The sequence below is a fragment of the Burkholderia sp. Ac-20344 genome (assembly GCF_017104975.1).
Taxonomy (GTDB): domain Bacteria; phylum Pseudomonadota; class Gammaproteobacteria; order Burkholderiales; family Burkholderiaceae; genus Burkholderia.
Map to the genome: position 1 here is coordinate 1 of NZ_JAAGPP010000033.1, position 57,117 is coordinate 57,117.

Consider the following 57,117-nt stretch of genomic DNA (forward strand, 5'->3'; position numbering starts at 1 on the left):
TCAGGCAGCGGGTTGCGGGCACCGCGCTCAGGTGCCGGTGGCCGGCTGCCGTGAACGCTTCGCAGATCGTGCGGAACCACGCGCGATCGACGACGGCCAGCACGCGGCGCCCATCGGGCAGCGCGTCCGGATCGAGCGCGATATGGCAGCCGAGCGGATCCTGGATCAGCTGATCCTCGACGATGTTGGGCAACGCCTGGCGCAGCTTCGGCCCCTTCAGCGGCGGCACGGTCGCGGCCAGCAGCAGCACGTCGCGCGCGGCGACGATCAGCACCGTCGCATTCGCGCGCGGCAGCAGCGCGAGCGCGGCACGGCCGGCGCGCTGCACATGGCCGGCCTTGTCGACGAGCGTGAACGGCAGCTCGGGCCACTGCCATTCCTGCAACGGCACGGCAGGCTCGCGCGGCGGCAAAGAAACAATCAACGTGCTCACAAGAGCTCCTCTCCCGATTGGCGTCGTTATAGCTGGTCGCGGATGCGCACGACCCGTGTCGAGTGCGTGGTCGGATCACGATACACGAGCGAGGTGCGATCGACCTCCGCGCGTTCGTGCTGGATCCGGCCATGCACGATGAAATAGCTCGAATTGACGTCGACGAGGCTCGAATCGATCGTCACGTTCGGCGGCGCACCGGCGCCGCGCAGCGCGAGCTGCACGTCGCCGACGTTGCGGAAAAACACGGTCTCGCGGCGCGACACGAGCGCCTGCGCGGACGACACGCTCATCCCCGGTATCAGCGCCGCGATCACCTCGGCCGGCGCGGTGTTCATGTTCACGGGCGTCGTGGTCGGCAGCACGGTGACGAACGGGCGCAGCCGCGCGACCATCTCGGGCGTCACGCCGTCGACGTCGAGCAGGCTGTCGACGCCCGTCATCATCAGCGGCGCGGGCCCGCGGTCGCCGCCCGTCATGCCGGGATCGTCGGTGAAGCCGCCGCCGCCCTGCTGATCGGTCGTCACCGGCGCGGTGATCGGCGGCGCGGTGCCACCGCCCGGCAGCGTCGGCATCTGGAAACGCGTCGCCGAATTCAGCAGGCCCGCGCGCACCTGCAGCGCGATGCGCTTCGCGAGCGCGCCGTCGTAACCGAGCGTCGTCAGCAGGCGCTGGAACGCCTGGACCTGCGTGACGTTCAGCTGCAGCACGCCGGGCGCCGGCGACGCCACCAGGTTGCGCAGGTTGAACTTCGCCTGTGCGTCCTCGATCGAGCCGGAGATATAGGTGTCTTCGCTGCCGGTGTCGTTGGGCGCACCAATGCGGCCGAGGAAATCCGACAGCTTCGTCTTCGCGATCGGCACGCCCCAGATGCCGCCGAGATACGTGATGCCCGGCGCCGTGTCGCCCTCGGAGCGCAGGATCATCCGCGTCCAGTCGAGCGCGCCGCGCGCGACCCACTGCGCCTGCGCGATCACGCGCTGGTTCTCGATGCGGCGGATCTGCACCTGCTGGCGCCACAGCATCCCCGAGACCAGGATCGCCGACAGCGCGACGACGAGCAGCGCGGTGATGATCGCCGCGCCGCGCTGGCGGCCGCGTACCCGTGCGCGACCGGCGGCACGGGCGGCAAGCCATGAACGGTGAGGGTGCGCGCGCATCGTCATTCCCCGACGAGGAAGATGCGCGTGACCGGCACGCGCAGCGACGTCGCGCCGATGCTGACCTGCAGCCCCGTCACCGCGCGCGTCGGCGGCGCGTTGCCGATCTGCGGCACCTTGAGCGCATCGTTGTTCTGCGCGAGCGCTTCGTCGGCCGTCTGCAGGTTGGTGGTCCAGCCCACGCGCGGCACGTACAGCTTCGCGTCGATCGCGCCGACGCCGCCCATCAGCGCGACCCAGCTCCAGCCTTCGACGCTGCTGTCCTTCAGCATGCTGCGCAGCCGGTTCGCGTCATCGATCGGCGACGACGCATAGCGCACGACGCGCCCGCCGGCGATCCGGTAGCGGACCACCTGCAGCCGCGGCGCGGCGCCCGGCACCTCGAGTTCGCGGACGATCTGCAGCGTATTGCCGGCGACGCCGATCGCCGGCTGGCCGGCCTCGTCGTCGGTCGCGGCGAGCCGCGCGTCGATGCGCATCTGGTCGAACATCTGCGCGAACACGCGCTCGTCTTCCATCGCGGACGCGACCTTGTCGCGACCGCGCATGATCTGGTCGAGCCCGCGCCACGCGAGGATCGCGACCACCGCGAGGATCGCGATCGCGATCATCAGCTCGATCAGCGTGAAGCCGCGGGCGGGGCGGGCGAGCGGGCGTCGCATCGGCGCGTCAGAGCGGACGGCTGGTTTCATTCGCGACCACCGTCACCATCTGCGCGAGCACGCCGGACCGCCCGGGCATGCTCACCGAAATCCGGACGCGCCGGAACACCGGGTTGGGCGTGGTGCTCACGCGCTGCGTGCAGACGAGCTGCACGTTGCCTTGCGAGCAGTCGAAACTCTGTTCGCCGATCTCCGGCCACGCATGCGTGAGCCGCATCTGCGCGAGCGCGTTGTCGGCGCTCCAGCCGGCGAGCAGCCGGCGATGCAGATCGGAGGCGTTGGTCGCCATCGTGCCGACCGCACGGATCGACGCAGCGAGCGCGACCGCGATGATCGCGAGCGCGACCAGCACCTCGATCATCGTGAAACCGCGCCCCGAAGGAAGTCCCCTTGGGGGGCGCGCCCCGACGAGGCCGGCCGCAGGCCGGGCTCCGGAGGAAGTACTCCTGGGGTGCCCCGAAGGAAGTCCCCTTGGGGGGCGCGATGAAGAAACGGAAGAGGGCGCGCGACGACGCATCGTCATTGCACCTCGTAGCGGCCGTTGCCGGTGCTGACGATCGTCGCGCTGCCGGCGGCCGAATGCAGCGTCACGCGCACCGGCGTGTCGATGCTCTCGGTGCCGAACACCACGCGATTCGCATGCGTGTCGGACCCCGGTTGGCCGGCCCCCGGATAGTCGATGTCGGCGCCGGTGACGCCACCGTCCCAGTCGCGCGGGCGCAGCAGGTCGTCGCGCAGCGTGCGCCAGCCGTCGGGCGAGCTCACGTCGAAACGGAAGCCGTGCTCGGTCGGCTGCCACGCGATCGGCCGCGCACGCACCTGCGCTTCGTCGCCGGCGGTCTCGAACAGCAGCGCGATGCGCTGCGCTTCCTCGCGCAGGTCGGTGCGCGGATTGCGCGTGAGCGACAGCGACGCGAGCGACACGAGCAGCCCCGCGATCACGAGCACGACCAGCATTTCGAGCAGCGTGAAGCCGCGCGCACGATGACGCCGCGCGCCGTGCAACGCCTGCCCGCCGTCGGCCCGCGCCGGCACGGCCGAAGCCGCACCGCGACGCACACGGCAATCGCGGCCGCAGCGGGAGGTCGTGCGAATGGCGTGCATGAAGAACGGGAACGGAGTGTCGGGCCGGTCAGTGAGCGGTTACTGCCACGAACCGATGTCGGTGTCGTTGCCTTCGCCGCCTTCCTTGCCGTCGGCGCCGTAGCTGAACACGTCGATCTCGCCGTGCACGCCCGGGTTCAGGTACTTGTACCCGTTGCCCCACGGATCGTTCGGCAGGCGCTCGAGATAGCCGCCGTCCTTCCAGTTGTTCGGGATCGGATCGGTGGACGGCTTCTGGATCAGCGCGTTCAGGCCCTGCTCCTGGGTCGGGTAGCGGCCGTTGTCGAGGCGGTACAGCTTGAGCGCCTGCATGACCGTGCCGATGTCCTGCTTCGCGGCGATACGGCGCGCCTCGTCGGGGCGGCTCATGATCTTCGGCACGATCAGTGCCGCCAGGATCCCGAGGATCGCGACCACCACCATGATCTCGATCAGCGTGAAACCGCGCTGACGACGCACGGCCGCGTTGCGGCGAGTGATCCACGTTTGCATGACTGACTACCTCTTTCCAAAAAATGTCGTTGGTTGAGTGACGCGCCCGGCGCACCGGACGATTGCCTGGCGGCAACCTTCCGAACCCGCCGGCGCGGAGCACGCATTGTAAGGCGCTCGTTGCCGAGGGCTTTCACCCAACGCAAATTTCACATACATCCGTACAATAGCGCGCATGAACGCGCTCTCGATCCGGATCCTCTCCCTAGCCCTCTTCGCGGGTTTGTGCGCGACGGCCACCTACTGGGTCGTCACGCTGTCCGCCCGCGAAGCGCCGCTGCCCGCCGCCGCCGCGCGGCTGCCGATCCGTACCGAGGACGCCGCGGCGCTCTTCGGCGGCCAGCTCGACAAGAATGCCGTGCAGGACATCCACCTGTTCGGCATCCTCGCGCTCGACCACGGCGGTGCCGCGATCGTCGGCGTCGGCGGCGAACCGCCGCGCGCCGTGTCGCTCGGCGCGGACGTCACGTCCGGCGCGAAGCTCGCCGAAGTCCGTCCCCGCTCGATCATCGTCGAGCGCAACGGCGCCCGCACCGAAGTCCAGCTGCCCGCCAACACGCCGTCCCCGGCAATCTACGTGCGCTGAAGCCGACGGCGACGGCCTGACCAACGGTCAGGCCGTCACTGCACCATGTTGTTCAGCTCGATGATCGGCAGCATCACGGCCAGCACGATCACGAGCACGATGCCGCCCATCGCCAGGATCAGCAGCGGTTCGAGCAGGCTCGTCAGGAACATCGTGCGACGCTCGAGCTCGCGCGCTTCGCCTTCGGCCGCGCGATCCAGCATCGTCGTCACGTCACCCGTCGCTTCGCCGGAACGGATCAGGTGCACGAGCACCGGCGGAAACGTCTTCACGTTGTTCAGCGCGCGCGACAGCGCGGAGCCTTCGCGCACGCGCACGATCGCATCGTCAATGTTCGCGCGCATCGCGCGGTTCGACAGCGTCTCGCCGGCCGCCTGCAACGCGCGCAGGATCGGCACGCCCGCCGCGGTGAGGATGCCCAGCGTGCTCGCGAAGCGCACCGTGTTGTAGCCGCGCACGAGCTTGCCCGCGAGCGGCGCGGTCAGCACCCAGCGGTCGAAGCGGAGCCGGGGCCCGTCGCGCGACAGCGTCGCCTTCACGAGCCACACGACGAGCGCGACCGCGATCAGGATCGCCCACCACCAGTGCCGCACGAAATCCGACAGCGCCATCATCACGATCGTCAGCACGGGCAGCTGCTGCTTCGTGCTCGCGAACACGTTGACGACCTGCGGCACGACATAGCTCAGCAGGAACGTGACGATGCCGAATGCGATCAGCGTGACGATCCCCGGATACGTGAACGCCAGCAGGATCTTCTGCTTCAGCGCGTTGCTCTGCTCGATGTAGTCGGCGAGCCGCGACAGCACGATGCCGAGCTTGCCGGTGTGCTCGCCCGCCGCGACGAGCGCGCGGTAGATTTCCGGGAAGTCGCGCGGATGCTGGCCCAGCGCATTCGCGAGCGAATGGCCGCCGAGCACCTCGGCGCGGATCGCGGCCATCAGTTCGCGGATGTAGTCGCGCTCGGCCTGCTCGGTCAGTACGCCGAGCGCCTCGTCGAGCGGTAGCCCCGCGATCAGGAGGCTCGCGAGCTGGCGCGTGAGGATCGCCTGTTCGCGCTGCGACAGCTTGCGGCCGAACGCGAGCCGCTGCGACCGCGCCCCGCGCGTCGCGCTGGCGGCCGGCTCGACGACGAGCGGCGTAAGCCCCTGCGTGCGCAGCTGGCCGCGCGCGGCACGCGCGCTGTCGGCATCGACGACGCCCTTCTGCGCACGTCCCGCCGCATCGATTGCTTCGAAACGGAATGCCGGCATCGCGCTATGCGCCTCCCGTCACGCGCAGCACTTCCTCGAGCGACGTCGCACCCGACGCGAGCCAGCGCTCGGCGTCGTCGCGCAGCGTGCGCATCCCTTCCGCGCGGCCCGCGGCGAGAATCTCCGCATCGGCCGCATTGCGGTGGATCAGCGAGCGGATCGACTCGTCGACCAGCAGCAGTTCGTATACACCGCGCCGGCCCGAATAACCCGAATGCCCGCACTTGTCGCAACCGACCGGATGCCACACGGTGCGGCCTTCTTCCCGGCGTTCTTCCTTGCAGACCGGGCAGAGCTGCCGCACGAGCCGCTGCGCGAGCACGCCGAGCAGCGACGACGCGAGCAGATAGGGCTCGACGCCCATGTCGGTCAGACGCGTGACGGCCGATGCCGCATCGTTCGTGTGCAGCGTCGCGAGCACGAGGTGGCCCGTCAGCGATGCCTGCACCGCGATCTGCGCGGTTTCGAGGTCGCGGATTTCGCCGATCATGATCACGTCCGGATCCTGGCGCAGGATCGAGCGCAGCGCCCGGGCAAAGGTCATCCCGATCCGCTCGTTCACCTGCGTCTGGCCGATGCCGCCGAGGTCGTATTCGATCGGGTCCTCGACGGTCATGATGTTGGTCGTCGCGGTTTCGAGCCGCGACATCGACGCATACAGCGTGGTCGTCTTGCCCGAACCCGTCGGGCCCGTGACGAGCACGATGCCGTGCGGGCGCGCGATCAGCTTGTCGAATTGCACGAGCGTGTCGCGGCCCATCCCGAGCGCTTCGAGGTTCAGGCGCTGCGCATCCTTTTCCAGCAGACGCAGCACCGCTCGCTCGCCGTGCCCGGTCGGCAGCGTCGACACGCGCACGTCGACCGGCCGGCCGCCGACGCGCAGCGTGATGCGGCCGTCCTGCGGCAGACGTTTCTCCGCGATGTCGAGCTGCGCCATGATCTTGATCCGCGAGATCAGCGCACCGTGCAGCGCCTTCTTCGGCCGCACGACGTCGCGCAGCGTGCCGTCGACGCGAAAGCGCACGACCGAGGCGTTCTCGAACGGCTCGATGTGGATGTCCGATGCCTGTTCGCGCGCCGCTTGCGTGAGCAGCGCGTTGATCATCCGGATGATCGGCGCATCGTCTTCCGATTCGAGCAGATCCTCGACTTCGGGGATGTCCTGCATCAGCCGCGACAGGTCGACTTCGCCTTCGACCTCGCCGACCACCTGCGCGGCGCTGCCGTCCTGGCGTGCGTACGCATGGTTGATCGCCTGCGCGAGCTCGTCGGCCGGCACGCGATGCACGGAGATCGAGCCGAAGTTGCGCGCGATTTCCGCGAGCGCGGCGTCGCTCGTGCGTTCGCTGATCCACACCTCGAGCGTGTCGTCGAGCTGGTGTGCGATCAGCACCTGGCCGCTCTTCGCGAAGCCGTACGGCAACAGGCGCGCGGCGAGCGGCGACGGCGGCTGCCGTTCGCCCGGCGCGCCGTCGTGGGTGGAAGAGGCGTGCACGTCGCTCACTGCGACGCTCCCGGCGTGGCCGTCAGCGGTTGTTGCGGCACGGCTTGCTGCGGCACGCTCTGCGGCTGCGCAGGCGTCGCCTCCGGCAACGGCTGGGCCGGGACCGGGGCCACCTGGCGCTGCAACTGCTGGCGACGCATCTTGTCAAGATCGAACAGGTTGCCGGCCGGCGTGCCACCCTGGCTCGGCCCCAGCGGCATCGGCGGGACGACCGGATCGTCCTTGTCGCGGATCACGTTGTTGTCCGACTTGTACGCGCCCGTCACGCCCTGGATGTAGTCGTAGCGGTTGGCCGTGACTTCCTGCGCGGTACTGCGATCGGAGATGATCACCGGGCGCAGGAATACCATCAGGTTGGTTTTCGCACGCACCTTCGATTCGGAACGGAATAGCTGGCCGATCCACGGGATGTCGCCGAGCAGCGGCACCTTGCTGTTCGATACCTGGTAGTTGTCCTGCATCAGGCCACCGAGCACGATGATCTCGCCGTTGTCGGCCAGGATCGTCGACTGGATCGAACGCTTCGTGAAGGTCGGCCCGGTCTGCGCGTTCGTGGTGCCGCTGACCACCGCCGAATCCTCCGTGTAGAGCTGCAGCTTCAGGATCCCGCCGTCGGTGATCTGCGGCTTCACGTGCAGCGTCAGGCCGACGTCACGGCGATCGTACGTATTGAACGCATTGCTCGTCGTGCCGCTCGTCAGGTTCGAATACGAGCCGGTCGCGATCGGCACGTTCTGGCCGACGACGATCTTCGCTTCCTCGTTGTCGAGCGTGATCAGGTTCGGCGTCGACAGCACGTTCGCGTCGCTCACGCCCGCGAAATACTGCAGCAGCGCGCCGAGCCCCTGCACACCGAACATGTTGTGCAGCCAGCCGATGTTGAGGCCCTGGCTCAGTGCCCCGAGATTGGAAGCCAGCCCGCCTCCGGTCACGCCACCTGCGGCGTTGGTCACGCCGCCTGCCGTCAGGTTGATGATGCTGTTGCCCAGGCCCAGCCCGGGGTTCAGGTTCGTGCCGCCGAGGAACTGGCCGCTCGCCACCTGCCACTGGATACCGAGGTTGCCCTGCGTCGTCGAGTTCAGCTCGACGATCAGCGCCTCGATATAGACCTGTGCACGCCGCGCATCGAGCTGGTCGATCACCGAGCGCAGGTTCCGGTAGACCGGATCCGACGCCGTGATGATCAGCGAGTTGGTCGCCGCATCGGCCTGGATCATCCCGCCCGGCTGGTTGTCGTCGCCCTTGTCCTTGTCGCCGCCGAGCAGGCCGCCCGTGCCGAGCCCGCCACCGCCGGACGAGCCGCCGTACGACGACGAAGACGACGACGAGCCGCCGAGGCCGCCCGACGGCAGCGGCGGGGTGCCGGACGTGCCGGTCGAGAAGTTGCCGCTCGACGACGAGCCGCCGCTCTGGTTGAAGCTGTTCGCATCGTTGGACGACGCCGACGAGCCGCTGTCGCTGCCACTGCCCTTGCCGAGCATCCCGCGCAGCGTCTTCGCGAGCTTCACCGCATCGGCGTTGCGCAGCGGCACGACGTGCATGTTGCCGGGCACCGCGCTCGGCGCGTCGAGCTGCTGCACGAGCCGCTTGGCGGCTGCGAGGCGCGACGCACTCGACGCGCGCAGCATCAGCGAGTTGGTGCGCGGGTCGGCCGTGACCGACACCTTCAGCGTTGCATCGCTGTTGCCGATCGCGCCCGGGTCGAGCATTTTCTGCAACTGCGCGGCGAGGTCGATCGCATTCGCGTTGCGCAGCGGAACGACCTGCACCTGTGCGCCCGCAGCGCTGTCCACGCCCGCGATGATCTGCGCGATACGCCGCACGTTGTCCGCGTAGTCGGTCACGACGATCGTGTTGTTCGCCGGGTAGGCCGTCACCGTGTTGTTCGGCGAGATAAGGGGCCGCAGCACGGGCAGCAGGTTGTTCGCCGATTCGTTGTGCAGTTCGAACACCTGCGTGATCACCTGGTCGCCGCGCGCCTGAGGCGCATTGCCGACGTAGGTCGGCACGCCCTGCAGCTTCGCGTCGGCCTCGGGCACGACCTTCAGCACGCCGTGATCCTGCACGAGCGCGAAGCCCTGCATGCGCAGCGCCGACTGCAGCGTCTTCAGTGCCTGGTCTTCGGGCACCGGACGTTCGGCCACGAGGTTGAGCTGCCCCTTCACGCGTGGGTCGACGATGATGGTCTTGCCGGTTGCGGCGCCGATCGCCTTGGCGACCTGGTCGATATCCGCATTCACGAAGTTGAGCGTGACCTGAGCGTAGGCGGCCTGCGAGACGATGATGCCAGCGACGATCAAGGTCGTGGCGACACGCCGCATAACGAAGCGATTTCTTGTCATGGATGAATGGGTCGATGCCGGCTCAGGCCACTTCCGGCGGTAGTGCTGGGATCCAAGTCCTAAAGAGGCGACATTAGCAGTTTTTCATGTCCGAAATATCACATTGATCCGAAGACTGTCTCACATACGACATGGTTTCGGCGAGCCGTATGCAATATGTAAGATTCGACGCTGTGCTCGGCATGCCGGCCATCGTCCCCATTTCACGATGAACCGACACGGAAATGCGGTATAACCGGGCTGCCGCATTCCTTCCTGCATGTCGCAAGCTGACGGACTGTCGGTATGATACGGGCGGCGCGTTTCCAGTCGCACGAATAACAGGCACGGGTTTTCCCGACCTCCATGCATTTTCTTGTCGATTTCGCACCATGAACAGACGGTTCGTTTCGATCGCGTTGATCGCCGCCGGCGTGTATTTCGCCAGCGCGAACGCTCGCGCGGACTGTTTCGACGAGGCAGCCAAATATCAGCAGGTCAATCCGCTGATCCTGCGCGCGATCGCGTGGCAGGAGTCGCGCAACCGGCCCGGCGCGCTGAACAAGAACACGAACGGCTCGGTCGACTACGGCCTGATGCAGATCAACTCGATCCACCTGCCGACGCTGTCGCGCTACGGCATCGGCCGCGACACGCTGATGGAGCCGTGCAAGAACGTGTACATTGCCGCGTGGCATCTCAAGCAGAAGATGAACCGCTACGGCAACACGTGGCAGGCCGTCGGCGCCTATCATTCGGAAACCCCGTCGCTGCGCGACAAGTACGCGCGGCAGATCGCCGGCATCCTGTCGCAGTGGAAGCTGCTGCCGCCCGCACAATGACGGGGTGCCGCAGCGCGGCCTGACGCGGTACCGGCCGGCCGGCGCGCGTTTGATGCACAATGCGGGCTCGCGCCGCAATTTCGCCCGTCCGCGGGCCGATCGCGCCCCGGAAGGGTGCCGCGGCCGCTTTTTCAATTTTTCCGTTGGTGCATATCGCTATGAATCCGGCAATGAACCAGCCGTTGCCCGTCACCGTGCTGTCCGGCTTCCTCGGCGCCGGCAAGACCACGCTGCTCAACCACATCCTCGCGAACCGCGCGGGCCTGAAAGTTGCCGTGATCGTCAACGATCTCGCGGCGGTCAACATCGACGCATCGCTCGTGCGCGACGCGCAGGCACTGTCGCACATCGAGGAACGCCTCGTCGAGATGTCGAACGGCTGCATCTGCTGCACGCTGCGCGACGACCTGCTCGTCGAGATCCGCACGCTCGCGGCCGAAGGCCGCTTCGACGCGATCATGATCGAATCGACCGGGATCGCGGAGCCGATGCCGATCGCCGAAACCTTCACGTTCGTCGACGACGACGGCGCGTCGCTGTCGACCGTCGCGCGGCTCGACACGCTCGTCACCGTGGTCGACGCGTACAACTTCCTGCGCGACTACGGCTCGGACGACGCGCTCGCGACGCGCGGCATCGCCGCATCGGAAGAGGACGACCGCACGCTCGTCGAGCTGCTGATCGAGCAGATCGAGTTCTGCGACGTGCTGGTGATCAACAAGGCCGACCTCGTCGGCGCCGACGAACTCGCACGCCTGCAGCACATCCTCGCGCGACTCAATCCGCGCGCGCACCAGGTCGTGTCGACGTTCGGCAACGTGCCGCTCGACGAAGTGCTGAACACGGGCCGCTTCGATTTCGACGAGGCCGCGAATGCGCCGGGCTGGCTTGCGTCGCTCGATCACGGTCACACGCATTGCGACGACCCCGACTGCCATGACGAACATCATGCGCACGTGCACGGCGAAGCCGACGAATTCGGAATCGGCAATTTTGTTTACCGCGCGCGCCGGCCGTTTCATCCGGCACGACTCTGGGCGCTACTGCACCAGGAGTGGCCGGGCGTGCTGCGCAGCAAGGGTTTCTTCTGGCTCGCGACGCGCAACGACATCGCGGGCTCGCTGTCGCAGGCGGGCGGCGTATGCCGGCATGGCCCGGCGGGTCTCTGGTGGGCTGCGCAGGATCGTGCGGAATGGCCGGACGACGACGAGCTGCTCGCTGAAATCCGCGCCGAATGGCATGGCGATCTCGACGATCGTGCCGTGGGCGATCGGCGGCAGGAACTCGTGCTGATCGGCATCGCGCTCGACGCGGATGCATGGCGCGCGAAACTCGACGCGTGCCTGCTGACCGATGCGGAATTCGCACTCGGCGCGGCAGGATGGCACGCGTTCGACGATCCGTTCCCGGCGTGGGATATCGATTCGCACGACGACGACGAGCACGGCGACACGCAGATCGTGCACGCGTAACGCGTTGTAAAAACAACCGTTAAATCTTGCAAGAGGGGCGCGGACTGTGGCGAAAATGCTGCGCGCGCCCAACAAAAAACCCGCCGAAAGGCGGGTTTTTCTTGGAACAGGCGCTGGTTTAACGCTTGTTGACGGCGTCCTTGAACGCCTTGCCAGCCGTGAACTTGACCGTCTTGGCTGCCGGGATCTTGATGGTTTCGCCGGTCTTCGGGTTGCGGCCCGTACGTGCTGCGCGCTTGCCCGAACCGAAGCTGCCGAAGCCGATCAGCTGAACCGCATCACCCTTCGACACGGCCTTCTTGATGACTTCGAGCAGCGTGTCCAGCGTTTCGCCGGTTTGAGCCTTGCTGGCGCCCGTTTGGGCGGCGACGGCGTCGATCAGTTCCTGTTTGTTCATTAAGGTTCCTTTATCAGGTTAGGTTGACACGAACAGCGCGAACGCGCCGATTATACGTGCGCGAACCGTGCCGTCGAGAGTCAGACTCCGACGACACAGCGCCGAATCCTGGCCCGCGCGACGCGCCCTCCGGTTAGCCGGCGGCCACCCCGCGGTACGGCGTTGCTATGATAGCGCAGCGCAAACCCAATAACGACAAGGGTTTCAAAGATTTTCATCGGTATTTCGCCGAATGAATCATCGACTGCCCGTTTTTTGACCAGCACCAACCGGACAGGATACGCAGCGCGGTCCGCCCGAGCGCCGCCCCGTTGGCTTTTTCCAACGACCGGTCGGACGGCCCCGCGCAATCCCTTGCCAGGCTTGGCTGCCACGTTTTTTGTTTCGCATGACCGACCGACTTGTTCCCGCCACGCTCGCGCTTCGCGACGACGGCACGCTCGTCTCGCCCGAGTTCGGCGATCTCCATCGCGGCGCGTCAGGCGCGCTTGCGCATCGCGTGTTCGTCGCGGGCAACGGGCTGCCGGCGCGCTGGCAGGGCCGCCGTACGTTCACGATCGTCGCGACCGGATTCGGCGCGGGCGGCAGCTTCCTCGCGGCCTGGGCCGCGTGGCGCGCCGATCCCGCGCGCTGCGAGCGGCTGCATTTTGTCGCAGTCGAACCGCATCCGTTCTCGCGCGACGACCTGCGCCGCGCAGCTTCGCATATCGTTGCGAACACAACCATCTCGACGGATGTCGATGCGCTTGCCGACGCGTGGCCGATACTCGTACCGGGCGTGCATCGGCTCGAATTCGACGAAGGGCGCGTGGTGCTCACGCTCGCATTTGGCGATGCGATCGACATGCTGGGGAAGATCGTCGCGCGCGCCGACGCGTTCTGTATTGACGGCGTCACATCATCGGACGATGCCGATCTCCGCGCGGCCGACATCGTTCGCACGCTCTCCAAAATCGCCGGCGAATGCGCAACGTTTGCGACGCCTGCGCATTCCGACGTGTTGAAACACGCACTCGGCAAAGCAGGTTTCACGTATCGCGAGGCCGACGATCTGCTCGTCGGCGAATATGCGCCGCGCTGGCGTGCACGCCGGCACGAGCCGCCGCTCGCACTGCCCGTTGCGACGCGCCGCGCGATCGTGATCGGTGCGGGCCTGGCGGGCTGCGCAGTCGTCGAACGCCTAGCCGCGCGCGGCTGGGACGTCACGCTGATCGAGCGGCACGACCGGATCGCGAGCGAAGCGTCGGGCAATCCGGCCGGCGTATTCCATCCACTGATGACACGCGACGACAACGTCGCGAGCCGGCTCACGCGCGGCGGCTTCCTGCACGCGATCGCACGCTGGCGCGCACTCGAACGCGCGGGCCACGCATTTGCGCGCAGCACGCACGGGATGATCCATCTCGCCGAATCGGCCGACGACTTCGCGCGGATGCGCGATGCATTCGATGCGTTCGGCGCACCGTCCGACTATGTGTCGCTGCTCGACGCCGATGCCGCGCGCACTCATCTGAACCTGCCGGTCGCGCAGGGCGGCCTGCTGTTTCCGCACGGCGGCGCCGTCTGGCCGGCCGGCCTTTGCGCGGCCCAATGCGCGGCAGCCGGCGAGCGCGTGCACTTGCTCGCGTCCACCGGCGTTGCACGGCTCGAGCGGCGGGGCGACGCATGGCATGCCCTCGACGATGCGGGCGGCACGCTGGCCGAAGCGCCCGTCGTCGTGCTCGCGAATGCCGGCGACGCCGCGCGTCTTGCCGGGCTGCGGCATGTCGCGCTGCAACCGGTGCGTGGCCAGCTCACGTTGCTGCCCCCCGGCACCACGGCACCGCTGCCGTGCCCGGCGATCGGCGACGGTTACGCGGTGCCGCTCGACGACGGCACGCTGCTGATCGGCGCAACGTTCGAACCCGACGACGTCGATCCCGCGATGCGCGCGGCCGGCCACCTCGAAAACCTCGAGCGCGTGCGGCATCTGCTGCCGGGCCTGATCGGCGACTTGCCGGATCCCGACACCTTGCGCGGCCGCGTCGCGTTCCGCTGGGTCGTCGGCGACCGCCTGCCGCTGCTCGGCCCGCTCGCGGACGAAGCAGGCGCCATCGCCAATGCACGTGCGCTGAGCGGTGCCCAGGCACGGGACCTGCCGCGCATGCCCGGACTCTACGGCGCATTCGGCTTCGGCTCGCGCGGCCTCGTGTGGGCCGCACTCGGCGCCGAACTGATCGCCTCGCAACTCGAAGGCGAGCCGTGGCCGCTCGAGCGCGAACTTGCCGATGCCGTCGACCCCGCACGCTTCCTGATCCGCGCCTTGCGCGCGCGCCGTGTCGGCCAGGCCGGCTGACTGCTCACCCGGGCCGCTCACAGTTTCCCGACTTTTTCACGCAAGGTTATCCACCCGATGCTGTGGATAACCGCGCGGAATCCGCTCGCACTTCGTGTGCAATCACAGTGGACGTAAACTGGGCAACTCGGCACAGCTGTGAGGCGGCCCCAAAGTTACCCAACTCAAACGTCTGTGCACGAACAGCCTGTGCAACCGGTTATGGTTTCGCCAACCCATTGATCCGTCAGCGTAAACCAAAGTTATCCACAGAAATGCGCGTCCTTTGTTAACTTCTACTACGTATATATACAAGTAAACCTTTGAAACCAAAGACCTGTGGTGCCGCACAGCGCCGCGAGTCGATTCAATCGGTTCCAGAGCGAAAAACCTGTGGCACAATCGGTTTCCTTCACGTTCGTTCGGCCAGGCGCCGGACGTGCTTCAATGGAACGGTCGGCACGATTTCGAATCTGAATCTTCGAGGCTGCGCAGTCCGTTCACACACCAGGCCGACAATCCAGATCGGCAACCTGAACGACTTTCCGCCGTGTGGCGGAAAAGGCGGATCCCATGTCCCGCCGTCGTCGACCACAACAATCACATTCGGGGCGATACCCAGCCGGCGCGCATCCATTTCTGACGCTTGACCCCGTGTCGCTGGCGGTCGCTTCCAAAGGAGAAGTCACCACGATGAAGTCGGCGTTCTCATTCCTGCCCAACTGGCCGCTTACGCCGGATGCCGTGTTCTGGGCCGGGCTCGCGCTGTTCGCGGCCGGCCTGTGTGGCGAGCTGTGCTATCGCGCATGGCGCCTGCCGCGCATCACCGGTTATGCGGTGATCGGTCTGATCGCCGGATCGTTCGGATTCGGCGTGATCGATGCAAGCACCGACGAAACCTCGCGGCTGCTGATCGACGTCGCGCTCGGCCTGCTGCTGTTCGAGCTCGGCAGCCGTCTCGACCTGCGCTGGATCCGGCGCAATCCGTGGCTCGTCGCGTCGAGCCTCACCGAAGCCACGCTGACGTTCGTGCTGGTGCTGTTCGTGATGCTCGCGCTCGGCGTATCGGGGATGGTCGCGCTCGTGCTGTCGGCGATTGCGATCGCGACGTCGCCATCGATGGTGATCCAGCTGAAGACCGAGCTGCGCGCGGAAGGGCAGGTGTCGCAACGCCTCATCACGCTCACCGCGCTCAACAGCGTGTATGCGATCGTGCTGACCAAGCTCGTGACGAGCTGGCTCCACCAGGAAGCGTACGGCAACGTTTTCGCGACGATCCTGCAGCCGGTCTACCTGCTCGCGGGATCGTTCATCGTCGCGTATGTCGTCGCGCGTTCGTGCAACTACCTGTTCCGCCACATGACCGCGACGATGCGCGACGAGCATTCGTTCGTCGCGCTGTTCGGGCTCGTGATGCTCGCGATCGCCGTGGCCCAGGCACTGAAGCTGTCGACGCTGCTCACGCTGCTGCTCGCGGGCATCATCGTGAAGAATCTCGAAGCGCGCCCGCAACTGTGGCCCGAGCATTTCGGCACGGCCGGCTGGCTGCTGACGGTGGTCCTGTTCGTGCTCACGCTCACGTCGTTCACGTGGGGCGACATCGCGCTCGGCGGTCTGCTTGCAATCGTGCTGATCGTCACGCGGCTCGTCGCGAAGCTGGCCGGCGTCGTCGCGTTCGCGAAGCCGAGCGGCATCGGGATGAAGCAGGGCATTGCGCTCGGCATCGCGCTTACGCCGATGTCCGCGCTGTCGTACCTGCTCGTCGACGACACCTACCAGCTCTATCCGAATTTCGACCCGCACCTGCGCGCGATCGTGATGTGCACGATCGTGATCCTGCAGCTCGTCAGCCCGTTCATCGTCTACCGCTGCCTGTCGGCGGTCGGTGAACGCAGCGACAGCAACTGATTCCGGAACCTGCCATGGCACTCGAAACCTTCGTCAATTCCGAGCCGTTTACGTTCGGCGTCGAACTGGAGATCCAGGTCGTCAACACACACAACTACGACCTGACCAAAGCGGCCTCCGACCTGATGCGCCTGATCCAGGGCGAGACCTTTCCGGGCAACATCACGCCGGAAATCACCGAGAGCATGATCGAGCTGTCGACCGGCATCTGCCATTCGCACGAGCAGGCGGTGAGCGAGCTGCACGCGATCCGCGACGTGCTCGTGAAGGCGGCCGACCAGCTCAACGTCGGGCTGGCCGGCGGCGGCACGCACGCGTTCCAGCAATGGAGCGACCGGCAGATCTACGATGCGCCGCGCTTCCAGTACATCTCCGAGCTGTACGGCTATCTCGCCAAGCAGTTCACCGTGTTCGGCCAGCACGTGCACATCGGCTGCCCCGATCCCGACAGCGCGCTGTTCCTGCTGCACTCGATGTCGCGCTTCATTCCGCACTTCATCGCGCTGTCGGCGTCGTCGCCGTTCGTGCAGAACGTCGACACCGGCTTCCATTCGGCACGCCTGAATTCGGTGTTCGCGTTCCCGCTGTCGGGCCGCGCGCCGTTCGTGCTGACCTGGGACAGCTTCGAGGAGTACTTCACGAAGATGGTGAACACCGGTGTCGTCAACTCGATGAAGGACTTCTACTGGGATATCCGCCCGAAGCCCGGCTACGGGACGATCGAGGTGCGCGTGATGGACACGCCGCTGTCGGTCGACCGGGCGGCGGCGATCGCCTGCTACATCCAGACGCTCGCGCGCTACCTGCTGACCGACCGGCCGCTGAAGCTGTCCGAGGACGACTACCTCGTCTACACGTTCAACCGTTTCGAGGCGTGCCGCTTCGGGCTCGAGGGCACCTGCGTGAATCCTCAGACGGGTGAGCGCCGCACGATCGCCGAAGACATCCTCGATACGCTCGACCGGATCGCGCCGCATGCGGCCGCGCTCGGTTCGCGCGCGGCACTCGACGAGATCGGCGCGCTGGCCCAGGCGCGCGTCAACGACGCATCGTGGTTGAGAACCGTTTTCAAACAGGAAAAATCGCTCAACGAGACGGTCCGCCAGCAGTGCTTACGTTGGCGCGAGTGAAAAAATGTTTTGCAGATTACGGGCTCGACCGAGTCGCGATTCACTGAACGGCGGGTAGCCCCGATTGAGGCCGAAATCGTTGCCGGTTGTCTTGAAAATCTGTGGATAACCGGATATTCCGCTGCAAAGTCAACGATCTGTGCGCGGGATAACCCGGTGGATCATTGCGGTCGGCCCGATGGCCGATCCGAACAGGAAAATGTCCATACGCACCGTTCGGCGGGCGGCCGGCATTGCAGGCACAACGAAAAATTTTGGTTATCCAGCGATTTTCCACAGAATGAAGGGGATAACTTAGCTGTGCGATTTTCCGCTCTCGCTTAGAATGTCGGCTTTGCGGACACCGGAACGATGCGTGTCTTACCGGTCGCCGCGAACGCGACCGCCGCGTGTGCCCTCGCGACGGCCGTGCTGATGCACTCGCAAGAGCGTGTCTGTTTTGAGATGGACATTCGATCTCCACACTACGGCCGCTCGGCAAACCGGGCGGCGGCAAAGCGAAAAGACTATGAGCGAAGGCGTTTACGGGAATCAGGCTTCGGGACGTGTGACCCACAGCCTGCTGCGGTTGAGTACGGCCATGCGAAGCCAGGCATGGGATTGGGCGGAAGGCGCGGGTCTCACGCCGACACAGGGCGAGATTCTCGTGCTGCTGCTGCAGCGCAAGGGCCCGATGCGGCTCGGCGAGATCGCGCGCGAGACGCAGCTGACCGCGGCGACCACGAGCGATGCGGTGAGCACGCTCGAGACCAAGGGTCTCGTCGAGAAGCGCCGTGCGCTGGACGACGGCCGCGCACTCGCCGTGCGCCTGTCGGCCCGTGGCCGGACGGCTGCGAAGAAGGCGCTGCAATGGCCTGAATTCCTGACGAAAGCCGTCGGCAAGCTCGGCGCGGACGAGCAGGGCGCACTGTATCGCGCGCTGCTGAAGACGCTGCGCGAACTGCAGGTGGCCGGTGCGACGCCGCCGCAGCGCATGTGCTTGACGTGCGCTCACTTCCAGCCGGGCAAGCTGTCGAAGAAGACCGTGCATCACTGCGCGGCGCTCGACATCTCGATGTCCGACAGCGATCTGCGTCTCGACTGCTCGGTGCAGGAAGAGGCCGACGCGGCGACTCAGAAGAAGACCTGGAAGATTTTCGCCGGCTGACGTCCGTCGATCGACCGGGAGGCCGATGATGAACGCTGAAGTCGTGGCGATCCGCCACGTGCATTTCGAGGATCTCGGGAGCTTCGAGCAGGTGCTCGGCGAACGGGGCCGGCGGGTGCGCTACGTTGACGTCGGGTCGTCGCGGGTCGAGGTGCTCGACGTGCTCGAGCCGTCGCTGCTCGTCGTGCTCGGCGGGCCGCTCAGCGTGTACGACGATGCGCAGTATCCGACGATCGCACCGCTCGCGGCGCTCGTGCGCAAGCGCATCGACGCAGGGCTGCCGATCCTCGGCATCTGCCTCGGTGCGCAGTTCATCGCCCGGGCGCTCGGTGCACGCGTCTATCCGGCCGCGCAGCACGAACTCGGCTGGGCGCCGCTGACGCTCACCGATGCCGGCCGCGCCTCGCCGCTGCGCCATCTCGATGGTGCGGCGACGTCGATGCTGCACTGGCATGGCGACACGTTCGACCTGCCGGGCGGTGCGATTCATCTCGCATCGACACCGGCTTGCCGCCACCAGGCATTCGCATGGGGCCAGCACGTGCTGGCGCTGCAATGCCATCCGGAAATCCGCACCGACCGCTTCGAACCGTGGCTGATCGCGAACGCCGGCGAAATCGCGGCGACGCCCGGCATCGACGCGCGCCAGTTGCGTACCGATACCGCGCAGCACGGCCCCGCGCTCGAGGCGGCCGCGCGACGCATGTTCGCGGAGTGGCTCGACAGCGTCGGACTCTGACGCCGCAAGCGGCGCTGCCGTTCGCCGCGAAGGTATTGCCCGGCCCGCATCCGTTGCAGGCCGGCGCATCGCCGTATGCGCGGCGTTTGCCACCTTTCCCGCCGTGCCGGCAACCCACCGCGGGCCGTGCCTGACCATCCGCTTACTGCCGGGAGCACCGCCAGCACGCTTCCGGCCTGCGTGCTACGCTCGTCCGCTCTTTCCTTTCCTGGCGAGCGGCTTCCATGACTGCGCTGTTTTCCCCGTTCACGCTGCGCGGCGTGACCCTTCCGAACCGGATCGTGATTTCCCCGATGTGCCAGTATTCGGCCGAACGCGGTGAAGCGACCGACTGGCACATGATTCACCTCGGCCATCTCGCGCTGTCGGGCGCGGGGCTGCTCTGCATCGAGGCGACCGCGGTGGAACCCGACGGGCGCATCACGCATGGCGATCTCGGCCTCTGGGACGACGCGACCGAAGCCGCGCTGAAACCCGTGCTGGCCGCGATCCGCAAGCATTCGCCGGTCCGCGTCGCGATGCAGTTGTCGCATGCGGGGCGCAAGGCGTCGAGCAACGTGCCGTGGCAGGGTGGCCAGCTCGTGTCCGTCGCCGACGGCGGCTGGTTGCCGCATGCGCCGTCGGCCGTGCCGCACAAGGACGGCGAGACGCCGCCGCTCGCACTCGACGCCGCGGGCCTGAACCGGATCCGCGAAGCGTTCGCGGCCTCGGCGAAGCGGGCCGCGCGGCTCGGCATCGACGCGATCGAGGTGCACGCGGCACACGGTTACCTGCTGCACCAGTTCCTGTCGCCACTTGCGAACCAGCGCACCGACGAATACGGCGGCTCGCGCGAAAACCGCATGCGCTTTCCGCTCGAGATCTTCGAGATCGTGCGTGCGGCGTTTCCGGAGGACCGGCCGGTCGGCGTGCGCGTGTCCGCGACCGACTGGGTCGAAGGCGGCTGGGAGCTCGACGATACGATCGCATTCGCGCACGAACTGAAGCGCCGCGGCTGCGACTGGATCGACGTGTCGTCCGGCGGCGTGTCGCCGCTGCAGAAGATTCCGTTGTCGCCTGGCTACCAGGTGCCGTTCGCGCAGGCCGTGAAGCGCGCGGTCGGCATGCCGACGGTTGCCGTTGGCCTGATCAACGAGCCCGCGCATGCGAACCGGCTCATCGAGGCCGGCGATGCCGATTTCGTCGCGATGGCGCGCGCGATGCTGTACGACCCGCGCTGGCCGTGGCACGCGGCGGCCGAGCTCGGCGCGCAGGTGACGGCGCCGCCGCAATACTGGCGCTCGCAGCCGCGCGAGCACAAGGCGTTGTTCGGCGACATCGCATTCGGCCAGCGTTGAGCGCCGCGCGCGCAATATTGCGCGTGATGTTGAACGAAGCAATCGTGAACGTGTAGGATGCGGGTGATTCGCCGCATGCCCCGACGCGGCACCGACCGGTGCCGCGTTTTCGTTTGGCGCGACGCCAGGCCGTGATCGCGGCCGCCTTCCATTCAAGTCGTCTTCACAAGGATTCGTTCGATGAGTTCACGCAGGATCGCGGTGCGCCGCTCGGGAGTACACGGCAAGGGCGTGTTCGCCGTGGCGCCGATCAAGGCCGGTGAGCGCGTAGTGGAATACAAGGGCGAACGAATTTCGTGGAAGGAAGCGCTGCGCCGCCACCCGCACGACCCGAGCGAACCGAACCATACGTTCTACTTCGCACTGGACGAGGGCGGGGTGATCGACGGCAAGATCGACGGCAACAGCGCGCGCTGGATCAACCACTCGTGCGCGCCGAACTGCGAAGCCGAGGAAGTCAAAGGCCGCGTGTTCATCCACGCGCTGCGCGACATCGGGCCGGAAGAGGAGCTGTTCTACGACTACGGCCTCGTGATCGATGCGAAGCTGACGAAGTCGCTCAAGCGCGAATACGCGTGCCATTGTGGTGCGGCGTCTTGCCGCGGCACGCTGCTCGCGACGTCCGACGACGGCGGGAAGAAGAAAAAGAAGAAGGACAAGAAGGACGGCAAGTCCGAGTCCCGATCGAAGGACAAGAAAAGCAGGAAGTGACACAGGCGGCGGCGCATCGTGTGCTGCCGCTGCCGTTTCAGCGGATGGCTGCCGCGTCGTGCAGCCGTGCTTTCCGCCTTCCTCATCCGGCGCGCGGCCCGACCGGCGGCCGCCCGCCGCGAATCGTTCAGTGCGTCGACGCGGCGGCCGGCGTCTCGCTGGCCGGCTTCTCGGTGCGCGCGGCCAGCGGCACCCTCACCACGAAGCGCGAGCCGCCTTCCGATGCATCCTCGTACGATACGGTGCCGCCGTGCATCGCGATGATGTCGTGCACGATCGCGAGGCCGAGCCCGGCGCCCGTTTCGACACCGTTGCCGCTTTGCGCGTCGCCGCGGAAGAAGCGCTTGAACAGGTCGGCCTGCTGGTTGGCGGGCACGCCGGGGCCGTTGTCCTCGACGACGATCTCGGCGGCCGGCTGGCCGTCCTCGAGCGCGCCGCGCGCGACGTTCACCGTGATCCGCGCACCGTCCGGCCGCGCGAGCGGCACGTACTTCAGCGCATTGTCGAGCAGGTTCGCGATCACCTCGCGCAACAGCACGGGATTGCCGCGCACGACCAGCTTCTCGTCGTCACCCGGATCGTCGGTGCGCTGGAATCCGAGGTCGACGTGCGACGCGAGTGCGCGCGGCACCCATTCAGCACCCGTCTCGAACGCCATCGCGGCGAGGTCGACGTCGACGAACCGCGCGGCCTGTTCGCCCGGTTCCGCACGGGCGAGCGACAGCAGCTGGTTGGATAGCCGCACCGCGCGGTCGGCGGCCGCGCGCAGTTCGCGCACCGCGGCGAAGGTCTGGTGCGGGTCGCGTGCAACGGCCGCCTGCTCGGCGTGCAGCTTCACGGCGGTTAGCGGCGTGCGCAGCTGGTGCGCAGCATCGGCGATGAACTTGCGCTGCGCGTCGAGCGCGGTCTTCAGGCGCCCGAGCAGTGCGTTCATCGCACTCGTCAGCGGCCGGATTTCCAGCGGCACCTCGGTTTCGTCGACCGGTTCCAGCGACGTGTGGGTTTGCCGGTTCAGCGAATCGGCCAGGTGCGTGAGCGGGCCGAGCTGCTGGTTCACGACGCGCCAGACGATGCCCCAGCCCGCGAGCAGCAGCAGCAGCAGCGGCATCATGATCGCGACGAGGAATTCGGCCGCGATCCGGTAGCGGTGCCGCACCGGCTGCGCGACTTCGACGACCATCGGCCTGCCACCCTCGACATTGTCGACGCGCACCTGCGCAACCCGTACCGCGCGGTTGTCGTATTCGGCTTCGAATACGTACGCGTGATGCATGCGGCGCACGTTGATGCCTTGCAGCGGCAGCTTCGGATCGCCGGCGAGCTCCTGTTCGCCGTCGCTGATCCGGTAGATCAGCGCTTCGGCGGGATCGGAGAACATCGCCTGCGCGAGCGGCGGCACCGTGAACGGCGCGTCGGGGCCGGCGATCTGGATCTGTTTGGAGATGGCGGTCGCGAGATCCGCGAGCGAGCGGTCGATCACGTGCTGCGTGTATTGCCACGCGAGCCAGTAGGCGATCAGGCCGCTCATCAGCGCGAGCATCGACAGCGGGGCGGCGAGGCGCCGAAGCAGCGAGCGGCGCAGGCTGGTGGTCACAGCCGGATCAGGAGACATTTCGACGGGCAAATGGATAAGCGCCGCTCACGGGGAGCGGCGCGGTCGTGCGCCGGGCGGCGACGCGGAGCTGCGCGCACACGCGGGCGGCACGTGGCCGCCCGGCGCGCGGCGCCGCTCAGACGCTCGCCGTCTGGCGGATTTCCTGCAGCAGGTAGCCGAAGCCGCGCACCGTGACGATCTCGACACGGCACTGCTCGAGTTTCTTGCGCACGCGGTGCACGTAGACTTCGATCGCGGTGTCGCCGAGATCGCCGCCGAAGTGCGTGAGGTGATCCTGCAACTGGGCCTTGCTGACGACGCGGCCGTGGCGCAGCAGCAGCATTTCGAGCACCGCGAATTCGCGCGGCGACAGTTCGAGCGGCTTGTCGTCGTTGAAGATGCGGCGGTCGACGCCCGACAGGCGGACGCCGCCGAGCGACACTTCCGGACGCGGCATGTCGCTGTGCGGGCCGCTGCGGCGCATCACCGCGCGGATGCGCGCTTCGAGCTCGGCCGGCTCGAACGGCTTGAGCATGTAGTCGTCGGCGCCGGAGTTCAGGCCCTGGATCCGGTCGTTCAGCTCGTCGCGAGCGGTCAGCACGATGACGGGCGTGTGGCGGTTGGTCTGGCGGAAGCGCGTGAGCAGCGTCATCCCGTCGATGCCCGGCAGGCCGAGGTCGAGGATCACGAGTTCGTGGCGGTTCTGTGCCAGCGCCTGTTCGGCAAAGATGCCGTCATGCACCATGTCGACGGTGAAGCCAGCCTGCTCGAGGCTGCTCTGGATACCGCGTGCGATGGGGCGGTCGTCTTCGATCAGAAGGAGTCGCATGAAGTTCGCTCAAGTACAATGGGTTGGCGGTTCAGGCACGCGGATAGCACGACGCCGTTTCCACAGGGGCGCCGCAACACCTGACATCAAGCATGGCGGCCAGCGAACGATTAAATCCAATCATGTCCGATATTTCGATCAACGACCTAGAAGCCGCGATCAATTTCTGGCGCGCCCGCTCGCCGTCGAGCGGCGACGAACTCAAACTCTGCGAAGAGGCCAGCGCGCTCTCCAAGCCGTATGCGCTGCTGATTGTACAGCGCGAAAGCGCGCTACAACTGGAAGGTTTGGACCCCAAGGCACGGAATGCGTACGAGACTTACGTGCGCCTTAAGGATGGCTTGGAAAGCTGAAGGCTTTCGCTGACTACATCCTAGAAAACGTTCATCGAAATGAAAAGTTGACGCGCCGCGCATCGCAAGACGCGCGGCGGTAGTGGAAGGCGTCAGGCGGCCGGGCGCGCGTGCGCGCCGGCACGGTCGATGAACAGCGCCAGTTCGATGTCGCGTTCGGTCAGGCCGTCGGCATCGTGGGTCGACAGCGTGACGTCGACGCGGTTGTACACGTTGAACCATTCCGGATGGTGGTTCATTTCCTGCGCCTTGATCGCGACGCGCGTCATGAAGCCGAACGCTTCATTGAAATCGGCGAAGCGCAGGCTGCGCTGGATCGCGTCGCGGCCCGGTACGGCCGTCCAGAGCGGCAGGCCTTCGAGCCGGGTCTTGCGTTCTTCTGATGTGAGCTTGTGGATCATCTTGCACCTCTCGGTCGGTAACGGCGCCCGCGCGCGGCTGCGCCGCGCGGCGAAGCCGGCACCGGTCATTGTTTCATAGTTGTGCGACGGGCACCCGGGGACGGCGATCGGGAGACCGGCAGCAGCGGGTCCCGGCGCGTTCGAGCGTCATGCGTCGGCGTCGTCGGGCCAGCCTTCGCCCGTGCCGCGATGCAGCACGCGATCGGTATCGAGCACCGCGCCGGCGGCGAACTCGGGCAGCGCCGCCAGCCGGTCGGCCAGCGCACGGCCGTCGACGTCGGCGAGCGCGAACAGTTGCGCGAAATCGTCGATCACGAAATAGGTCTTCTGAAACGTGTCGATCCGGTACTTCGTGCGCATCACGCGCTCGAGGTCGAAGCCGAGCCGGTTCGGCGCCGCGCTCTCGAGGCTGTACAGGCTTTCGCCCTTGCTCGACACGATCCCGGCGCCGTAGATCGACAGCCCGTTCGTGCCGCGCGGGTCGCGGATCAGCCCGAATTCCACCGTATACCAGTAGAGCCGCGCGAGGCGCGCCAGCGCCGCTTCGTCGTCGGCGACCGCAAGCGCGGTGCGGCCGTACGCCTGCATGTAGTCGGCGAACACCGGGTCGATCAGCAGCGGCACGTGGCCGAACAGGTCATGGAAGCAGTCGGGTTCCTGCAGGTAGTCGAGCTGGTCGGGACGACGCATCCACCAGGTGACCGGGAAGCGCCGGTTCGCGAGATGCTCGAAGAACACGCGGTCGGGCACGAGGCCCGGCACCGCGACGATCTCCCAGCCCGTTGCCGGCTTCAACTGGCGGTTCACGTCGGCGAACGACGGCACGCGATCGGCCGGCAGGTCGATCTTCCCGAGCCCCGCGACGAACGCGTCGCACGCGCGCCCGCGCAGCAGCACCGACTGGCGTGCATAGAGCTGCTTCCACACCGCGTGGTCGACCTGGCCGTAACGCGCAAGCGGCTGGTCGATGGTGAAATCGGCGCGGGTTTCGAGGCCCGCATCGAACTGCTCCTGCAGTTTCGCGGTAACGACGGTGGACATGATCTGGCTCTGCACGTGGCGGTGGGTAACCATGCAAGTGTAGAGCGGGCTGCACGCGGAATGGGCGCAATATTGGCGTTGATTCGTTGTATTGTGCGATAATCGCGCATCAAATTGCGAATCAATGCGGAGCATGCTCATGCTGGAACTCGATCACTTCGATCTCGCGCTGCTGGACGTGCTGCAGCGCTTCGGCCGCGCGACGCATCAGCAGCTCGGCGAGGAGGTGCCGCTGTCGCCGTCGCAGATCGGCCGGCGGCTGCAGCGGCTCGAGGCGGCCGGCGTGATCGAAGGCTATCGCGTGATGCTGCGCCCCGAAAAGCTCGGGCTCGGCGTCACCGCGTTCACGAGCCTGAAGCTCAAGCACCACGGCGATTCGATCATCGAGCAGTTCCAGCAGCAGATCGACGTGCTGCCCGAAGTGCTCGAATGCCATGCGGTGGTGGGCGATGCCGACTACCTGCTGCGGATCGTCGCGCCCGACCTGAACGCGCTGTCGCAGTTCGTGATGAAGAAGCTGATGCGCGTGCCGGGCGTCGACAGCGTGCGCTCGAACATTGTGCTGACGACCTTCAAGCGCAACGGCGCGCTGCCGCTCGCGCACCTGGCGCCCGGCGCCGCATAACGCGGCAACAGAGCGGCAGCTGGGTTGAAGGCGGCGCAGGTTGCGCCGCCACGGGGCAGGGCTGGATCAGGCCGCTTCGTGTTGCGTGCCGGCGTTCAGCAGGTCGACGTACGCGACCGCGACGAGATCGTCCTGCGACACGCCGAGCTTCGCGAACACGTCGTGTGCTTCGGCTTCGCCGCCGGTTTCATCGTCGTCGGGGCCGAGCACGACTTCCAGTTCGATGAAATCGCCGAGGCCGTCGACGCGGTCGAGATGGATGCGCGTGCGGCCCGCGAGGTACACGTGCCGTTCCTTCGTCACGATCCCGCGCGTGGTCAGCGCGGTGGCGAGCAGCGCGTGCATCGCGTCGGGGTTCGTCACCGGGCTGCGCGTGTAGTACGACGCCTTCGGGCCGTCGCGGTCGTCGCGCTGGTAGAAGATCAGTTCGGCCGGCGTGCCGTCCTCGAAGCGGCGCAGCTTCAGCCGGCCGCGCGGCACGTCGTAGAAGAAATCCTGCTGGCGGTAGAACAGCGGCGCTTCGGTCGCGAGGGTTGCCGCGCGTTCGCGCAGCTGGTCGAATTCGCGGGCGCGGGCTTTGATCTCGATGTTGCGGGCCATGCGGGTCTCCTTCAATCGGGGTCTCGCGGGGTGCGAACGCACAATCTAGCAAAAAGCCCGCGAAGGTGGCGTGACGAGCGGCGGGACGCGGCGACACGACGCGGCCGGGAGCTCGGCCCCCTGATTCCACCGTTCGCGTAGATGCGATGGTCCGCACGGGCGCCGGCCGAGGACAGCCGGCCGGCGGCGTGTCAGGCCGTTGATGCCCGGTGCGCGGCCGGCCGCAGCGCCATCAGCAGCACTCATATCGCCCACTGCGCTTCGATCAGCCGCAGCGCCGCCGCGATAGCCGGTTCGTCGCACCGCTCCGCGAGTGTCACGAACGTCAGTTCGGTCGGCACCGTCACGCGTTCGACGATCGTCAGCGCATGTGCGTGCGCTTCGGCCAGCGCGGTCGAGTCGCGCGCGAGCGTCAATCCGATCCCCGATTTGACGAGATCGAGCATCGACTGCTCCTGGTCGACCTCGGCAACCTTCACCGGCTGCGCGCCGGCTTCCGCGAAGCGCCGCGACAGCAGCCGGTGGTGCGCGGACGCCGGCGGCGTCCAGATCCACGGCAGCGTGGCAAGCGAGCGCCAGTCGTGTGCACGCTGCACGCGCTCCTTCCAGCCGGCCGGCGCGAGCACGCGGTACTCGAAATGCGTGAGCGTGACGGTGTGGAACAGTGCGCCGTCGAGCGGGTCGTCCTCGCCCGGCCGGCCGATGTAATAGCCGACGTCGAGCGCCTGTGTGCGCACCTGCTCGATCACCCAGCCCGACATCCCGTGCCGCAGTGCCGTCTCGATCTGCGGGTGGGTTTCGACGAGCGCGCGCAGGAAGCCGCCGAGCCGCAGGAAACCCGGATCGAGGATCGTGCCGATCCGCAGCAGGCCGCGCACCTCGTGCCGCAGCGCAGCAGCGGCGCGTTGCACGTCCGCGGCCGCGGCGAGCGCGCGTTCCGCATGCGGCAACAGCGTCTGGCCGTCGCGCGTGAGTGCGAGCCCGCGCGACGTGCGCGTAAACAGCGTGACGCCGAGCGTTTCCTGCAGATGCTTGATCTGCAGGCTGACGGCCGGCTGCGTCAGGTGCAAATGCACGGCGGCGCGTGTCAGGTTGCCTTCGCGCGCGACCGTCGCGAACGCGCGGAGCAGGGTGAGATCCATCGTCGTGATATGAGCGCAGCTTATAACGCATTTCAGCATAACTCATTGGATCGGCGGCCGGCAGCCGGAGTACGCTTCATCGGTCGTGGCGCGGGGCCGCAAGCGCGGCGCGCGACACACTATGCTGGAAATGACGCGCGGTATTGCGCCGCGTGGTGGACAACAATGAGATTTGGATGGGGCCGGTGCAGGCGTTAAGGCGCTCACTCGGGTCGACCGCCGTGGGGCAGGAGTCAGCGCTGAAGCGCCAACTTCAACCAGCCACGCCATGGGATCCGAGTAAGCGCTAAAGCGCTCGCTGGGATCGACCGCCGTGGGGCAGGAGTCAGCGCTGAAGCGCCAACTCCTGCCAGCTACGCCATGGGATCCGAGTAAGCGCTAAAGCGCTCGCTGGGATCGACCGCCGTGGGGCAGGAGTCAGCGCTGAAGCGCCAACTCCTGCCAACCACGCCATGGGATCCGAGTAAGCGCTAAAGCGCTAACTCGGATCGACAGGAGACAAACCGTGACTACTCAACGCACAGTAGAAGGCGAATTCGATTACGTGATCGTCGGCGCGGGCACCGCGGGCTGCGTGCTCGCGAACCGCCTGACCGAAGACCCCGACATCCGCGTCCTGCTGCTCGAAGCGGGCGGCAAGGACGACTATCACTGGATCCACATTCCGGTCGGCTATCTGTATTGCATCGGCAACCCGCGCACCGACTGGCTGTACAAGACGCAACCCGAAGCGGCGCTCAACGGCCGGGCGCTGTCGTATCCGCGCGGCCGCGTGCTCGGCGGCTGCTCGTCGATCAACGGGATGATCTACATGCGCGGCCAGCGCGAGGATTACGACAGCTGGGCACAGGAAACCGGCGACGCCGGCTGGTCGTGGGACAGCGTGCTGCCGATCTTCAAGCGCAGCGAGGATCACCATGCGGGCGCGAGCGATGCGCACGGTGCGGGCGGTTACTGGCGCGTCGAGAAGCAGCGGCTGCGCTGGGAGATCCTCGAATCGTTCGCGCAGGCCGCGCAGCAGACGGGCATCCCGGCAACCGACGATTTCAATCGTGGTGACAATACCGGGGTCGGCTATTTCGAGGTGAACCAGAAGCGCGGCGTGCGCTGGAATACGTCGAAGGCGTTCCTGCGGCCCGCGATGGCGCGTCCGAACCTGACCGTGATCACCGGCGCGCAGGTGCAGCGCGTGATCTTCGACGGGCGGCGCGCAGTCGGCGTCGAATATCACGGCGGCGGCGCCGATTACGTCGCGCGGGCGCGCTCGGAGGTGCTGCTGACGTCCGGCGCCGTGAATTCGCCGCAACTGCTCGAACTGTCGGGCATCGGCGATGGCCGGCGGCTGCAGGCGCTCGGCATCGACGTCGTGCAGGATCTGCCGGGCGTCGGCGAAAACCTGCAGGATCACCTGCAATTGCGGATGGCGTTTCGCGTCGAAGGTGTGCGCACGCTCAACACGCTGTCCGCACACTGGTGGGGCAAGCTGATGATTGGCGCCGAATATGCGTTGCTGCAGCGCGGGCCGATGTCGATGGCGCCGTCACAGCTCGGCGCGTTCGCGAAATCCGATCCGGACAATCCCGCGCTCACGCGCCCCGATCTCGAATACCACGTGCAGCCCCTGTCGCTCGAGCGCTTCGGCGAGCCGCTGCACAGCTTCAACGCGTTTACGGCGTCCGTGTGCCATCTGCGGCCGACGTCGCGCGGCAGCGTGCATATCGCGAGCGCCGATCCGGGTGTCGCACCCGCAATCGCGCCAAACTATCTGTCGACCGACCACGATCGCCACGTCGCCGCGAATGCGCTGCGGCTCACGCGCCGGATCGCGTCCGCGCCGGCGCTCGCGCGCTATCGCCCCGAGGAAATCCTGCCGGGCACGCAGTACCGGAGCGAAGCCGAGCTGATCGAGGCGGCCGGCGCGGTCGGCACGACGATCTTTCATCCGGTCGGCACCTGCCGGATGGGGCGTGCCGACGATGAGCGCGCGGTGGTCGACAGCCGGCTGCGCGTGCGTGGCATCGCCGGGCTGCGGATCGTCGATGCATCGGTGATGCCGTTCATCACATCGGGCAACACCAATTCGCCGACGCTGATGATCGCCGAGCGCGCGAGCGACATGATCCGTGCCGATCGCCGCGCGGCGCGCGAAGCGACGCCGGTGCGCACGGACACCGCGGTGACAGCCGCGTGACGGAACGCTGACACGCACGACAGCGGGCCGTCATGATGACGCCCGCTGATTCGCTATGCGAAACAAGCTGTCGTCGCAGCGTCGGTGCCGATGCCGATGGCGCCGATCGTGCCGGTTCGACCGGCACGATCCATGCAAGCCGTGCAGCCGCCCGGCTTTTTCGTTGCGTGCTTGTCCGATCGTGCGGATAGGCAACGGTCGATGATGCACGTGTCAAAAAAACGTGGTGTAAACCGTGCACAGCCGCGCGCGCCATGGCGGCCATCCCTATAAGTGCAAATCCCGATGATTGCACTGCACCAACGGCGAGACAATGTGGCGCAGTGTGCATACGCGTCGGCGCGGGAGACCACCCTCGAGGCGTAACACGGCGCCCGGGGCAGCCTGCTCATCCGCTGACCTGTTTCGCGGACGCTTCTCGCGAATCTTCCCGGTGCTTCGCCTGACTTCGTACGGAAGGGAACATGATTCTCGGCGACACGATTCTGGAAACACGCGGACTGACCAAGGAATTCAGGGGTTTCACGGCCGTCAACGGCGTGAACCTGCGTGTGCGTCGCGGTGCGATCCATGCGTTGATCGGACCGAACGGCGCGGGCAAGACCACCTGCTTCAACCTCCTCACCAAATTCCTGACGCCGACGGCCGGCCAGATCGTCTTCAACGGCATCGACATCACCGACGAGCGCCCCGCACAGGTTGCGCGGCGCGGCATCATCCGCTCGTTCCAGATCTCGGCCGTGTTCCCGCACCTGACTGCGCTGCAGAACGTGCGCATCGGCCTGCAGCGCGCGCTCGGCACCGAATTTCATTTCTGGCGCAGCGAACGCACGCTGAAGCGGCTCGACGACCGCGCGATGGACCTGCTCACGCAGGTCGGCCTCACCGATTTCGCGCAGGTGCCGACCGTCGAGCTCGCATACGGCCGCAAGCGCGCGCTCGAGATCGCGACCACGCTCGCGATGGAGCCCGAACTGATGCTGCTCGACGAGCCCACGCAGGGGATGGGCCACGAGGACGTCGATCGCGTGACCGCGCTGATCAAGAAGGTCGCGAGCGGCCGCACGATCCTGATGGTCGAGCACAACATGAACGTGATCGCGGGCATCTCCGACACGATCACCGTCCTGCAACGCGGCGAGGTGCTGGCCGAAGGCTCGTATGCGGAAGTGTCGAAGAATCCGCTCGTGATCGAGGCCTACATGGGCAGCGCCGACGCGGCGCTCGCGGGGGCGCACGCATGAAGCACAGCGAACGGGAGGAACGCGAATTGAGCGGCGTCGAAAGCGGCACGCCCGCGCTGGAGATCACGGGCCTGGAGGCCTGGTACGGGGAATCCCACATATTGCACGGTGTCGACCTGACGGTGCATCGCGGCGAGGTCGTCACGCTGCTCGGCCGCAACGGCGCGGGCCGCACGACGACACTGCGCGCGATCATGGGCCTCACGGGCCGCCGCAGCGGGTCGATCAAGGTCGCGGGCAACGAGACGATCGGCCTCGCGACGCACCGCATCGCGCATTTCGGCGTCGGCTACTGCCCGGAGGAGCGCGGGATCTTCTCGAGCCTGTCGTGCGAGGAGAACCTGATGCTGCCGCCGCCGATCGGGCCGCGCGACCACGCGATGTCGATCGACGAGATCTACGCGATGTTCCCGAACCTCGCGTCGCGCCGGCAGAGCCAGGGCACGCGGCTGTCCGGCGGCGAGCAGCAGATGCTCGCGGTCGCGCGGATCCTGCGCACCGGCGCGAACCTGCTGCTGCTCGACGAGATTTCCGAAGGCCTCGCGCCGGTGATCGTGCAGGCGCTGGCGCGGATGATCGTCGCGCTGAAGGCGCGCGGCTACACGATCGTGATGGTCGAACAGAATTTCCGCTTCGCGGCACCGCTCGCCGACCGGTTCTACGTGATGGAGCACGGCAACATCGTCGAACATTTCCAGGCGGCCGAACTGGAGAGCAAGATGCCGACCCTGCACGACCTGCTCGGGGTGTGACGCCGCCCCGTCTCTCCGGCCGCTAGCCGTGGCGGCCTCGAACAACCACAACGCATCAGAAGAACAGGAGACGTCAATGAAAATGAAGACCCTCGCACACGCCTGTCTCGCGGTCGCGACCGCAGCGTTCACCACCGGCGCCGCACACGCCGCGGATAGCGTGAAGATCGGCTTCATCACCGACATGTCGGGGCTTTACGCGGATATCGACGGGCAGGGCGGCCTCGAGGCGATCCGCATGGCGGTCGCCGACTTCGGCGGCAAGGTGCTCGGCAAGCCCATCGAGGTCGTCTATGCCGATCACCAGAACAAGGCCGACATCGCCGCATCGAAGGCGCGCGAATGGATGGACCGCGGCGGGCTCGACCTGCTGGTCGGCGGCACGAACTCCGCCACCGCGCTGTCGATGAACCAGGTCGCGGCCGAGAAGAAGAAGGTCTACATCAACATCGGCGCGGGCGCCGACACGCTGACCAACGAGCAGTGCACGCCTTACACGGTCCACTACGCATACGACACGATGGCGCTCGCGAAGGGCACCGGCTCGGCGGTGGTGAAGCAGGGCGGCAAGACGTGGTTCTTCCTGACCGCCGACTACGCGTTCGGCAAGGCGCTCGAGAAGAACACGTCGGATGTCGTGAAGGCGAACGGCGGCCAGGTGCTCGGCACGGTGCGGCACCCGCTGTCGGCGTCGGACTTCTCGTCGTTCCTGCTACAGGCGCAATCGTCGAAGGCGCAGATCCTCGGCCTCGCGAATGCGGGCGGCGACACGATCAACTCGATCAAGGCCGCGAAGGAATTCGGCATCACGAAGACGATGAAGATCGCCGCGCTGCTGATGTTCATCAACGACGTGCACAGCCTCGGCCTCGAGACGACCCAGGGCCTCGTGCTGACCGACAGCTGGTACTGGAACCGCGACGCGGCAGCGCGCCAGTGGGCGCAGCGCTACTTCGGCAAGATGAAGAAAATGCCGTCGAGCCTGCAGGCGGCCGACTACTCGTCGGTGACGACCTACCTGAAGGCCGTGCAGGCCGCCGGCACGACCGACTCCGACAAGGTGATGGCCGAGCTGAAGAAGACGAAGGTCAACGACTTCTACGCGAAGGGCACCATCCGCGCGGACGGCAGCATGATCCACGACATGTACCTGATGGAAGTGAAGAAGCCGTCGGAATCGAAGGAGCCGTGGGATTACTACAAGGTGCTCGCGACGATTCCGGGCGAGCAGGCGTTCACGACCAAGCAGGAGACGCGCTGCGCGTTGTGGAAGTAGGCAGGGCGTAGCGGCGCGCACGGGCGCGCCGCTCGGTGGCGGCTGCAGCGATGTGCCCGCTGCACCGCCCGCGTACGCGACGCGTGAAGGTTGCGCACGCAACGAAACTCATACTGACGGCTAAGTCGATGGAAATCTTTGGCATTCCGTTGCCGGCGATGCTGAGCCAGTTGCTGCTCGGGCTCGTCAACGGCTCGTTCTACGCGATCCTGAGCCTCGGGCTCGCGGTGATCTTCGGGCTGCTCAACGTGATCAACTTCGCGCACGGCGCGCTGTTCATGCTGGGCGCGATGCTCGCGTGGATGGGCCTGTCGTATTTCGGGCTGCCGTACTGGGCGATGCTCGCGATCGCGCCGCTGGTCGTCGGCGCGTTCGGGATCCTGATCGAGCGCTCGATGCTGCGCTGGCTGTACAAGCTCGATCACCTGTACGGGCTGCTGCTCACGTTCGGGCTCACGCTGGTCGTCGAAGGCGTGTTCCGGTCGATCTACGGGTCGTCCGGCCAGCCCTACGACGTGCCGTCGCAGCTGTCCGGCGCCACCAACCTCGGCTTCATGTTCCTGCCGAACTACCGCGCGTGGGTGGTCGTCGCGTCGCTCGCGGTGTGTCTCGCGACGTGGTTCGTGATCGACAAGACGCGCCTCGGCGCCTACCTGCGCGCGGGCACCGAGAACCCGAAGCTCGTCGAGGCATTCGGCGTGAACGTGCCGATGATGATCACGCTCACCTACGGCTTCGGCGTCGCGCTCGCGGCGTTCGCGGGCGTGCTGGCCGCGCCGGTGATCCAGGTGTCGCCGCTGATGGGCCAGCCGATGATCATCACCGTGTTCGCGGTGGTCGTGATCGGCGGGATGGGCTCGATCCTCGGCTCGATCGTCACCGGCCTGCTGCTCGGCGTGATCGAGGGCTTCACGCGCGTGTTCTACCCGGAAGCGTCGGCCACCGTCGTGTTCGTGATCATGGCGATCGTGCTGCTGTTCCGCCCGGCGGGCCTCTTCGGCAAGGAAAGATGATGCAGAGAAAAGTGCTCTACGGCGTGCTGCTCGCCGCACTGCTCGCCGCGCCGTTCATCGGCGCGTATCCGGTGTTCGTGATGAAGGTGCTCACGTTTGCGCTGTTCGCGGCCGCATTCAACCTGCTGATCGGCTACACGGGGCTGCTGTCGTTCGGCCATGCGATGTTCCTCGCGACGGCCGGCTATGCGACCGGCTATTCGATGCAGACACTCGGCTTCACGCCGGAGCTCGGCGTGCTCGTCGGTACCGTTGCGGCGACGCTGCTCGGGCTCGTCGTCGGGCTGTTCGCGATCCGGCGGCAGGGCATCTACTTCGCGATGATCACGCTCGCGTTCGCGCAGATGGTCTACTTCATCTACCTGCAGGCGCCGTTCACGCATGGCGAGGATGGGCTGCAGGGCGTGCCGCGCGGCCGCCTGTTCGGGCTGCTCGACCTGTCGAACGACGTCGCGCTGTACTACGTCGTGGTGGCGGTGGTCGTCGCCGCGTGCGCATTCATCGTGCGGGTCGTGCATTCGCCGTTCGGCCAGGTGCTCGTCGCGATCAAGGAGAACGAAGCGCGTGCGATCTCACTCGGCTACGACACCGACCGCTTCAAGCTGCTCGCGTTCATCCTGTCGGCGGGCCTCGCGGGGCTGGCCGGCTCGCTGAAGGTGCTCGTGCTCGGCTTCGAGACGCTGTCGGATGCGTACTGGACGATGTCGGGTCTCGTCGTGCTGATGACGCTCGTCGGCGGGATGGGCACGCTGTTCGGGCCGCTGCTGGGCGCGGCACTGATCGTCGCGCTGGAAGACCGGCTCGGCGACATCGGCGAAGTGCTCGCATCGACGACGGGCATCGCGTGGTTCCATTCGCTCGGCGAATCGGCGACGATCGTCACGGGGCTGATCTTCATCGTATGCGTGCTCGCGTTCCGGCGCGGCATCGTCGGCGAGATGGTCGCGCGGATCAAGCCGCTCAGGGCCTCCTGAGCGCATGCTGTGCACGTCGCCGCGAGTTGATGCGAAGCACCATCCGGCATGCTCCGAAAGGGCGCCGCAGCAGGCTCGGACTGGTGCCGCGCGGCAGGCTGGCGCCCCATTTTCGTGCGGCGATGCACCATAGGGGTAAATGCTAAGTTGCCGTGGTGCTTAAGCCTCTTTAAGATTCACCCTAGTTCTGATGCACCGCGAAACGAATTTGCAGGTGGAGAACGAGGAGACAATCGAGGCACAAAGTGCCCGGACCCCAAAGCGCTGTTGGACGGAATCCAACAGCGCTTTTTCATTTGCGTGCACGGATTTCCACCGATGGTGCATCGGCCTGCACGATTGCCGTATTCGGCGCTGGCGTTCGCACCGCGCTTCTTCCGCGCTTCGCCGCGTCCCCCCGGTTCCTATTTCCCGCCATCCGTTCACAGACGATGCGTAATCGTGTGCCAGCCGTTCGGGCTAACCCGGTTGGCGCGCGCAAAAAGCGTCCGTTACACTCGGCTTTCGCCGACCGCACGGTCGGGAAAATCGGTCGGCAGTTCTCCTACAAGCAGAATGCAGAAGAGGGAGTACGGTTGGATGAACAGCGCAGGACGATGGATCGGGGCAGGAAGGGCGGCAGGTGCCGTTCGTTTGTCGTGGGGTAGGCCGGTTATCGCCGCGGCTTTCCCGAGCCGTTCTGCGGCCTGCAGGCGCGTTACGGCGCCATCGCGTGTCGTTGTGTGCGCATCCGTCTCTGTATTCGCATCAGCATTCGCATGAGCGGCCGGCTTTCCGATCGTGCGCCGCTCGCTGACCTGGCCGCATCAGGCCGGATCGACGCGCCTTTCCTTGATCGTTGCGCATGCATCGATTGCCCGCACGATTCCGCATTTCTCCGCTTTCTTCATCCTGACGACACTGCTGCTGCGCATCGTGGCGGTCGAACGGCCGTATCGACCGGCGGACGCGTCCGCGCGCGCTGCCGTCGCGGGTGCGGGGTTTCACGGGAAAACGAGCGTAGGCGTGGCAAGGCGAGATAGTTAAATTATTAACTTGTTTTGGGGAACCGGGCGCCATCCGAGCGACCCGTGGCTTTTTCGAGCAGCGTTTGGAGACAACGTAGATGAAGATGAATCGATGGATGGAGGCCGTGCTCGCCGCAGGCCTCGTGTGCGCGGCGGCGACGGCGTCGGCGCAGGTGAAGATCGGCGTGACGCTGTCGGCCACCGGGCCGGCGGCGTCGCTCGGGATCCCGGAAAAGAACACGATCGCGCTGCTGCCGAAGGAAATCGCGGGCAAGAGCGTGCAGTACATCGTGCTCGACGACGCATCCGACACGAGCCGCGCGGTGCAGAACGTGCGCAAGCTGATCGACGAGGATCATGTCGACGCGATCATCGGTTCGTCCGTCACGCCGAACTCGCTCGCGATGCTCGATCCCGTATCGCAGGGCAAGACGCCGACGATCTCGCTCGCCGCGAGCGCACAGATCATCTCGCCGATGGATGCGAAGCGCGCGTGGATGTTCAAGGTGCCGCAGAACGACCAGTTGATGGCCGACGCGATCGCCGGCTACATGGCGAAGCACGGCGTGAAGACGGTCGGCTTCATCGGCTTTGCCGATGCGTACGGCGACAGCTGGTACAACACGTTCAACGCGGCGGCCGCGAAGAACGGCCTGAAGGTCGTGTCGAACGAGCGCTACAACCGCACCGACGCGTCGGTGATGGGGCAGGTGCTGAAGCTGCTGGGCTCGAACCCGGATGCGGTGCTGATCGCCGGCTCGGGCACGCCGGCGGCGCTGCCCGCGAAGACGCTGAAGGAGCGCGGCTACAAGGGCAAGGTGTATCAGACGCACGGCGTCGCCAACAACGACTTCCTGCGCGTGTGCGGCAAGGACTGCGAAGGCGAGATCCTGCCGGCCGGCCCCGTGCTCGTGACCGACCAGCTGCCCGATTCGAATCCGGTGAAGAAGCCGGCGCTTGGCTACAAGGCCGCGTACGAGAAGGCGTACGGTGCGGGTTCGCTCGCGACGTTCGGCGGCCATGCGTGGGATGCGGGGCTGCTGCTGCAGCGTGCGATTCCGGAAGCGCTGAAGAAGGGCCAGCCGGGCACCGAGGCGTTCCGCGAGGCGCTGCGCGCGTCGATCGAGAACGTGAAGGACCTGCCCGTGTCGCACGGCGTGATCAACATGACGCCGACCGACCACAACGGCTTCGATACGCGTGCGCGCGTGATGGTGCAGATCGTCGACGGCAAGTGGAAACTGCAGGGCGAGTAAGTCTCACGTGAAACCGGCGTGCGCGGCGCGAATGGCGCCGTGCATGCCGCCGGCAGGGCGGCGGGCCTGACGGGCCCCGCCCGTGCCCATGTCGTGTGGAACCACCGGGGCTCGCCGCGTGGCGCCCGACGCGCCGATCTTGCCGTCCGTGTGCCCCGGCCGTTCCTGTCTTTCGTTTCTCCGCAGCATTCTCGATACACGAAACGTATGGATCTCTCGATTGCAGCGATCCTCGCGCAAGACGGCATTACGACCGGCGCCATTTATGCATTGCTGTCGCTGGCGCTCGTACTGGTGTTTTCCGTCACGCGGGTGATCTTCATTCCCCAGGGCGAATTCGTCGCCTACGGTGCGCTGACGCTAGCCGCGTTACAGGCGCAGAAATTCCCCGCCACCTGCTGGCTGCTGTTCGTGATGGGCATCGCGTGCTTCCTGCTCGAAGTCGGCGGCCTGATCCGGCATCGCGAACGACGCCATCAGCTCGGCCGCACGCTCGCGACGCTCGGGAGCCGCTACGTCCTGCTGCCGCTCGCGGTGTTCGCGATCACGCGCAGTTTTGCCGCGCAGCCGCTGCCGATGCTCGCGCAGATCGCGCTGACGCTCGCGATCGTCGTGCCGATGGGGCCGTTCGTCTACCGGCTCGTGTACCAGCCGATCGCCGAAGGCACGACGCTGCTGCTGCTGATCGTATCGGTCGCCGTCCATTTCGCGATGGTCGGCCTCGGGCTCGTGATGTTCGGCGCGGAAGGCTCGCGCACCAACGGGTTCTCGGATGCATCGCTCGCGATCGGCAGCATGACCGTGTCGGTGCAGAGCATCCTGGTCGTCGTGACGGCGTTCGTGCTGATCGGCGCGCTCTACGTGTACTTCGGCCGCACGATCGCCGGCAAGGCGCTGCGCGCGACGTCGGTGAACCGGCTCGGCGCGCGGCTCGTCGGCATCGGCACGACCGAGGCAGGGCGGCTCGCGTTCACGTTCGCGGCGGGGCTCGGCGTGCTGTCCGGCATCCTCGTCGGCCCGCTGACGACGATCTACTACGACTCCGGCTTCCTGATCGGCCTGAAGGGTTTCGTCGGCGCGATCATCGGCGGGCTGGTCAGTTATCCGCTCGCGGCCGCCGGCTCGCTGCTGGTCGGCGTGCTCGAATCGTATTCGTCGTTCTGGGCGAGCGCCTACAAGGAGGTGATCGTGTTCACGCTGATCATTCCGGTGCTGCTGTGGCGGAGCTTCGTCACGCCGCACGCGGAAGAGGAAGAGGAGTGACACGATGAAGACGATGGTACGCAACAAGACCTTCTGGGTGTTTCTCGTGGTGCTGTTCGCGCTGCCGGTGCTGCCCGGTGCGCTGCAGGTGCCCGAATACTGGATCACGCTGCTGAACTACATCGGCCTCTACGCGATCGTCGCGATCGGGCTCGTGCTGCTGACGGGTGTCGGCGGGATGACGAGCTTCGGGCAGGCCGCGTTCGTCGGCATCGGCGCGTATGCGACCGCGTTCCTGACGACGCGCTACGGCGTGTCGCCGTGGCTCTCGCTGATCGTCGGCGTCGTGCTGACGGCGCTCGTCGCGCTCGTGCTCGGCGCGGTCACGATGCGGCTGTCCGGCCACTTCCTGCCGCTCGGCACGATCGCATGGGGCCTCGCGCTGTTCTACCTGTTCGGCAACCTCGAACTGCTCGGCAAGTACGACGGGATCAACGGCATTCCGGCGCTGAACCTGTTCGGCATCACGCTCGAAAGCGGCCGCAGCCTGTATTTCCTGATCTGGGCCGTCGTGCTGGCCGCGATCGTATCGGTGCAGAACCTGCTGAACAGCCGCCCGGGCCGCGCGATCCGCGCGCTGCGCGGCGGCGGCGTGATGGCCGAGGCGATGGGCGTGAACACCGCGTGGATGCGCGTCGTGATCTTCGTCTATGCAGCCGTGCTCGCGGCCGTCTCGGGCTTCCTGTACGCACACCTGCAGCGCGCGGTGAACCCGACGCCGTTCGGGCTGAACCACGGGATCGAGTTCCTGTTCATGGCCGTGGTCGGCGGCGTGTCGCACGTGTGGGGCGCGGTGCTCGGCGCGGCGATCCTGACCGTGCTGCAGGACTACCTGCAGACGCTGCTGCCGAAGCTGCTCGGCTCCGAAGGCAACTTCGAGATCATCGTGTTCGGCGTGCTGATGGTGCTGCTGCTGCAGTACGCGCGCCAGGGCGTATGGCCGTTCGTCGCCAGGCTGTTCCCGCGCGGGCCGCGTGCGCATGTGCCCGAGCACGCCGATTCGTTGCCGCAGCGCGCGAAGCCGGCGGCCGGCGAGCCGCTGCTCGTCGTCGACAACGCGCGCAAGCAGTTCGGCGGGCTCGTGGCCGTCAACGACGTCAGCTTCGACGTGAAAGCGGGGCAGATCATCGGGCTGATCGGCCCGAACGGCGCCGGCAAGTCGACCACGTTCAACCTCGTGACGGGTGTGCTGAAGCCGACGGGCGGCACGATCACGTTCCGCGGCGAGCGGATCGACGGGCTCACCTCGCGCCAGATCGTCCGCCGCGGCATCGGCCGGACGTTCCAGCACGTGAAGCTGCTACCGGCGATGACGGTGCTCGAGAACGTCGCGATCGGTGCGCACCTGCGTGGCCATACGGGCGTGTGGCGCAGCGTCGCGCGGCTCAATGCCCGTGAGGAAGCGCAGTTGCTGGCCGAGGCCGCACGCCAGATCCGCCGCGTCGGGCTTGAAAAGCACATGTACGACGAAGCGGGCAGCCTTGCGCTCGGCCAGCAGCGGATTCTCGAAATCGCGCGGGCGCTGTGCTGCGACCCGACGTTGCTGCTGCTCGACGAGCCGGCCGCCGGGCTGCGTTACCGGGAGAAGCAGCAACTCGCCGACCTGTTGCGGCGGCTGAAGGCGGAAGGCATGAGCGTGTTGCTCGTGGAACATGACATGGATTTCGTGATGAACCTCACCGACCGGCTGGTGGTGATGGAGTTCGGCACGCGGATCGCGGAAGGGCTGCCGCAGGACGTGCAGCAAGATCCGGCGGTGCTCGAAGCGTATCTGGGCGGGGTGGAGTGATGACGGACACGACGATGCCGATTCTCGAAGTGCGCGGGCTGGCGGTCCGGTACGGGAAGGTGGAGGCGCTGCACGGCGCGGCGATCAAGGTCGGCGCGGGACAAATCGTCAGCGTGATCGGCCCGAATGGCGCCGGCAAATCGACGCTGCTGAACGCGATCATGGGCGCGCTGCCGGTGACCGGGCATGCGTCGGGCGCGGTCGTGTATCGCGGTCACGACGTCGGTGCATTGCCGGTCGAGCAGCGCGTCGCTCGCGGAATGTGCCTCGTACCGGAAAAGCGTGAGCTGTTCAGCACGATGACGGTCGAAGACAACCTCGTGCTGGGTGCGTATCGACGCAAGCAGGCCGGTGAAGCGAACTTTCTCGACCAGCTCGATCATGTGTTTGCGCTGTTTCCACGGCTGAAGGAGCGGCGCAAGCAGGCAGCCGGCACGCTGTCCGGCGGCGAGCGGCAGATGCTCGCGGTCGGCCGCGCGCTGATGGGCAAGCCCGACCTGTTGATGCTCGACGAGCCGAGTCTCGGGCTGGCGCCGCTGATCGTGAAGGAGATCTTTCATATCATCAGCGCGTTGCGCGGTACTGGCGTAGCGACGCTGCTGATCGAGCAGAATGCGCGTGCGGCGCTGCAGATCTCCGACTACGGCTATGTGCTGGAGACGGGCGAGTTTGCGCTGGAAGGGCCGGCTGCCGAACTCGCGCAGAATCCGCGCGTGATCGAAACGTACCTCGGGTTGGCGAAGAAGACGGCTTGATCGGTGACGCGGTTGGCGGGAAACGGGCGGCGTGTTTCACGTGAAACACGCCGTTTTTGTTTTCGGGGTGAGGCAACCATGGGATAAGTGCCAGGGAAACAGTCGGACGTTCTGTGCAACGGCGGCGGGCGAGGTGTCCACAGTGCAGACGACGATCCGGTGTACCGCTCGGGGGTAGTTGCAGCTTGCTCCACTGGCCGAGGATGTGCCGGGTTACTGGGGATAACCGTCGGGCGAACCGGTGGAAATTCTGTGGGGAAGAGGCCGGATGCGATCGCACAGGGTGTTTCGTCCGGAGTGTTGCGTGGGTCACAGGCGTCGAACGGGTCGCGCGTTCTAAGTGGGTTTCCCCGGGAGCCGGATATTTGCACAGGCACAACGATGTTGCGGCAGGCGGCCCGGAAGCCTTGCAGGAGCGGGCTCTGAGTCACAGATTCATCGATCCGTCGCAAAAAATCGCCGAAATGCACAGACCCTACCATTCGGACGGCCTTCGGGTGAAAAGCGAACCCGCTATAATTCGGCCCATACATTTCTCAGATAGGTTCGTGCGCAGTCCTGCGTACGGAATCCACCATGCTTTTTCCCACAGAATTTGACGTCATCGTCGTCGGTGGCGGTCATGCCGGCACGGAAGCCGCGCTGGCGTCCGCCCGCATGGGCGCAAAGACACTGCTGCTGACCCACAACATCGAAACGCTTGGGCAGATGAGCTGCAATCCGTCGATCGGCGGCATTGGCAAGGGCCATCTGGTCAAGGAAGTCGATGCGCTGGGTGGCGCAATGGCAGCCGCGACGGACGAGAGCGGTATCCAGTTCCGGATCCTCAATTCGTCGAAGGGTCCGGCCGTGCGTGCGACGCGTGCGCAGGCTGATCGCATCCTGTACAAGGCCGCGATCCGCCACCGGCTCGAGAACCAGCCGAACCTCTGGCTGTTCCAGCAGGCCGTCGACGACCTGATGGTCGAAGGCGATCGCGTGGTGGGCGCCGTCACGCAGATCGGCATCCGCTTCCGCGCTCGTGCGGTCGTGCTGACCGCCGGTACGTTCCTCGACGGCAAGATCCACGTCGGCCTGAACAACTATACGGGCGGCCGCGCGGGCGATCCGGCGGCCGTGTCGCTGTCGTCGCGCCTGAAGGAGCTGAAGCTGCCGCAGGGCCGCCTGAAGACCGGTACGCCGCCGCGTATCGATGGTCGTTCGATCGATTTCTCGAAGCTGGACGAACAGCCGGGCGATCTCGATCCGATCCCGGTGTTCTCGTTCCTGGGCCGCGCGGAGCAGCATCCGCAGCAGTTGCCGTGCTGGGTCACGCATACGAACGAGCGCACGCACGACATCATTCGTGGTGGCCTCGACCGTTCGCCTATGTATACAGGTGTGATCGAAGGCGTCGGGCCGCGCTATTGCCCGTCGATCGAGGACAAGATCCACCGGTTCGCATCGAAGGAATCGCACCAGATCTTCCTGGAGCCGGAAGGGCTGACGACCAACGAGTTCTATCCGAACGGGATCTCGACGAGCCTGCCGTTCGACGTCCAGCTCGAGCTCGTGCACTCGATGCGCGGCCTCGAGAACGCGCATATCCTGCGCCCCGGCTACGCGATCGAGTACGACTACTTCGACCCGCGCGCGCTGAAGGCGTCGCTCGAGACGAAGGCGATCAACGGGCTGTTCTTTGCGGGCCAGATCAACGGGACGACCGGCTATGAAGAAGCGGCTGCGCAGGGTCTGCTGGCGGGCCTCAATGCGGGCCGTTACGTGCAGGAGAAGGACGCATGGTGCCCGCGCCGCGATCAGGCCTACCTTGGCGTGCTGGTCGACGATCTCGTGACGCGTGGTGTGGCCGAGCCGTACCGGATGTTCACGAGCCGCGCCGAGTATCGCCTCAGCCTGCGTGAAGACAATGCCGACATGCGCCTGACCGAAATCGGCCGCGAGCTCGGGCTCGTCGACGACGTGCGCTGGGACGCGTTCAGCCGGAAACGCGACGCTGTTTCACGTGAAACCGAACGCTTGAAGTCGACGTGGGTCACGCCGAAGACGTTGCCGCCGGAAGAGGCGACCGCGCTGCTCGGCAAGGCGATCGACCACGAATACAGCCTCGCCGAGCTGCTGCGCCGTCCAGGTATCAGCTACGACGGCGTGTGTGGCCTGAAGGGCGGGGAATGCGGCCCCGCAGAGCCGCTGGCTGACGATCCGGTACTGCGTGAGCAGATCAAGGAGCAGGTCGAGATCGGCATCAAGTATCAGGGCTATATCGAGCGCCAGGCCTCCGAGATCGAACGCAACGATGCGAACGAGAACACGCGCCTGCCGGACGGTATCGATTACCGCGAAGTCCGCGGCCTGTCGTTCGAGGTGAGCCAAAAGCTCAACGAGTTCCGGCCGGAGACGATCGGGCAGGCGTCGCGCATCTCGGGCGTCACGCCGGCGGCGATCTCGCTGCTGATGGTGCACCTGAAGCGCCGCGGCCTGGGCCGCCGTAATGGCACTGCCGAAGCGGCAACGGAGCAGGGGGACGGCGCCGTCCCGACGCAACAATGACGGCGCGTCGCGCGCCGGCGGTTAATCGGGACGTACTGGAAGGGATGCTCGTCGAAGGCACGACGGCGCTCGACCTCGCACTGACGGATGCTCAACGCAACCAGCTGCTCGACTATGTCGCGCTGCTCGGCAAGTGGAACGCGGTCTACAACCTGACCGCGATCCGCGACCCGAAGCAGATGCTGATCCAGCACATCCTCGATTCGCTTTCCATCGTCTCGCATCTGCGTGGCCGGGCATCGGCCCGCGTGCTCGACGTCGGCTCGGGCGGCGGGTTGCCGGGTATCGTGCTGGCGATCGTCGAGCCGGACTGGCAGATCACGCTGAACGATATTGTGCAGAAGAAGTCTGCATTCCAGACTCAGATGCGCGCGGAGCTGAAGCTCGCGAACCTTTCGGTGGTCACCGGGCGAGTCGAATCGCTGCAGCCGGGTGTCGAAGTGCCGGAAAAATTCGACATGATCGTATCCCGCGCTTTCGCGGATCTGTCCGACTTCGTTAAACTTGCTCGACATCTGGTCGCGCCGGGCGGATCGATCTGGGCAATGAAGGGCGTCCATCCGGACGACGAGATTGCGCGGTTACCGGAAGGCAGCTGCGTGAAGCAGACGATACGGCTGGCGGTGCCAATGCTCGATGCCGAACGGCATCTGATCGAAGTGGCCGTCGACGAGGCGAATTGAAGGGAAGGCGCGCGGTAGCGCGCCGTTTGTTTGAAGGTAAAGGGAACACACCAACGATGGCAAAGATCTTCTGCGTTGCGAACCAGAAGGGGGGCGTCGGCAAGACGACGACATCGGTCAATCTCGCCGCGAGCCTTGCAGCGCAGGAGCAACGAGTCCTGCTGATCGATCTCGACCCGCAGGGTAACGCGACGATGGGCAGCGGGATCGACAAGGCTGCTTGCGAAGCGACCGTGTACGAAGTGCTGGTCGACGGCGTGTCGGTGGTCGACGCGCGCATCCGCCCGGATGGCGTCACCTACGACGTGCTGCCCGCGAACCGCGAGCTGTCCGGTGCGGAGATCGAACTGATCAGCATCGACAATCGCGAGCGCCGGCTGAAGGCGGCGCTCGAGCGCGTGACCGACGACTACGATTTCGTGCTGATCGATTGCCCGCCGACGCTGTCGCTGCTGACGCTGAACGGGCTGTGCGCGGCGCATGGCGTCGTGATCCCGATGCAGTGTGAGTACTTCGCACTGGAAGGGTTGTCGGACCTCGTCAACACGATCAAGCAGGTTCACGCGAACATGAACCGCGACCTGAAGATCATCGGCTTGCTGCGCGTGATGTTCGATCCGCGCATCACGCTGCAGCAGCAAGTCTCCGATCAACTGAAAGCGCACTTCGGCGACAAGGTGTTCGACGCGGTGATTCCGCGTAACGTGCGCCTGGCGGAAGCGCCGAGTTACGGGCTGCCGGGCGTCGTGTTCGACCGCAGCTCGCGCGGTGCGCAAGCGTATCTCCAGTTCGGTGCCGAGATGATCGAGCGCGTTCGCGCGTTCGAGGTGTCGTGATCCGGACATGAGCGAAGCGAGGAAGAAAGACATGAACGCGGTACCAAAGAAGAAGGGCTTGGGACGTGGCCTCGAAGCGCTGCTTGGCGGCAGTGCCGATATCACCGAAGCGGTGAAGATCGATGGGGCGCCGAACACGCTCGCGCTCGGTAAGCTGCAGGCCGGCAAGTACCAGCCGCGGACGCGGATGGACGAAGGCAGCCTGCAGGAGCTCGCGGTGAGCATTCGCGCACAGGGCGTGATGCAGCCGATCCTGGTACGGCCTATTTCATCAGACAAATACGAGATCATCGCGGGCGAGCGCCGTTTCCGCGCGGCGCGCCTGGCGGGCCTCGATGAAGTGCCGGTGCTCGTGAAGGACGTGTCGGATCAAGCCGCCGCGGCGATGGCGCTGATCGAGAACATCCAGCGCGAGGACCTGAACCCGCTTGAAGAAGCGCACGGTATCCAGCGCTTGCTCGACGAGTTCGGTTTCACGCACGAACAGGCGGCCGAATCGGTCGGCCGTTCGCGCAGCGCGGTGTCGAACCTGCTGCGCCTGCTGAACCTGGCTTCGCCGGTGCAGACAATGCTGCTGGCCGGCGATCTCGACATGGGGCACGCGCGCGCGCTGCTCGCCGTCGATGCGGCCACGCAGATCACGCTCGCTCATCAGGTCGTCAACAAGCGCATGTCGGTGCGCGAGACCGAGAAGCTCGTTACGCATACGACGAAGGAAGCGCCGGCCGTGAAAGCGCGCGCGAAGGACGACGGCGGCCGCGATACGCGCCGTCTCGAGGAGGAGTTGTCCGACCTGCTCGCGTCGACGGTGAAGATCAAGCTTGGCCGCCGCGGGCGAGGGCAGGTGACGATCGACTTCGGCAACCTCGACGCGCTCGAGGGCATTCTCGTGCGGCTGCGCGGCAACGTGGCAACCGAAGAGTAACGGGCGGAACATGGAGGAGAGGGGAGCGCCAGCGCCGCGCCGGTGGCTGGGATGGCTTGCGCAGGAGCCCGTGCTATCGGTGCTGGCAGTTGGCCTGATTCTGCTGCAATGGGTGCGTCCGCAACCATTTTCCGTATTGGCCGATCGCGTCGACTGGCAGACGGTCGCGACGCTCGCGGGCCTGCTGATGCTGACCAAGGCACTCGAATTGTCCGGCTGCCTGATGTGGCTCGCGCACCGCATCGTGCATCACGTGCATTCCGAACGCGGGCTCGCGATGCTGCTCGTCGGATTCGCCGCGGTGCTGTCGATGTGGCTCACCAACGACGTCGCGCTGTTCGTCGTCGTGCCGTTGATGGTGTCGCTGCGTGCGCTGACGCCGCTGCCGTTCCGGCGGCTCGTGATCGTCGTCGCACTGGCCGTCAACGCGGGGTCCGTCGCGACGCCGCTCGGCAATCCCCAGAATCTTTTCCTGTGGCAATTGAGCGGCGTGTCGTTCGGCCGCTTCGTGGTCGCGCTCGGGCCGCTCGCGCTCGCACTGATGGCGCTGCTGCTCGTGCTGACCGCGTGCGCGTTTCGCGCGAAGCCGCTCGACCTGTCCAGCGACGTCGTCGCCATTCCCGTACAACGCATGCACGCGCTGATCGCGGCGGTGCTGTTCGCGGCCTTCGTGCTGCTTGCCGACGCGCACCATCCGCTGCCGGGCCTGGTTGCCGTCGCGATCGTGCTGCTCGCCGTCAAACGTGACGCAGTCCTGAAGATCGACTGGCTGTTGCTGCTGATCTTCGTGCTGATGTTCGTCGTGCTGCGCAGTGCGGCTGCGCTGCCCGTCATCCATGACGCGATTGCGAATGCGCGTCTCGATTCACCGCTGCGCATTTTCGCAGCGGGTGCCGTACTGTCGCAGGGTATCAGCAACGTGCCAGCCGCGATCCTGCTGTCGGAGTTCACGCGTGACTGGCGCGCGCTCGCGTTCGGCGTATCGGTCGGCGGTTTCGGTTTTGCGATCGGCTCGCTGGCGAACCTGATCGCGGTGCGTCTCGCGAAGGAGCCGCGCATGTGGCTGCCGTTCCACCTGGTCTCGATTCCGTTCGCGCTCGCGAGCGCGGCACTCGGTGCGTGGTTGCTCGTTCACGGTTGAGCGATGCGGGTGCGTGTGGCACAGGCGTGCCATTCGGATGGCGGGGAGGGTGCACAGCATTCGCGCCGGTTGCGGGGCTGTTGATAAGTGCGGCAATCCACAGTCGATCGACTGTGGTGGCGCGACAACTGATTGGATGATCCGATGCGTCAGCGTCGGTCCGGATTTCGCGCATCCGATGGGGCTGGGTGGCCACAGTGTTTTGCCTGTCCGGCGCAGCGCGCGGCGCGCGAGCCTGGAGTCCCGTCACAGCGTGGATGCTGGGTGGCGTTCGTGCTGCCCCGCCAGCGCCCGCACCGGGCATCGTTTCCTCGCCATTCCCTCATCGCCGGACTTTTTCGAGCAAGAAATGCCGGTGCAGAAAAGCGACCTTACAACTGTCATCGTACGTCGTCGAATCGCGTGTTTTTTCACATGATGAGGCGTCGTTTTACGCAGGTTTTTGTCGCGTCTAAAGCCTTGAATCACTTGCAACTATCGCTTACAATCGCCCGGATTTGTTAGCTAGGCACCCCTGAAAGCTTTCGGAAAGCTTGGGGCCGGATTCAAGGATTTTGCGGAAGATTGCGATGGCGGGTCAGGCGCCGGACGACAGGCACGATGATCAGCGTACGCAACGCACCGCTTCAGCGGCCGGCGAGCGGCGCGAATTCGATGATGACTGGGATGCCGAGCAGCAAGATAACAACATCGTTCCGCTCACACGGGCAGAAGCCGAAAAGCTGTTCGGCCCGGACGTGAGCAAGCCCTCGCGCGTGACCCCCTATAAGGTGGTATTCGCGCAAGTGGTTCTGTCCCTGGTTGCAACGCTGGCGTGGTGGCTGTTTTCGAAGTCGCCGGGTGCCGCTGCGCAATCCGCGTTTCTGGGCGGAGCGATTGGCTGGGTGCCCAGTGCGTTGTTCGTGGCACGACTGAAGGCAGGTGGCTCGGCCACCGTGATGAGCTGGGTGATGGGTGAAGCCCTGAAGCTCGGCCTGACGATCGGGATGTTCGCAGCAGTGGCGTTCGGCTGGTCCGGCGTGCACTGGGTGCCGTTCCTCGTCACGTACCTCGTCGTGCTGAAGACGTACTGGATCGCGCTGGCCTGGCGGTAAGGAACAAGCAGCGTGCGGTTTCGACAACGAACCGCACCGGCCCGTTCCCGCAATAGCGTGTTGCGGAACTGGCAAAACGATTTTCGACAATTTGGGTGGCATTAACGATATGGCAGCTAGCGAAGGCACGCGCGGTCCGGATCCGTCCGAGTACATTGCGCACCACTTGCAGAATTTCTCCACCTCGCATCAGACGTCGATTTTCGACATCCACGTCTGGAATCTCGACACGCTGTTCTGGTCGATCGTCTGCGGCATCGTGACGATCCTCGTGCTGCGTCTGGCCGCCCGCAAGGCGACGTCGGGCGTGCCGGGCCGTTTCCAGTGCGCGATCGAGATGCTCGTCGAGATGGTCGAAGACCAATCGAAGGCCATCGTTCACGGCAATCGTACCTTCATCGCTCCGCTCGCGCTCACGGTGTTCGTGTGGGTCGCGCTGATGAACTCCCTCGACTTCCTCCCGGTCGACCTGCCGGGCCGCGTGATCGGCCTGCTCGGTCTGTCGGACGTGATTTCCCACCATCGCATCGTCCCGACGGCCGACCTGAACGGTACGCTCGGCATCGCGCTCGGCGTGTTCGTCCTGATGATCTACTACAGCATCAAGATCAAGGGCGCGGGCGGCTTTGTGCATGAGCTGCTGTCGGCCCCGTTTGGCGCCCACCCGCTGCTGTGGATCCCGAACCTCGCGCTCAACATCGTCGAATATCTCGCGAAGACCGTCTCTCTCGGTATGCGGTTGTTTGGCAACATGTACGCGGGTGAGCTGTTGTTCCTGTTGATCGCCCTGCTCGGCAGCATGTGGAGCTTCGGTGGCGACGCAACGTTCCTCGGCTTCGTTGGCCACGTGATCGCGGGCAGCGTCTGGGCAATCTTCCACATCCTGATTGTTCTGTTGCAGGCATTCATTTTCATGATGCTGACGCTGGTGTATCTCGGCCAGGCGCACGACAAGCACTAAGCGCGGCGTGCAAGAAAGAGTCTTCGTTTTAGTTTTTTAAATCTCAGTTCCAAGTCTTTTCACAAAGGAGTGATCATGCAAGCTTACATCGCCAACATCCAGGGTCTGACCGCCATCGGTATCGGCATCATCATCGGCCTGGGTGCAATCGGCGCCTGTATCGGTATCGCGCTGATGGGTGGTAAGTACATCGAAGCCTGCGCACGTCAGCCGGAACTCATCAACCCGCTGCAAACGAAGATGTTCCTGCTGGCTGGTCTGATCGACGCGGCATTCCTGATCGGCGTGGGTGTTGCAATGCTGTTCGCGTTCGCGAACCCGCTCCTGTCGAAGCTCGTCGCAGGCTAAGGTTCCTCGGAAATATGCGTCCGGCGTGAGCCGGCGCAGGGCGGAACGGAGACTTGGGGCGCTGATCGAATGCAACTCGATGAGCGCCTTACCGTTTCATTTTTCCGGAATAGCAGATAAGGAAACACCGTGAATCTCAACGCAACTCTGTTTGCGCAAATGGTCGTGTTCCTGGTCCTCGCGTGGTTCACGATGAAATTCGTGTGGCCGCCGTTGATCAACGCCCTCGACGAACGTTCGAAGAAGATCGCCGACGGCCTCGCCGCCGCCGAGAAGGGCAAGGCAGAACTCGACGCAGCGCACAAGCGCGTGGACCAGGAACTCGCGCAGGCCCGCAATGACGGCCAGCAGCGCATCGCCGACGCTGAAAAGCGTGCCCAGGCGGTCGCCGAGGAAATCAAGGCCAACGCCCAGGCTGAAGCCGCCCGCATCGTCGCCCAGGCGAAGGCGGAAGCAGAACAGCAAATCGTGAAGGCGCGCGAAGCGCTGCGTGGCGAAGTCGCTACGCTGGCCGTGAAGGGCGCCGAGCAGATCCTGAAGCGCGAAGTCGATCAAACGGCCCACGCCCAACTGCTGAATCAACTGAAAGCCGAGCTCTGATCATGGCCGAACTTGCAACCATCGCCCGCCCTTACGCAGAAGCGCTGTTCCGCGTGGCCGAGGGCGGTGACATCGCCGCCTGGTCCACGCTCGTGCAAGAGCTGGCCCAGGTTGCGCGTCTGCCGGAAGTCCTGTCGGTCGCGTCGAGCCCGAAGGTGACGCGCACGCAAGTAGCCGAGTTGCTGCTTGCTGCGGCCAAGTCGCCGCTCGCGGCCGGCGCCGAAGCGAAGAACTTCGTGCAGATGCTGGTCGACAATCATCGCATCGCGCTGCTGCCGGAAATCGCCGAGCAGTTCGAGGCGCTCAAGAACGAACGTGAAGGTGCAGCCGACGCCGAGATCGTGAGCGCGTTCCCGCTGAACGGCGCGGATCTCGAGAGTCTCGTCTCGGGCCTCGAACGCAAGTTCAAGCGCAAGCTGAAACCGACGGTCGAAGTCGATTCGTCGCTGATCGGCGGCGTGCGCGTGACGGTCGGCGACGAAGTGCTCGACACCTCGGTTCGCGCGCGCCTCGCATCGATGCAGGCTGCCTTGACCGCCTGAGCGCCACGCCGGCACGCAACAGAATTGACTATCAGGAGCGAATAATGCAACTCAATCCCTCTGAGATCAGCGAGCTGATCAAGAGCCGGATCCAGGGCCTTGAAGCGAGCGCAGACGTTCGCAACCAGGGCACCGTGATCTCCGTGACCGACGGTATCGTGCGCATCCACGGCCTGTCGGACGTGATGCAGGGCGAAATGCTCGAGTTTCCGGGCAACACGTTCGGCCTCGCGCTGAACCTCGAGCGCGACTCGGTCGGCGCGGTGATTCTCGGCGAATACGAACACATCTCGGAAGGCGACATCGTCAAGACGACGGGCCGCATTCTCGAAGTCCCGGTTGGTCCGGAACTCGTCGGCCGTGTGGTCGATGCGCTCGGCAACCCGATCGACGGCAAGGGCCCGGTCAACGCGAAGCTGACCGACGCGATCGAAAAGATCGCCCCGGGCGTGATCTGGCGTAAGTCGGTGTCGCAGCCGGTGCAGACGGGCATCAAGTCGATCGACGCGATGGTGCCGATCGGCCGTGGCCAGCGTGAGCTGATCATCGGCGACCGTCAGTGCGGCAAGACCGCAGTGGCGCTCGACGCGATCATCAACCAGAAGGGCAAGGACCTGATCTGTATCTACGTCGCGATCGGCCAGAAGGCTTCGTCGATCATGAACGTGGTTCGCAAGCTCGAAGAAACGGGCGCGATGGAATACACGATCGTCGTCGCCGCTTCGGCTTCGGATTCGGCAGCGATGCAGTACCTCGCACCGTACGCCGGCTGCACGATGGGCGAATACTTCCGCGACCGCGGCCAAGACGCGCTGATCATCTATGACGACTTGACCAAGCAGGCTTGGGCATACCGTCAGATCTCGCTGCTGCTGCGCCGCCCGCCGGGCCGTGAAGCGTACCCGGGCGACGTGTTCTATCTCCACTCGCGTCTGCTCGAGCGTGCTGCCCGCGTGTCGGAAGAGTACGTCGAGAAGTTCACGAACGGTGAAGTGAAGGGCAAGAGCGGTTCGCTGACGGCACTGCCGGTCATCGAAACGCAGGCTGGCGACGTGACCGCGTTCGTTCCGACGAACGTGATCTCGATTACCGACGGCCAGATCTTCCTGGAAACCGACCTGTTCAACGCAGGCATCCGCCCGGCAATCAACGCCGGCGTGTCGGTGTCGCGAGTCGGTGGCGCCGCTCAGACGAAGGTCGTGAAGAAGCTGTCGGGCGGTATCCGTACCGACCTCGCGCAGTACCGTGAACTGGCAGCATTCGCGCAGTTCGCATCGGACCTCGACGAAGCGACCCGCAAGCAGCTCGAGCGTGGCCGCCGCGTGACGGAACTGCTGAAGCAGCCGCAGTACCAGCCGCTGCAGGTGTGGGAACTGGCCGTGTCGCTGTACGCCGCAAACAACGGCTACCTCGACGACCTCGATGTCAAGCAAGTGCTGTCGTTCGAGAAGGGCCTGCGCGAAAACCTGAAGACCAGCCACGCTGACCTCATCAAGCGCATCGAAGACACCAAGGATCTCTCGAAGGACGACGAAGGCGCACTGCGCTCGGCGATCGAATCCTTCAAGAAGTCCGGTGCCTATTGATCCGCGAGTGACACACTGAGGCCGCGCGGGTGCTGATGCACCCGCGCCGCTTCGGTGAGCGATGCATGAGCCCCGAGTAAAGCGCTAAAGCGCTAACTCGGGGCGCAAAGGAGCAAGCTATGGCTGGAATGAAGGAAATTCGCGGCAAGATCAAGAGCGTGCAGAACACGCGCAAGATCACGAAGGCGATGGAGATGGTGGCCGCATCGAAGATGCGTCGCGCGCAGGAACGCATGCGCGCCGCTCGTCCGTATGCGGACAAGGTCCGTGCCATCGCCGCGCACATGAGCCGCGCGAACCCGGAGTACCGCCACCCGTTCATGGTGGCGAACGAAGGCGCGAAGACGGCCGGCATCATCCTCGTCACGACGGACAAGGGTCTGTGCGGTGGTCTGAACACCAACGTGCTGCGTGCGACGGTGCAGAAGTTCAAGGAGCTGGAAGAGAAGGGCCAGAAGGTCGAAGCTACCGCGATCGGTAGCAAGGGCCTCGGGTTCCTGAACCGCTTCGGCGCGAAGGTGATGTCGCAGGTCGTGCACCTCGGCGACACCCCGCATCTGGACAAGCTGATCGGCGCCGTGAAGACGCAGCTCGATCTGTACTCGGAAGGCAAGCTGTCGGCGGTTTATATCGCTTACACGCGCTTCGTCAACACGATGAAGCAGGAAGCCGTGATCGAGCAGCTGCTGCCGCTGTCGTCGGAACACTTCGAAGCCGATGACGGTACGCCGGCCACGTCGTGGGACTACATCTACGAGCCGGACGCGCAGGCAGTCGTCGACGAACTGCTCGTGCGTTACGTCGAGGCGCTGGTGTACCAGGCCGTCGCGGAAAACATGGCGTCCGAGCAATCGGCGCGCATGGTCGCGATGAAGGCCGCGTCCGACAACGCGAAGACGGTGATCAGCGAACTGCAGCTCGTGTACAACAAGAGCCGTCAGGCCGCGATCACGAAAGAACTGTCGGAGATCGTCGGCGGCGCAGCCGCTGTTTAAGCGCGCGCCCGGGACGACAACTGCGCCTTTGCGCGAGTAAAGAATCAGGTATTTAAAGGAAAAGCGATGAGTACTGCTGCTTTGGTAGAAGGCAAGATCGTACAGTGCATCGGCGCCGTTATCGACGTGGAATTCCCGCGCGACAGCATGCCGAAGATCTACGACGCGCTCATTCTCGATGGCTCGGAACTGACGCTCGAAGTCCAGCAGCAGCTGGGCGACGGCGTGGTCCGTACCATTTGTCTGGGTGCATCCGACGGCCTGCGCCGCGGTCTGACCGTGAAGAACACGGCTAAGCCGATCTCGGTGCCGGTCGGCAAGCCGACCCTCGGCCGGATCATGGACGTGCTCGGCCGTCCGATCGACGAAGCGGGCCCGATCGAAAGCGAAACGACGCGTTCGATCCACCAGAAGGCTCCGGCGTTCGACGAACTGTCGCCGTCGACCGAACTGCTCGAAACGGGTATCAAGGTCATCGACCTGATCTGCCCGTTCGCAAAGGGCGGCAAGGTTGGCCTGTTCGGCGGTGCTGGCGTGGGCAAGACCGTCAACATGATGGAGCTCATCAACAACATCGCGAAGGAACACGGCGGTTACTCCGTGTTCGCGGGCGTGGGCGAGCGTACCCGTGAAGGGAACGACTTCTACCACGAAATGAAGGACTCGAACGTTCTCGACAAGGTCGCGCTGGTGTACGGCCAGATGAACGAGCCGCCGGGCAACCGTCTGCGCGTCGCGCTGACCGGCCTGACGATGGCCGAGCACTTCCGTGACGAAGGCCTCGACGTGCTGTTCTTCGTCGACAACATCTACCGTTTCACGCTGGCCGGTACCGAAGTGTCGGCACTGCTCGGCCGTATGCCGTCGGCAGTGGGCTATCAGCCGACGCTGGCTGAAGAAATGGGCAAGCTGCAAGAGCGCATCACGTCGACCAAGAAGGGCTCGATTACGTCGGTCCAGGCCGTGTACGTCCCTGCGGACGACTTGACCGACCCGTCGCCGGCTACGACCTTCGGCCACCTGGACGCAACCGTCGTTCTGTCGCGTGACATCGCTTCGCTGGGTATCTACCCGGCGGTCGACCCGCTCGACTCGACGTCGCGCCAGATCGACCCGAACGTGATCGGTGAGGAGCACTACTCGATCACCCGTCGCGTTCAGCAGACGCTGCAGCGCTACAAGGAACTGCGCGACATCATCGCGATTCTGGGCATGGACGAACTGTCGCCGGAAGACAAGCTGTCGGTCGCGCGCGCGCGTAAGATCCAGCGTTTCCTGTCGCAGCCGTTCCACGTTGCTGAAGTGTTCACGGGCTCGCCGGGCAAGTACGTGCCGCTGAAGGAAACGATCCGCGGCTTCAAGATGATCGTCGACGGCGAGTGCGACCACCTGCCGGAACAGGCGTTCTACATGGTCGGCACGATCGACGAAGCCTTCGAAAAGGCCAAGAAGATCTCGTAAGGGGCGGGCGTAACGCAACGGGCGCCGTTGGCTGTTGATTCTCCTATGGCACTAGCGATAGGAGACACGGCGCCCACGCAACACGCTCAACCCGCCGTGCATGGGATCGGAGTAAGCGCGCAAGTGTCCGCTCCGATCGACCGCCGCGAGGAAAGAGTAAGCGCTGAAGCGCCAACTCTTTCCAAGCGCGGCATGGGACGGGAGTAAGCGTTAAAGCGCCAACTCCCGTCGGCAGGAGTCGATATGGCAACCATCAAAGTAGACGTCGTCAGCGCGGAAGAGCAGATCTTCTCGGGCGAGGCGAAATTCGTCGCGCTGCCGGGCGAAACGGGTGAGCTGGGCATTCTGCCGGGTCACACGCCGCTGATCACGCGGATTCGTCCGGGTGCGGTGCGCATCGAAGTCGAGGGCGGCAACGACGAATTCGTGTTCGTCGCGGGCGGCATTCTCGAAGTGCAGCCGGGCGCCGTGACGGTGCTCGCCGATACCGCGATCCGCGGCAAGGACCTCGACGCGGCGAAAGCCGAGGAAGCGCGCAAGCGTGCCGAGGAAACGCTGCAGAACGCGAAGTCGGACCTCGACCTCGCAAAGGCGCAATCCGAGCTCGCGACCGCGATGGCGCAGCTCGAGGCGATCCAGCGTCTGGCGAAGATTCGCAGCCGGCACTGAGCCGCGCCGCGTATCCCGCGAAAGAAAGCAGCCTTCGGGCTGCTTTTTTTTCAACCGTCGTTTTCGTCTGGTTTTTTTGCGGGCCGGATCGTATCGTCCGGTCGTGCTATTTCGTCCGTCCGCCGTGATTTGATGTCAGAGTGTCGTCAGCGGCACGCGGCATCATGCAGGCAGAGGCGGTCCGCCGCGATCGCGGCGGAGCAGGCGCGCGTGAGCCGCGTGCCGGGCCGATCAGACAAAAACGGACGGAGACATCGATGGCAGCAGACCTTGACGTGGGGGCGCTGATCGCGCCCGAAAACGGATTGTCGTACGTGCGCGGCACGACCGACGTGCCGCTCTCCGAAGCGACGATCGGCCGGTTCCTGCACGACACGGCCGGACGCTTTCCCGATCGCCCGGCCGTCGTGTTCCGCGAGCAGCAGGTGCGCTGGACCTGGCGCGAGTTCGCGAACGAAGTCGACGTGCTCGCGGCCGGTCTCGCCGCGCTGGGCATCGTGAAGGGCGAGCGCGTCGGCATCTGGTCGCCGAACCGCAGCGAATGGCTGCTCACGCAGTTCGCGACCGCGCGGATCGGCGCGGTGCTCGTCAACATCAATCCGGCCTACCGGCTCGCGGAACTCGAATACGCGCTGAACAAGGTCGGCTGCAAGGCCGTGATCGCCGCCGAGCGCTTCAAGACGTCCGCGTACGTCGAGATGCTGCAGACCATTGCACCGGAGCTCGCGACCGCGACGCCGGGCGACCTGCACGCGGCGCGCGTGCCGAGCCTGCGCACGGTCGTGTCGATGGGCGACGTCGCGCCGGCCGGCATGTTCCGCTTCGCGGACGTGATGGCGCGCGGCCGCGATACGCTCGACGTCGCGCGGCTCGATGCGATCGGCGCGACGCTCGCGGCCACCGATCCGATCAACATCCAGTTCACGAGCGGCACGACCGGCAGCCCGAAGGGCGCGACGCTCACGCACAGCAACGTCGTCAACAACGCGCGCTTCATCGCGATGGCGATGCGGTTCAGCGAGCAGGACGCGCTGTGCATCCCGGTGCCGCTGTATCACTGCTTCGGGATGGTGCTGGCCGTGCTCGCGTGCATATCGAAGGGCGCGGCGATG

Annotated in this window: 53 protein-coding genes and 1 pseudogene (1 of these 54 only partly in view); 38 read left to right on the forward strand and 16 right to left on the reverse strand. The window is 65.7% G+C overall.

From position 1 onward, the window contains the following. The 6 genes and pseudogenes from gspL to gspG all read right to left on the reverse strand — a co-directional run. A partial coding sequence (gene gspL, locus G3N64_RS13200) for a type II secretion system protein GspL (protein ID WP_346778813.1) occupies positions 1–433 on the reverse strand: 433 nt, incomplete at its 3' end. Between the two features lie 26 nt (positions 434–459). Beyond that, entirely contained in the window at positions 460–1,593 is a 1,134-nt protein-coding gene (gene gspK, locus G3N64_RS13205; RefSeq protein ID WP_205784357.1) for a type II secretion system minor pseudopilin GspK, read from the reverse strand. Positions 1,594–1,595: 2 nt separating this feature from the next. After that, positions 1,596–2,285: a prepilin-type N-terminal cleavage/methylation domain-containing protein gene (locus G3N64_RS13210; protein ID WP_205784358.1), complete on the reverse strand. Its 690-nt coding sequence runs from the start codon at positions 2,283–2,285 to the stop codon at positions 1,596–1,598. Then, positions 2,263–2,628, reverse strand: a pseudogene (gene gspI / locus G3N64_RS13215) (type II secretion system minor pseudopilin GspI); the annotation flags it as partial. The pseudogene gspI and the gene G3N64_RS13210, both read right to left, overlap by 23 nt. Positions 2,629–2,774: 146 nt before the next feature. Further along, entirely contained in the window at positions 2,775–3,359 is a 585-nt protein-coding gene (locus G3N64_RS13220) for a GspH/FimT family pseudopilin (RefSeq protein WP_205784360.1), read from the reverse strand. Positions 3,360–3,398: 39 nt separating this feature from the next. Next, positions 3,399–3,851: a type II secretion system major pseudopilin GspG gene (gene gspG / locus G3N64_RS13225; RefSeq protein WP_048247969.1), complete on the reverse strand. Its 453-nt coding sequence runs from the start codon at positions 3,849–3,851 to the stop codon at positions 3,399–3,401. A 175-nt stretch (positions 3,852–4,026) separates the two neighbouring features. Here gspG and G3N64_RS13230 point away from each other — a divergent pair, with 175 nt between their 5' ends. After that, positions 4,027–4,437, forward strand: a complete 411-nt coding sequence (locus G3N64_RS13230) for a general secretion pathway protein GspC (protein ID WP_205784361.1) — start codon at positions 4,027–4,029, stop codon at positions 4,435–4,437. A 35-nt stretch (positions 4,438–4,472) separates the two neighbouring features. Here G3N64_RS13230 and gspF read toward each other — a convergent pair whose 3' ends face one another. From gspF to gspD, 3 genes are read right to left on the reverse strand one after another with little or no spacing between them, the layout of a single operon-like run. After that, the gene (gspF, locus tag G3N64_RS13235; RefSeq protein ID WP_205784362.1) at positions 4,473–5,690 is read right to left on the reverse strand and encodes a type II secretion system inner membrane protein GspF; all 1,218 of its coding nucleotides are present in this window, start codon (positions 5,688–5,690) and stop codon (positions 4,473–4,475) included. A 4-nt stretch (positions 5,691–5,694) separates the two neighbouring features. Beyond that, positions 5,695–7,194: a type II secretion system ATPase GspE gene (gene gspE, locus G3N64_RS13240; protein ID WP_205784363.1), complete on the reverse strand. Its 1,500-nt coding sequence runs from the start codon at positions 7,192–7,194 to the stop codon at positions 5,695–5,697. Further along, complete coding sequence (gene gspD / locus G3N64_RS13245; protein WP_205784364.1) at positions 7,191–9,536, reverse strand: type II secretion system secretin GspD; 2,346 nt, start codon at positions 9,534–9,536, stop codon at positions 7,191–7,193. Before gspD ends, gspE begins: the two co-directional genes overlap by 4 nt. Before the next feature lie 371 nt (positions 9,537–9,907). Here gspD and G3N64_RS13250 point away from each other — a divergent pair, with 371 nt between their 5' ends. Next, on the forward strand, positions 9,908–10,357 hold the full coding sequence (locus G3N64_RS13250) for a lytic transglycosylase domain-containing protein (protein ID WP_205784365.1): 450 nt from the start codon (positions 9,908–9,910) through the stop codon (positions 10,355–10,357). Between the two features lie 158 nt (positions 10,358–10,515). Continuing rightward, positions 10,516–11,829 carry a GTP-binding protein gene (locus tag G3N64_RS13255; protein WP_205784366.1) on the forward strand — a complete coding sequence of 438 codons (1,314 nt, stop codon included), beginning with the start codon at positions 10,516–10,518 and terminating at the stop codon, positions 11,827–11,829. Between the two features lie 118 nt (positions 11,830–11,947). Here G3N64_RS13255 and G3N64_RS13260 read toward each other — a convergent pair whose 3' ends face one another. Continuing rightward, complete coding sequence (locus G3N64_RS13260) at positions 11,948–12,226, reverse strand: HU family DNA-binding protein (RefSeq protein ID WP_006401505.1); 279 nt, start codon at positions 12,224–12,226, stop codon at positions 11,948–11,950. A gap of 388 nt (positions 12,227–12,614) precedes the next feature. Here G3N64_RS13260 and mnmC point away from each other — a divergent pair, with 388 nt between their 5' ends. The 7 genes from mnmC to G3N64_RS13295 all read left to right on the forward strand — a co-directional run bounded on the left by mnmC (position 12,615) and on the right by G3N64_RS13295 (position 21,512). Beyond that, positions 12,615–14,561 carry a bifunctional tRNA (5-methylaminomethyl-2-thiouridine)(34)-methyltransferase MnmD/FAD-dependent 5-carboxymethylaminomethyl-2-thiouridine(34) oxidoreductase MnmC gene (gene mnmC, locus G3N64_RS13265; protein ID WP_205784367.1) on the forward strand — a complete coding sequence of 649 codons (1,947 nt, stop codon included), beginning with the start codon at positions 12,615–12,617 and terminating at the stop codon, positions 14,559–14,561. Positions 14,562–15,233: 672 nt separating this feature from the next. Next, positions 15,234–16,448 (forward strand): cation:proton antiporter, encoded by a 1,215-nt coding sequence (locus G3N64_RS13270; RefSeq protein ID WP_205784368.1) that lies wholly within the window; start codon positions 15,234–15,236, stop codon positions 16,446–16,448. A gap of 14 nt (positions 16,449–16,462) precedes the next feature. Further along, positions 16,463–17,578, forward strand: coding sequence for a YbdK family carboxylate-amine ligase (locus tag G3N64_RS13275; protein WP_021160413.1), 1,116 nt, complete (start codon positions 16,463–16,465; stop codon positions 17,576–17,578). A gap of 508 nt (positions 17,579–18,086) precedes the next feature. After that, positions 18,087–18,725: a MarR family winged helix-turn-helix transcriptional regulator gene (locus G3N64_RS13280; RefSeq protein ID WP_027788730.1), complete on the forward strand. Its 639-nt coding sequence runs from the start codon at positions 18,087–18,089 to the stop codon at positions 18,723–18,725. Positions 18,726–18,753: 28 nt separating this feature from the next. Beyond that, entirely contained in the window at positions 18,754–19,464 is a 711-nt protein-coding gene (locus G3N64_RS13285; protein WP_205784369.1) for a glutamine amidotransferase, read from the forward strand. 224 nt (positions 19,465–19,688) lie between these two features. After that, positions 19,689–20,801, forward strand: coding sequence for an NADH:flavin oxidoreductase/NADH oxidase (locus G3N64_RS13290; protein WP_205784370.1), 1,113 nt, complete (start codon positions 19,689–19,691; stop codon positions 20,799–20,801). Between the two features lie 180 nt (positions 20,802–20,981). After that, positions 20,982–21,512 carry an SET domain-containing protein-lysine N-methyltransferase gene (locus tag G3N64_RS13295; RefSeq protein WP_205784371.1) on the forward strand — a complete coding sequence of 177 codons (531 nt, stop codon included), beginning with the start codon at positions 20,982–20,984 and terminating at the stop codon, positions 21,510–21,512. A gap of 127 nt (positions 21,513–21,639) precedes the next feature. On the opposite strand, the gene G3N64_RS13300 is transcribed toward G3N64_RS13295, so the two are convergent. Then, the gene (locus tag G3N64_RS13300) at positions 21,640–23,124 is read right to left on the reverse strand and encodes a sensor histidine kinase (protein ID WP_205784372.1); all 1,485 of its coding nucleotides are present in this window, start codon (positions 23,122–23,124) and stop codon (positions 21,640–21,642) included. Positions 23,125–23,242: 118 nt separating this feature from the next. Beyond that, positions 23,243–23,935 carry a response regulator transcription factor gene (locus G3N64_RS13305; protein ID WP_006401494.1) on the reverse strand — a complete coding sequence of 231 codons (693 nt, stop codon included), beginning with the start codon at positions 23,933–23,935 and terminating at the stop codon, positions 23,243–23,245. Between the two features lie 122 nt (positions 23,936–24,057). On the opposite strand from G3N64_RS13305, the gene G3N64_RS13310 reads away from it, so the two are divergent. Then, the gene (locus tag G3N64_RS13310; protein WP_039351485.1) at positions 24,058–24,288 is read left to right on the forward strand and encodes a DUF3717 domain-containing protein; all 231 of its coding nucleotides are present in this window, start codon (positions 24,058–24,060) and stop codon (positions 24,286–24,288) included. 92 nt (positions 24,289–24,380) lie between these two features. On the opposite strand, the gene G3N64_RS13315 is transcribed toward G3N64_RS13310, so the two are convergent. Further along, positions 24,381–24,689: a 4a-hydroxytetrahydrobiopterin dehydratase gene (locus tag G3N64_RS13315; protein WP_205784373.1), complete on the reverse strand. Its 309-nt coding sequence runs from the start codon at positions 24,687–24,689 to the stop codon at positions 24,381–24,383. A 147-nt stretch (positions 24,690–24,836) separates the two neighbouring features. Further along, complete coding sequence (gene phhA, locus G3N64_RS13320; protein WP_241020940.1) at positions 24,837–25,730, reverse strand: phenylalanine 4-monooxygenase; 894 nt, start codon at positions 25,728–25,730, stop codon at positions 24,837–24,839. A gap of 139 nt (positions 25,731–25,869) precedes the next feature. On the opposite strand from phhA, the gene G3N64_RS13325 reads away from it, so the two are divergent. After that, positions 25,870–26,355: an Lrp/AsnC family transcriptional regulator gene (locus G3N64_RS13325; protein ID WP_006408082.1), complete on the forward strand. Its 486-nt coding sequence runs from the start codon at positions 25,870–25,872 to the stop codon at positions 26,353–26,355. Positions 26,356–26,421: 66 nt separating this feature from the next. Here G3N64_RS13325 and G3N64_RS13330 read toward each other — a convergent pair whose 3' ends face one another. After that, complete coding sequence (locus G3N64_RS13330; RefSeq protein ID WP_205784375.1) at positions 26,422–26,955, reverse strand: class IV adenylate cyclase; 534 nt, start codon at positions 26,953–26,955, stop codon at positions 26,422–26,424. A gap of 242 nt (positions 26,956–27,197) precedes the next feature. Next, on the reverse strand, positions 27,198–28,097 hold the full coding sequence (locus G3N64_RS13335; protein WP_205784376.1) for a LysR family transcriptional regulator: 900 nt from the start codon (positions 28,095–28,097) through the stop codon (positions 27,198–27,200). A gap of 505 nt (positions 28,098–28,602) precedes the next feature. Between G3N64_RS13335 and G3N64_RS13340 the strand changes: the two genes are divergently transcribed. The 26 genes from G3N64_RS13340 to G3N64_RS13465 all read left to right on the forward strand — a co-directional run. Then, positions 28,603–30,288, forward strand: a complete 1,686-nt coding sequence (locus G3N64_RS13340) for a GMC family oxidoreductase N-terminal domain-containing protein (RefSeq protein WP_205784377.1) — start codon at positions 28,603–28,605, stop codon at positions 30,286–30,288. Between the two features lie 464 nt (positions 30,289–30,752). Then, positions 30,753–31,532 carry an ABC transporter ATP-binding protein gene (locus tag G3N64_RS13345; protein WP_021160426.1) on the forward strand — a complete coding sequence of 260 codons (780 nt, stop codon included), beginning with the start codon at positions 30,753–30,755 and terminating at the stop codon, positions 31,530–31,532. Beyond that, positions 31,529–32,284 (forward strand): ABC transporter ATP-binding protein, encoded by a 756-nt coding sequence (locus G3N64_RS13350; RefSeq protein WP_205784378.1) that lies wholly within the window; start codon positions 31,529–31,531, stop codon positions 32,282–32,284. Before G3N64_RS13345 ends, G3N64_RS13350 begins: the two co-directional genes overlap by 4 nt. A 76-nt stretch (positions 32,285–32,360) precedes the next feature. Continuing rightward, entirely contained in the window at positions 32,361–33,560 is a 1,200-nt protein-coding gene (locus G3N64_RS13355) for an ABC transporter substrate-binding protein (RefSeq protein ID WP_205784379.1), read from the forward strand. 128 nt (positions 33,561–33,688) lie between these two features. Then, a complete protein-coding gene (locus G3N64_RS13360; RefSeq protein ID WP_205784380.1) occupies positions 33,689–34,573 on the forward strand; it encodes a branched-chain amino acid ABC transporter permease in 885 nt (294 codons plus the stop codon). Beyond that, positions 34,573–35,547 (forward strand): branched-chain amino acid ABC transporter permease, encoded by a 975-nt coding sequence (locus G3N64_RS13365; RefSeq protein ID WP_205784381.1) that lies wholly within the window; start codon positions 34,573–34,575, stop codon positions 35,545–35,547. The genes G3N64_RS13360 and G3N64_RS13365 overlap by 1 nt, the downstream gene beginning before the upstream one ends. A 780-nt stretch (positions 35,548–36,327) precedes the next feature. After that, a complete protein-coding gene (locus G3N64_RS13370; protein ID WP_205784382.1) occupies positions 36,328–36,573 on the forward strand; it encodes a hypothetical protein in 246 nt (81 codons plus the stop codon). A gap of 79 nt (positions 36,574–36,652) precedes the next feature. Then, the gene (locus tag G3N64_RS13375; RefSeq protein ID WP_205784383.1) at positions 36,653–37,810 is read left to right on the forward strand and encodes an ABC transporter substrate-binding protein; all 1,158 of its coding nucleotides are present in this window, start codon (positions 36,653–36,655) and stop codon (positions 37,808–37,810) included. Between the two features lie 207 nt (positions 37,811–38,017). Next, positions 38,018–39,073, forward strand: coding sequence for a branched-chain amino acid ABC transporter permease (locus tag G3N64_RS13380; protein WP_205784384.1), 1,056 nt, complete (start codon positions 38,018–38,020; stop codon positions 39,071–39,073). 4 nt (positions 39,074–39,077) lie between these two features. Continuing rightward, on the forward strand, positions 39,078–40,862 hold the full coding sequence (locus G3N64_RS13385; protein ID WP_205784385.1) for a branched-chain amino acid ABC transporter ATP-binding protein/permease: 1,785 nt from the start codon (positions 39,078–39,080) through the stop codon (positions 40,860–40,862). Beyond that, positions 40,862–41,617 (forward strand): ABC transporter ATP-binding protein, encoded by a 756-nt coding sequence (locus tag G3N64_RS13390; protein WP_059650005.1) that lies wholly within the window; start codon positions 40,862–40,864, stop codon positions 41,615–41,617. Before G3N64_RS13385 ends, G3N64_RS13390 begins: the two co-directional genes overlap by 1 nt. A gap of 576 nt (positions 41,618–42,193) precedes the next feature. Then, the gene (gene mnmG, locus G3N64_RS13395; protein WP_205784386.1) at positions 42,194–44,164 is read left to right on the forward strand and encodes a tRNA uridine-5-carboxymethylaminomethyl(34) synthesis enzyme MnmG; all 1,971 of its coding nucleotides are present in this window, start codon (positions 42,194–42,196) and stop codon (positions 44,162–44,164) included. Further along, positions 44,161–44,847 (forward strand): 16S rRNA (guanine(527)-N(7))-methyltransferase RsmG, encoded by a 687-nt coding sequence (gene rsmG, locus G3N64_RS13400; RefSeq protein ID WP_205784387.1) that lies wholly within the window; start codon positions 44,161–44,163, stop codon positions 44,845–44,847. Before mnmG ends, rsmG begins: the two co-directional genes overlap by 4 nt. 56 nt (positions 44,848–44,903) lie before the next feature. Next, entirely contained in the window at positions 44,904–45,683 is a 780-nt protein-coding gene (locus G3N64_RS13405; protein WP_205784388.1) for an AAA family ATPase, read from the forward strand. Between the two features lie 31 nt (positions 45,684–45,714). Beyond that, on the forward strand, positions 45,715–46,608 hold the full coding sequence (locus G3N64_RS13410) for a ParB/RepB/Spo0J family partition protein (RefSeq protein WP_205784389.1): 894 nt from the start codon (positions 45,715–45,717) through the stop codon (positions 46,606–46,608). Between the two features lie 10 nt (positions 46,609–46,618). Next, positions 46,619–47,749 carry an SLC13 family permease gene (locus G3N64_RS13415; RefSeq protein WP_205784390.1) on the forward strand — a complete coding sequence of 377 codons (1,131 nt, stop codon included), beginning with the start codon at positions 46,619–46,621 and terminating at the stop codon, positions 47,747–47,749. A gap of 569 nt (positions 47,750–48,318) precedes the next feature. Beyond that, the gene (locus G3N64_RS13420) at positions 48,319–48,843 is read left to right on the forward strand and encodes an ATP synthase subunit I (protein ID WP_205784391.1); all 525 of its coding nucleotides are present in this window, start codon (positions 48,319–48,321) and stop codon (positions 48,841–48,843) included. A gap of 109 nt (positions 48,844–48,952) precedes the next feature. Then, complete coding sequence (gene atpB / locus G3N64_RS13425) at positions 48,953–49,804, forward strand: F0F1 ATP synthase subunit A (protein ID WP_011350522.1); 852 nt, start codon at positions 48,953–48,955, stop codon at positions 49,802–49,804. A gap of 75 nt (positions 49,805–49,879) precedes the next feature. Continuing rightward, complete coding sequence (gene atpE / locus G3N64_RS13430; RefSeq protein ID WP_021160442.1) at positions 49,880–50,152, forward strand: F0F1 ATP synthase subunit C; 273 nt, start codon at positions 49,880–49,882, stop codon at positions 50,150–50,152. Positions 50,153–50,281: 129 nt separating this feature from the next. After that, complete coding sequence (locus G3N64_RS13435; RefSeq protein WP_021160443.1) at positions 50,282–50,752, forward strand: F0F1 ATP synthase subunit B; 471 nt, start codon at positions 50,282–50,284, stop codon at positions 50,750–50,752. Positions 50,753–50,754: 2 nt separating this feature from the next. Further along, entirely contained in the window at positions 50,755–51,294 is a 540-nt protein-coding gene (locus tag G3N64_RS13440) for a F0F1 ATP synthase subunit delta (RefSeq protein WP_059527953.1), read from the forward strand. 44 nt (positions 51,295–51,338) lie between these two features. After that, positions 51,339–52,880, forward strand: coding sequence for a F0F1 ATP synthase subunit alpha (gene atpA / locus G3N64_RS13445; protein ID WP_021160444.1), 1,542 nt, complete (start codon positions 51,339–51,341; stop codon positions 52,878–52,880). Between the two features lie 119 nt (positions 52,881–52,999). Continuing rightward, the gene (atpG, locus tag G3N64_RS13450; protein ID WP_043184895.1) at positions 53,000–53,875 is read left to right on the forward strand and encodes a F0F1 ATP synthase subunit gamma; all 876 of its coding nucleotides are present in this window, start codon (positions 53,000–53,002) and stop codon (positions 53,873–53,875) included. A gap of 66 nt (positions 53,876–53,941) precedes the next feature. Continuing rightward, the gene (gene atpD / locus G3N64_RS13455; protein ID WP_011350527.1) at positions 53,942–55,336 is read left to right on the forward strand and encodes a F0F1 ATP synthase subunit beta; all 1,395 of its coding nucleotides are present in this window, start codon (positions 53,942–53,944) and stop codon (positions 55,334–55,336) included. Between the two features lie 243 nt (positions 55,337–55,579). Beyond that, entirely contained in the window at positions 55,580–56,005 is a 426-nt protein-coding gene (locus G3N64_RS13460; protein ID WP_006477288.1) for a F0F1 ATP synthase subunit epsilon, read from the forward strand. 257 nt (positions 56,006–56,262) lie between these two features. Then, positions 56,263–57,117, forward strand: the 5' end (the start) of a protein-coding gene (locus tag G3N64_RS13465) for an AMP-binding protein (protein WP_205784392.1). Its footprint extends 873 nt past the window's final position; only the first 855 of its 1,728 coding nucleotides appear in the window; it begins with the start codon at positions 56,263–56,265; its stop codon lies off the right edge, out of view.

Coding starts and splice junctions, on each gene's coding strand:
- gspK (WP_205784357.1), bottom strand. CDS start 1,593: ATGCGCGCGCACCCTCACCGTTCATGGCTTGCCGCCCGTGCCGCCGGT.
- G3N64_RS13210 (WP_205784358.1), bottom strand. CDS start 2,285: ATGAAACCAGCCGTCCGCTCTGACGCGCCGATGCGACGCCCGCTCGCC.
- G3N64_RS13220 (WP_205784360.1), bottom strand. CDS start 3,359: ATGCACGCCATTCGCACGACCTCCCGCTGCGGCCGCGATTGCCGTGTG.
- gspG (WP_048247969.1), bottom strand. CDS start 3,851: ATGCAAACGTGGATCACTCGCCGCAACGCGGCCGTGCGTCGTCAGCGC.
- G3N64_RS13230 (WP_205784361.1), top strand. CDS start 4,027: ATGAACGCGCTCTCGATCCGGATCCTCTCCCTAGCCCTCTTCGCGGGT.
- gspF (WP_205784362.1), bottom strand. CDS start 5,690: ATGCCGGCATTCCGTTTCGAAGCAATCGATGCGGCGGGACGTGCGCAG.
- gspD (WP_205784364.1), bottom strand. CDS start 9,536: ATGACAAGAAATCGCTTCGTTATGCGGCGTGTCGCCACGACCTTGATC.
- G3N64_RS13250 (WP_205784365.1), top strand. CDS start 9,908: ATGAACAGACGGTTCGTTTCGATCGCGTTGATCGCCGCCGGCGTGTAT.
- G3N64_RS13255 (WP_205784366.1), top strand. CDS start 10,516: ATGAATCCGGCAATGAACCAGCCGTTGCCCGTCACCGTGCTGTCCGGC.
- G3N64_RS13260 (WP_006401505.1), bottom strand. CDS start 12,226: ATGAACAAACAGGAACTGATCGACGCCGTCGCCGCCCAAACGGGCGCC.
- mnmC (WP_205784367.1), top strand. CDS start 12,615: ATGACCGACCGACTTGTTCCCGCCACGCTCGCGCTTCGCGACGACGGC.
- G3N64_RS13270 (WP_205784368.1), top strand. CDS start 15,234: ATGAAGTCGGCGTTCTCATTCCTGCCCAACTGGCCGCTTACGCCGGAT.
- G3N64_RS13275 (WP_021160413.1), top strand. CDS start 16,463: ATGGCACTCGAAACCTTCGTCAATTCCGAGCCGTTTACGTTCGGCGTC.
- G3N64_RS13280 (WP_027788730.1), top strand. CDS start 18,087: ATGAGCGAAGGCGTTTACGGGAATCAGGCTTCGGGACGTGTGACCCAC.
- G3N64_RS13285 (WP_205784369.1), top strand. CDS start 18,754: ATGAACGCTGAAGTCGTGGCGATCCGCCACGTGCATTTCGAGGATCTC.
- G3N64_RS13290 (WP_205784370.1), top strand. CDS start 19,689: ATGACTGCGCTGTTTTCCCCGTTCACGCTGCGCGGCGTGACCCTTCCG.
- G3N64_RS13295 (WP_205784371.1), top strand. CDS start 20,982: ATGAGTTCACGCAGGATCGCGGTGCGCCGCTCGGGAGTACACGGCAAG.
- G3N64_RS13300 (WP_205784372.1), bottom strand. CDS start 23,124: ATGTCTCCTGATCCGGCTGTGACCACCAGCCTGCGCCGCTCGCTGCTT.
- G3N64_RS13305 (WP_006401494.1), bottom strand. CDS start 23,935: ATGCGACTCCTTCTGATCGAAGACGACCGCCCCATCGCACGCGGTATC.
- G3N64_RS13310 (WP_039351485.1), top strand. CDS start 24,058: ATGTCCGATATTTCGATCAACGACCTAGAAGCCGCGATCAATTTCTGG.
- G3N64_RS13315 (WP_205784373.1), bottom strand. CDS start 24,689: ATGATCCACAAGCTCACATCAGAAGAACGCAAGACCCGGCTCGAAGGC.
- phhA (WP_241020940.1), bottom strand. CDS start 25,730: ATGTCCACCGTCGTTACCGCGAAACTGCAGGAGCAGTTCGATGCGGGC.
- G3N64_RS13325 (WP_006408082.1), top strand. CDS start 25,870: ATGCTGGAACTCGATCACTTCGATCTCGCGCTGCTGGACGTGCTGCAG.
- G3N64_RS13330 (WP_205784375.1), bottom strand. CDS start 26,955: ATGGCCCGCAACATCGAGATCAAAGCCCGCGCCCGCGAATTCGACCAG.
- G3N64_RS13335 (WP_205784376.1), bottom strand. CDS start 28,097: ATGGATCTCACCCTGCTCCGCGCGTTCGCGACGGTCGCGCGCGAAGGC.
- G3N64_RS13345 (WP_021160426.1), top strand. CDS start 30,753: ATGATTCTCGGCGACACGATTCTGGAAACACGCGGACTGACCAAGGAA.
- G3N64_RS13350 (WP_205784378.1), top strand. CDS start 31,529: ATGAAGCACAGCGAACGGGAGGAACGCGAATTGAGCGGCGTCGAAAGC.
- G3N64_RS13355 (WP_205784379.1), top strand. CDS start 32,361: ATGAAAATGAAGACCCTCGCACACGCCTGTCTCGCGGTCGCGACCGCA.
- G3N64_RS13360 (WP_205784380.1), top strand. CDS start 33,689: ATGGAAATCTTTGGCATTCCGTTGCCGGCGATGCTGAGCCAGTTGCTG.
- G3N64_RS13365 (WP_205784381.1), top strand. CDS start 34,573: ATGCAGAGAAAAGTGCTCTACGGCGTGCTGCTCGCCGCACTGCTCGCC.
- G3N64_RS13375 (WP_205784383.1), top strand. CDS start 36,653: ATGAAGATGAATCGATGGATGGAGGCCGTGCTCGCCGCAGGCCTCGTG.
- G3N64_RS13380 (WP_205784384.1), top strand. CDS start 38,018: ATGGATCTCTCGATTGCAGCGATCCTCGCGCAAGACGGCATTACGACC.
- G3N64_RS13385 (WP_205784385.1), top strand. CDS start 39,078: ATGAAGACGATGGTACGCAACAAGACCTTCTGGGTGTTTCTCGTGGTG.
- G3N64_RS13390 (WP_059650005.1), top strand. CDS start 40,862: ATGACGGACACGACGATGCCGATTCTCGAAGTGCGCGGGCTGGCGGTC.
- mnmG (WP_205784386.1), top strand. CDS start 42,194: ATGCTTTTTCCCACAGAATTTGACGTCATCGTCGTCGGTGGCGGTCAT.
- rsmG (WP_205784387.1), top strand. CDS start 44,161: ATGACGGCGCGTCGCGCGCCGGCGGTTAATCGGGACGTACTGGAAGGG.
- G3N64_RS13405 (WP_205784388.1), top strand. CDS start 44,904: ATGGCAAAGATCTTCTGCGTTGCGAACCAGAAGGGGGGCGTCGGCAAG.
- G3N64_RS13410 (WP_205784389.1), top strand. CDS start 45,715: ATGAACGCGGTACCAAAGAAGAAGGGCTTGGGACGTGGCCTCGAAGCG.
- G3N64_RS13415 (WP_205784390.1), top strand. CDS start 46,619: ATGGAGGAGAGGGGAGCGCCAGCGCCGCGCCGGTGGCTGGGATGGCTT.
- G3N64_RS13420 (WP_205784391.1), top strand. CDS start 48,319: ATGGCGGGTCAGGCGCCGGACGACAGGCACGATGATCAGCGTACGCAA.
- atpB (WP_011350522.1), top strand. CDS start 48,953: ATGGCAGCTAGCGAAGGCACGCGCGGTCCGGATCCGTCCGAGTACATT.
- atpE (WP_021160442.1), top strand. CDS start 49,880: ATGCAAGCTTACATCGCCAACATCCAGGGTCTGACCGCCATCGGTATC.
- G3N64_RS13440 (WP_059527953.1), top strand. CDS start 50,755: ATGGCCGAACTTGCAACCATCGCCCGCCCTTACGCAGAAGCGCTGTTC.
- atpA (WP_021160444.1), top strand. CDS start 51,339: ATGCAACTCAATCCCTCTGAGATCAGCGAGCTGATCAAGAGCCGGATC.
- atpG (WP_043184895.1), top strand. CDS start 53,000: ATGGCTGGAATGAAGGAAATTCGCGGCAAGATCAAGAGCGTGCAGAAC.
- atpD (WP_011350527.1), top strand. CDS start 53,942: ATGAGTACTGCTGCTTTGGTAGAAGGCAAGATCGTACAGTGCATCGGC.
- G3N64_RS13460 (WP_006477288.1), top strand. CDS start 55,580: ATGGCAACCATCAAAGTAGACGTCGTCAGCGCGGAAGAGCAGATCTTC.